Source organism: Frisingicoccus sp. (genome assembly GCF_048388605.1).
Taxonomy (GTDB): Bacteria; Bacillota; Clostridia; order Lachnospirales; family Lachnospiraceae; genus Frisingicoccus.
This window is the reverse complement of the sequence record NZ_DBGCTU010000011.1, coordinates 1-57,671: the sequence shown is the minus strand read 5'-3', so window position 1 is coordinate 57,671 and position 57,671 is coordinate 1. Positions and strand designations below refer to the sequence as shown.

General features: G+C 44.1%; 52 protein-coding genes and 3 CRISPR repeat arrays (1 of these 55 running past the window's edge). Of the genes, 43 read left to right on the top strand and 9 right to left on the bottom strand.

The window, feature by feature from the left end; all coding sequences use genetic code 11:
• The 22 genes from ACMN7X_RS02595 to ACMN7X_RS02490 form a co-directional block, all read left to right on the top strand.
• Positions 1-875 carry the 3' portion of a hypothetical protein gene (locus tag ACMN7X_RS02595; RefSeq protein WP_418745945.1) on the top strand. The gene continues 430 nt to the left of window position 1, outside the view, so the window shows 875 of its 1,305 coding nt (coding positions 431-1,305); the start codon falls outside the window, past its left edge; its stop codon occupies positions 873-875.
• Between the two features lies 1 nt (position 876).
• Positions 877-3,204, top strand: a complete 2,328-nt coding sequence (locus ACMN7X_RS02590) for a protein kinase domain-containing protein (protein WP_418745944.1) — start codon at positions 877-879, stop codon at positions 3,202-3,204.
• 43 nt (positions 3,205-3,247) lie between these two features.
• Positions 3,248-3,715: a hypothetical protein gene (locus tag ACMN7X_RS02585; RefSeq protein WP_418745943.1), complete on the top strand. Its 468-nt coding sequence runs from the start codon at positions 3,248-3,250 to the stop codon at positions 3,713-3,715.
• Positions 3,658-4,830, top strand: a complete 1,173-nt coding sequence (locus ACMN7X_RS02580) for a Cas10/Cmr2 second palm domain-containing protein (RefSeq protein WP_418745942.1) — start codon at positions 3,658-3,660, stop codon at positions 4,828-4,830. The genes ACMN7X_RS02585 and ACMN7X_RS02580 overlap by 58 nt, the downstream gene beginning before the upstream one ends.
• Entirely contained in the window at positions 4,830-7,115 is a 2,286-nt protein-coding gene (locus ACMN7X_RS02575) for an RAMP superfamily CRISPR-associated protein (RefSeq protein ID WP_418745941.1), read from the top strand. Before ACMN7X_RS02580 ends, ACMN7X_RS02575 begins: the two co-directional genes overlap by 1 nt.
• Entirely contained in the window at positions 7,108-8,463 is a 1,356-nt protein-coding gene (locus tag ACMN7X_RS02570) for an RAMP superfamily CRISPR-associated protein (RefSeq protein WP_418745940.1), read from the top strand. Before ACMN7X_RS02575 ends, ACMN7X_RS02570 begins: the two co-directional genes overlap by 8 nt.
• Before the next feature lies 1 nt (position 8,464).
• On the top strand, positions 8,465-9,013 hold the full coding sequence (csx19, locus tag ACMN7X_RS02565) for a CRISPR-associated protein Csx19 (protein WP_418745939.1): 549 nt from the start codon (positions 8,465-8,467) through the stop codon (positions 9,011-9,013).
• Positions 9,010-11,223, top strand: coding sequence for a TIGR03986 family CRISPR-associated RAMP protein (locus ACMN7X_RS02560; protein ID WP_418745938.1), 2,214 nt, complete (start codon positions 9,010-9,012; stop codon positions 11,221-11,223). Before csx19 ends, ACMN7X_RS02560 begins: the two co-directional genes overlap by 4 nt.
• Positions 11,224-11,385: 162 nt before the next feature.
• A CRISPR array of direct repeats spans positions 11,386-11,925; the repeat unit is 30 nt; unit sequence GTAGAAGAAATACCTATGAGGAATTGAAAC.
• Positions 11,926-12,326: 401 nt separating this feature from the next.
• Positions 12,327-13,691 carry an ATP-binding protein gene (locus tag ACMN7X_RS02555; protein ID WP_418745937.1) on the top strand — a complete coding sequence of 455 codons (1,365 nt, stop codon included), beginning with the start codon at positions 12,327-12,329 and terminating at the stop codon, positions 13,689-13,691.
• 260 nt (positions 13,692-13,951) lie between these two features.
• A CRISPR array of direct repeats spans positions 13,952-14,390; the repeat unit is 30 nt; unit sequence GTAGAAGAAATACCTATGAGGAATTGAAAC.
• A gap of 376 nt (positions 14,391-14,766) precedes the next feature.
• Positions 14,767-15,090 carry a DUF4143 domain-containing protein gene (locus ACMN7X_RS02550; RefSeq protein ID WP_418745936.1) on the top strand — a complete coding sequence of 108 codons (324 nt, stop codon included), beginning with the start codon at positions 14,767-14,769 and terminating at the stop codon, positions 15,088-15,090.
• A 227-nt stretch (positions 15,091-15,317) separates the two neighbouring features.
• Positions 15,318-15,707 carry a hypothetical protein gene (locus ACMN7X_RS02545; protein WP_418745935.1) on the top strand — a complete coding sequence of 130 codons (390 nt, stop codon included), beginning with the start codon at positions 15,318-15,320 and terminating at the stop codon, positions 15,705-15,707.
• A gap of 29 nt (positions 15,708-15,736) precedes the next feature.
• Positions 15,737-16,126 (top strand): DUF2185 domain-containing protein, encoded by a 390-nt coding sequence (locus ACMN7X_RS02540; RefSeq protein WP_418745934.1) that lies wholly within the window; start codon positions 15,737-15,739, stop codon positions 16,124-16,126.
• Positions 16,127-16,557: 431 nt separating this feature from the next.
• Positions 16,558-17,844, top strand: a complete 1,287-nt coding sequence (locus ACMN7X_RS02535) for an AAA family ATPase (RefSeq protein ID WP_418745933.1) — start codon at positions 16,558-16,560, stop codon at positions 17,842-17,844.
• Positions 17,837-18,430 (top strand): hypothetical protein, encoded by a 594-nt coding sequence (locus ACMN7X_RS02530; protein ID WP_418745932.1) that lies wholly within the window; start codon positions 17,837-17,839, stop codon positions 18,428-18,430. The genes ACMN7X_RS02535 and ACMN7X_RS02530 overlap by 8 nt, the downstream gene beginning before the upstream one ends.
• A 336-nt stretch (positions 18,431-18,766) precedes the next feature.
• Positions 18,767-19,343: direct repeats of the CRISPR family, unit length 30 nt; unit sequence GTAGAAGAATTACCTATAAGGAATTGAAAC.
• A gap of 152 nt (positions 19,344-19,495) precedes the next feature.
• Positions 19,496-19,756 (top strand): CRISPR-associated endonuclease Cas2, encoded by a 261-nt coding sequence (gene cas2 / locus ACMN7X_RS02525; RefSeq protein ID WP_418745931.1) that lies wholly within the window; start codon positions 19,496-19,498, stop codon positions 19,754-19,756.
• Positions 19,757-19,773: 17 nt separating this feature from the next.
• Entirely contained in the window at positions 19,774-20,871 is a 1,098-nt protein-coding gene (locus tag ACMN7X_RS02520) for a reverse transcriptase domain-containing protein (protein ID WP_418745930.1), read from the top strand.
• Positions 20,872-20,935: 64 nt separating this feature from the next.
• Positions 20,936-21,799 (top strand): hypothetical protein, encoded by an 864-nt coding sequence (locus ACMN7X_RS02515; RefSeq protein WP_418745929.1) that lies wholly within the window; start codon positions 20,936-20,938, stop codon positions 21,797-21,799.
• Positions 21,792-24,089, top strand: a complete 2,298-nt coding sequence (locus ACMN7X_RS02510; protein ID WP_418745928.1) for a hypothetical protein — start codon at positions 21,792-21,794, stop codon at positions 24,087-24,089. The genes ACMN7X_RS02515 and ACMN7X_RS02510 overlap by 8 nt, the downstream gene beginning before the upstream one ends.
• Positions 24,090-24,111: 22 nt before the next feature.
• The gene (locus ACMN7X_RS02505) at positions 24,112-25,599 is read left to right on the top strand and encodes a hypothetical protein (RefSeq protein WP_418745927.1); all 1,488 of its coding nucleotides are present in this window, start codon (positions 24,112-24,114) and stop codon (positions 25,597-25,599) included.
• A complete protein-coding gene (locus tag ACMN7X_RS02500) occupies positions 25,596-27,098 on the top strand; it encodes a hypothetical protein (protein WP_418745926.1) in 1,503 nt (500 codons plus the stop codon). Before ACMN7X_RS02505 ends, ACMN7X_RS02500 begins: the two co-directional genes overlap by 4 nt.
• Positions 27,095-27,838, top strand: coding sequence for a CRISPR-associated endoribonuclease Cas6 (gene cas6, locus ACMN7X_RS02495; RefSeq protein ID WP_418745925.1), 744 nt, complete (start codon positions 27,095-27,097; stop codon positions 27,836-27,838). The genes ACMN7X_RS02500 and cas6 overlap by 4 nt, the downstream gene beginning before the upstream one ends.
• A 125-nt stretch (positions 27,839-27,963) precedes the next feature.
• On the top strand, positions 27,964-28,374 hold the full coding sequence (locus ACMN7X_RS02490) for a DUF234 domain-containing protein (RefSeq protein WP_418745924.1): 411 nt from the start codon (positions 27,964-27,966) through the stop codon (positions 28,372-28,374).
• 72 nt (positions 28,375-28,446) lie between these two features.
• Here ACMN7X_RS02490 and hydG read toward each other — a convergent pair whose 3' ends face one another.
• Both hydG and ACMN7X_RS02480 read right to left on the bottom strand, forming a co-directional pair.
• Positions 28,447-29,865, bottom strand: coding sequence for a [FeFe] hydrogenase H-cluster radical SAM maturase HydG (gene hydG, locus ACMN7X_RS02485; RefSeq protein ID WP_418745923.1), 1,419 nt, complete (start codon positions 29,863-29,865; stop codon positions 28,447-28,449).
• A gap of 19 nt (positions 29,866-29,884) precedes the next feature.
• The gene (locus ACMN7X_RS02480; protein ID WP_418745922.1) at positions 29,885-30,130 is read right to left on the bottom strand and encodes a TM1266 family iron-only hydrogenase system putative regulator; all 246 of its coding nucleotides are present in this window, start codon (positions 30,128-30,130) and stop codon (positions 29,885-29,887) included.
• Between the two features lie 331 nt (positions 30,131-30,461).
• On the opposite strand from ACMN7X_RS02480, the gene ACMN7X_RS02475 reads away from it, so the two are divergent.
• Both ACMN7X_RS02475 and ACMN7X_RS02470 read left to right on the top strand, forming a co-directional pair.
• Positions 30,462-30,887: a hypothetical protein gene (locus ACMN7X_RS02475; protein WP_418745921.1), complete on the top strand. Its 426-nt coding sequence runs from the start codon at positions 30,462-30,464 to the stop codon at positions 30,885-30,887.
• Entirely contained in the window at positions 30,866-31,084 is a 219-nt protein-coding gene (locus ACMN7X_RS02470; RefSeq protein WP_418745920.1) for a type II toxin-antitoxin system HicA family toxin, read from the top strand. Before ACMN7X_RS02475 ends, ACMN7X_RS02470 begins: the two co-directional genes overlap by 22 nt.
• A 68-nt stretch (positions 31,085-31,152) precedes the next feature.
• On the opposite strand, the gene ACMN7X_RS02465 is transcribed toward ACMN7X_RS02470, so the two are convergent.
• Both ACMN7X_RS02465 and ACMN7X_RS02460 read right to left on the bottom strand, forming a co-directional pair.
• Positions 31,153-31,596: an HD domain-containing protein gene (locus ACMN7X_RS02465; protein WP_418745919.1), complete on the bottom strand. Its 444-nt coding sequence runs from the start codon at positions 31,594-31,596 to the stop codon at positions 31,153-31,155.
• Between the two features lie 3 nt (positions 31,597-31,599).
• Entirely contained in the window at positions 31,600-33,165 is a 1,566-nt protein-coding gene (locus ACMN7X_RS02460; protein ID WP_418745918.1) for an amidohydrolase, read from the bottom strand.
• A gap of 140 nt (positions 33,166-33,305) precedes the next feature.
• Between ACMN7X_RS02460 and ACMN7X_RS02455 the strand changes: the two genes are divergently transcribed.
• The 6 genes from ACMN7X_RS02455 (at position 33,306) to ACMN7X_RS02430 (ending at position 38,769) form a co-directional block, all read left to right on the top strand.
• Positions 33,306-34,523, top strand: coding sequence for an ABC transporter substrate-binding protein (locus tag ACMN7X_RS02455; RefSeq protein WP_418745917.1), 1,218 nt, complete (start codon positions 33,306-33,308; stop codon positions 34,521-34,523).
• Between the two features lie 253 nt (positions 34,524-34,776).
• Entirely contained in the window at positions 34,777-35,664 is an 888-nt protein-coding gene (locus ACMN7X_RS02450) for a branched-chain amino acid ABC transporter permease (protein WP_418745916.1), read from the top strand.
• Between the two features lie 39 nt (positions 35,665-35,703).
• Positions 35,704-36,645 carry a branched-chain amino acid ABC transporter permease gene (locus ACMN7X_RS02445; protein ID WP_418745965.1) on the top strand — a complete coding sequence of 314 codons (942 nt, stop codon included), beginning with the start codon at positions 35,704-35,706 and terminating at the stop codon, positions 36,643-36,645.
• A 1-nt stretch (position 36,646) separates the two neighbouring features.
• Entirely contained in the window at positions 36,647-37,405 is a 759-nt protein-coding gene (locus ACMN7X_RS02440) for an ABC transporter ATP-binding protein (protein WP_418745915.1), read from the top strand.
• Positions 37,406-37,417: 12 nt separating this feature from the next.
• On the top strand, positions 37,418-38,128 hold the full coding sequence (locus tag ACMN7X_RS02435; RefSeq protein ID WP_418745914.1) for an ABC transporter ATP-binding protein: 711 nt from the start codon (positions 37,418-37,420) through the stop codon (positions 38,126-38,128).
• Between the two features lie 11 nt (positions 38,129-38,139).
• Positions 38,140-38,769, top strand: a complete 630-nt coding sequence (locus tag ACMN7X_RS02430; protein ID WP_418745913.1) for an AAA family ATPase — start codon at positions 38,140-38,142, stop codon at positions 38,767-38,769.
• 83 nt (positions 38,770-38,852) lie between these two features.
• Here ACMN7X_RS02430 and ACMN7X_RS02425 read toward each other — a convergent pair whose 3' ends face one another.
• Genes ACMN7X_RS02425 through ACMN7X_RS02415 form a run of 3 tightly spaced genes read right to left on the bottom strand, consistent with a single transcriptional unit; the run spans position 38,853 to position 41,317 of the window.
• Positions 38,853-39,359, bottom strand: coding sequence for a nucleoside recognition domain-containing protein (locus tag ACMN7X_RS02425; RefSeq protein WP_418745912.1), 507 nt, complete (start codon positions 39,357-39,359; stop codon positions 38,853-38,855).
• A 12-nt stretch (positions 39,360-39,371) separates the two neighbouring features.
• A complete protein-coding gene (locus ACMN7X_RS02420) occupies positions 39,372-40,046 on the bottom strand; it encodes a nucleoside recognition domain-containing protein (RefSeq protein WP_418745911.1) in 675 nt (224 codons plus the stop codon).
• Between the two features lie 26 nt (positions 40,047-40,072).
• The gene (locus tag ACMN7X_RS02415) at positions 40,073-41,317 is read right to left on the bottom strand and encodes an amidohydrolase family protein (protein ID WP_418745910.1); all 1,245 of its coding nucleotides are present in this window, start codon (positions 41,315-41,317) and stop codon (positions 40,073-40,075) included.
• A gap of 301 nt (positions 41,318-41,618) precedes the next feature.
• Here ACMN7X_RS02415 and ACMN7X_RS02410 point away from each other — a divergent pair, with 301 nt between their 5' ends.
• From ACMN7X_RS02410 to ACMN7X_RS02365, 10 genes are all read left to right on the top strand, one after another.
• Positions 41,619-43,472 (top strand): sensor histidine kinase, encoded by a 1,854-nt coding sequence (locus ACMN7X_RS02410; RefSeq protein WP_418745909.1) that lies wholly within the window; start codon positions 41,619-41,621, stop codon positions 43,470-43,472.
• Positions 43,469-44,260 (top strand): LytR/AlgR family response regulator transcription factor, encoded by a 792-nt coding sequence (locus ACMN7X_RS02405; RefSeq protein ID WP_418745908.1) that lies wholly within the window; start codon positions 43,469-43,471, stop codon positions 44,258-44,260. Before ACMN7X_RS02410 ends, ACMN7X_RS02405 begins: the two co-directional genes overlap by 4 nt.
• Positions 44,261-44,288: 28 nt before the next feature.
• Complete coding sequence (locus tag ACMN7X_RS02400) at positions 44,289-45,569, top strand: MFS transporter (protein WP_418745907.1); 1,281 nt, start codon at positions 44,289-44,291, stop codon at positions 45,567-45,569.
• Positions 45,570-45,728: 159 nt separating this feature from the next.
• Complete coding sequence (locus tag ACMN7X_RS02395; protein ID WP_418745906.1) at positions 45,729-46,433, top strand: ABC transporter ATP-binding protein; 705 nt, start codon at positions 45,729-45,731, stop codon at positions 46,431-46,433.
• Between the two features lie 12 nt (positions 46,434-46,445).
• Positions 46,446-49,946, top strand: a complete 3,501-nt coding sequence (locus ACMN7X_RS02390; protein WP_418745905.1) for an FtsX-like permease family protein — start codon at positions 46,446-46,448, stop codon at positions 49,944-49,946.
• 12 nt (positions 49,947-49,958) lie between these two features.
• Entirely contained in the window at positions 49,959-50,489 is a 531-nt protein-coding gene (locus ACMN7X_RS02385) for a cysteine hydrolase family protein (protein WP_418745904.1), read from the top strand.
• Between the two features lie 18 nt (positions 50,490-50,507).
• On the top strand, positions 50,508-51,386 hold the full coding sequence (locus ACMN7X_RS02380; RefSeq protein ID WP_418745903.1) for an EamA family transporter: 879 nt from the start codon (positions 50,508-50,510) through the stop codon (positions 51,384-51,386).
• A gap of 14 nt (positions 51,387-51,400) precedes the next feature.
• Entirely contained in the window at positions 51,401-52,372 is a 972-nt protein-coding gene (locus tag ACMN7X_RS02375) for a tRNA dihydrouridine synthase (RefSeq protein ID WP_418745902.1), read from the top strand.
• 73 nt (positions 52,373-52,445) lie between these two features.
• Positions 52,446-52,706, top strand: coding sequence for a type II toxin-antitoxin system Phd/YefM family antitoxin (locus ACMN7X_RS02370; protein WP_418745901.1), 261 nt, complete (start codon positions 52,446-52,448; stop codon positions 52,704-52,706).
• The gene (locus tag ACMN7X_RS02365; protein ID WP_418745900.1) at positions 52,696-53,007 is read left to right on the top strand and encodes a type II toxin-antitoxin system RelE/ParE family toxin; all 312 of its coding nucleotides are present in this window, start codon (positions 52,696-52,698) and stop codon (positions 53,005-53,007) included. The genes ACMN7X_RS02370 and ACMN7X_RS02365 overlap by 11 nt, the downstream gene beginning before the upstream one ends.
• Here the strand turns inward: ACMN7X_RS02365 and ACMN7X_RS02360 are convergent.
• Both ACMN7X_RS02360 and srtB read right to left on the bottom strand, forming a co-directional pair.
• Entirely contained in the window at positions 53,002-53,571 is a 570-nt protein-coding gene (locus ACMN7X_RS02360) for a manganese efflux pump MntP family protein (RefSeq protein ID WP_418745899.1), read from the bottom strand. The genes ACMN7X_RS02365 and ACMN7X_RS02360 overlap by 6 nt on opposite strands.
• A gap of 23 nt (positions 53,572-53,594) precedes the next feature.
• Entirely contained in the window at positions 53,595-54,353 is a 759-nt protein-coding gene (gene srtB / locus ACMN7X_RS02355) for a class B sortase (RefSeq protein ID WP_418745964.1), read from the bottom strand.
• Positions 54,354-54,461: 108 nt separating this feature from the next.
• On the opposite strand from srtB, the gene ACMN7X_RS02350 reads away from it, so the two are divergent.
• The 3 genes from ACMN7X_RS02350 (at position 54,462) to ACMN7X_RS02340 (ending at position 57,374) form a co-directional block, all read left to right on the top strand.
• Positions 54,462-55,655 (top strand): acetate/propionate family kinase, encoded by a 1,194-nt coding sequence (locus ACMN7X_RS02350; RefSeq protein WP_418745898.1) that lies wholly within the window; start codon positions 54,462-54,464, stop codon positions 55,653-55,655.
• A gap of 68 nt (positions 55,656-55,723) precedes the next feature.
• Positions 55,724-56,629, top strand: coding sequence for a SpoIID/LytB domain-containing protein (locus tag ACMN7X_RS02345; RefSeq protein ID WP_418745897.1), 906 nt, complete (start codon positions 55,724-55,726; stop codon positions 56,627-56,629).
• Between the two features lie 43 nt (positions 56,630-56,672).
• Positions 56,673-57,374 carry a peptidoglycan DD-metalloendopeptidase family protein gene (locus ACMN7X_RS02340; RefSeq protein ID WP_418745896.1) on the top strand — a complete coding sequence of 234 codons (702 nt, stop codon included), beginning with the start codon at positions 56,673-56,675 and terminating at the stop codon, positions 57,372-57,374.
• Positions 57,375-57,671 lie beyond the last annotated feature (297 nt).

Genomic DNA, 57,671 nt, shown 5'->3' with positions numbered 1-57,671 from the left:
ATCTGAATCAGGGATTTCGGGAGAGTAAAGGCGCAGTGCCGGATACAAAAAAGGCAGAGGAGCGGATGCTGCGGATGCGAAACAAAATCCGCCTTTTCAGAGAAAAATATTTAGAGAAAAGAGAGCTGGTATATGATGTGGCGAGGGACATATGGTATTACACAGGGAAGCTGGATGCGGATATCCCGGTGAATCAGCCGATAAAAAATATATCAGAGGAAATATACAGAACATCCGTCGAAAAAACAGATATGGCGGAGGAAGATTTTGAACAGTTTTTATCGGAGCATATAAAAGAGCTGGAGATTCGGCGGATGGGCGCGATTCACATTATGGAGAAATATATGTCCGACAGGGGTTGCTTTTTTAAATATCTTGAGGATTCAGAAAAATACAGGGTTTTAACGAAATCCGGTCAATATGAATATCGGAAAGAGGTTCAGGGAATTTTGAAGCGTATCCTTCGGATCAGCGGCGCTTCGAATTATGATTTTATTATGAAGGGAAGAAAAGCGAGCGCCGGGGAGACCTCGAGGCTGACAGATAAAGAGGCGTTGTATAAGATAGTAGAAACGAATATTTACACCCTGGTACGCTTTTGTTTTGCAACGGGAAATGAGTCGCCGGAGAAGGTAAACTTTTTGTTGAGGCGTTCCGGCTTCCGGGAAATATCCCGGTGCGAGGAGGAATATTCGAGGCTGGACTTTTTCCTCAATTACTTGTACAGGGTGGCAGACATTGATATTATGAGAGCCGGGAAAAGGGATAACGGGTGGACGAATCTGGCTGTTGGGCGGCGTAATTATGATTATTTTCATCATCCGGTATTTGAGGATTACTGGTATGCCTATGAAACCCGGTCCAGGAGGATATAAAGTGAGATCTTATCAGATAAATGACAGATTGATCAGCAATAACACAGGGATTTATGTGGTGGAACGTCTGCTGCAGAGCGGAGCGGACAGTCGCCTGTATGTGGTGAACCGTCTGCTGCAGGGAGAGCGGGATGACAGTTATCGCTATTTTGTGAAGCAGCAGCGTTTATCCCTCGAAGCGGCGGAGCGGGCCAGAGCCATTTCAAATAAATTGAATCAAAGCGTGTTTTCCGAGGTCGGAAGGCTGCTGGAGCTGACGCTGCCGGTGATTGAGGTGTTTGAATTCGGGGGCGATGTATTTTCCCTGATGAAATATTATGATGGCGGAATGTTTCTGGAGGACATCATTGCTGAACAATTGGAGTCGATGAGCACCGGAGATATTTTTGAACTCTTTGGGCGGATCCTCCGGAATACGGAAAAGATTCATTATCTGTCTGAAAAAGGGAGAGGCATACTGCATTTGGATGTGCATCCGGGCAATATTTTCTGCTGTAACGTGGACAGGGATTCTTCGGGAGGCCGGTTGACGGTGGAGGGTGTGCGCTATATTGATTTTTCAGAGGCATTGGAAATGCCGGAGGGCGGCAAAAGCTGCCGGATTAAAGAGGAAGACCACAGAAAGGCGGCCAGGGGTTATCGGGCCGCTGAACTTTTGAATATTTCCGGGGGAGAAAACGAAGTGTCCAGGGGAACCGATATTTTCTCACTCACGGCGATCCTGCTGTTTATGCTGAAGAAAAAGGCGGATCCGGCTTATGTGATGAATGATGATACGATGTACTTCTACAGCGATATCACGCTGGATGACCGGGCGGGCGAGCGTCTGGGACTGGATGCGATGACATTAAATTTATTAAATCAATTTCTATATACAGGCTTATCCATTGACCGGGGGCTTCGTTTTAATGAGGATACCCGATTATACATCAAATGTTTTGAAGATGTCTTTTCTTCTTATCAGTCATTTCACCGTGGGAAGCTGGATGAAGTGATCATGATGGGATTCAAATATTCTTTGCAGTCCATACATAATGAATATCTTCCGTGGGAGCGGATGAAATATCTGTGGCCAGAACAGTCGGAGCGAACCGGGCGGACGGAGCAGTCGGAGACGGCGGTTCTTGCGATGCACAAATCGGCGGTCCGGGAACTGGCGGAGCAGCTTCTGCAGCCCAAGGCGGATAATCGGGATAATGGGCTTCATATGTATATGTTTCGGATTTTATGGGACATGTACGGGCGGTTTGAAAGCTTTTTTAAGATAAAACCGGATGGAGAGACAAAGGCGCTTCTGGCAGCAACGGGCATTGCAATTTATAACAATTTGGGAAAATCCGTGGATGCGGGCCCTTGTGTGACATTGTGGAAAAAGAATAAAAGCTTCATCTCGCCGGAGATTGTGCTTTTTACGGCAACAAAGATTCCGGGATATTATGAAAATATACTGGATTTCCATACAGCGCTGGAGGAGGCGATGCGGAATGTGCGGGCCCAGAGGCAGCAGAGCAAAGCGTTAAAGGCCATTATGGAAAGTTATTATGATATCCGTTATGAGGCCGGTTCCGAGGTGACAAAATCTCCGGTATATGCAAAATCATTGAGCGCCTGCGGCCGTTATTACAGCTTTATGGGTGAACGGGATAAGGCGGAGCAAAGCTTTGAAAAAGCCCTGGCATCTTTTAAGTCGGATGACGCGGTAAATATAAAGCGGACGCGGGGCTATTATGCCCATTGGGCGATCGAATTCGGGGAGGAAGACAGGTTCAGGGAGTTATATTCCGGCGGGAATGACTGGTTAGATATGCTGAAAAAATTATGTGCGGATATGGATAAAATACCGGGATATGATTTTTTGATTTTCATAAAGGGCTTTCACCGGTTCGGACAGCCCGGAGGCGTCCCGGAGAAAGGTGATGTGTTCCGCTTATTCAAAGAAATCATCCGGCGGGGGGATTGCTATACACAGCATCCTTGGGGGCTCATTTACCGGCATCTTGGTTCAATTTTTATGGAGACCGGAGATGAAGGGATGAAAGGCTGGGCTGATCAGGCGTTTCAGCTGGCATGCCGGAGAATGGCTGATGATGAGAAAAATTTTACATTGGAAACGATATTTGCGTATCATTCATATTTTATATGGCGCGGTTATAACAGCCTCACCAGGCCGGAAAGGGATGAGGTGAATGTGCGTTGGGAAGAGCTTTTTAAGCGGATGTCGGCCCACGGCATTAAAAAGAATGTTTCCGGAGATAAGATTACCGGCGCGGCTTCGATCAAAGCGAAGTTAAATATACTGGATACGCTTTTCAGATATGAGTTTGCCTGAGAGCAAGCCCGACATTTACAGATTCGAAGGAGGAGAAAGACACATGGAAAACAGCAGGTACTATTTGGCGTTGTATGATATATCGGGGATTCAGTCCTATATTTATCATTCAAACAAACTGGCGGAGATCAAAGGCGCTTCGATCCTGGTTGAAAAGAGTCTGAAGGTTTATCTGAAACAGGCTTTGAATCAGGTGTGCGGCTATGAGGATGAGGCTTCGGCAGTTTCGGATTCATTTTTTGCAGATGAGGGGATTCAGGCAAAAATCGTTTATATTGCCGGAGGAAACGCCCTGGTGCTTTATAAGAAGCGGGAGGATTACACAAAGGTGAATACCGCTTTGAGCGCCTGTCTGATCGAAAATATGCCGGGGCTTTTGTTTCAGGTGTACGCCGTGGAGACCGACTGCGGAGCATCCCGGCTGAAACAGGATTACAGGCAACTTTTTGCGGTATGCAGAAAAAGAAAAATGAAAATCCTCAGATGGATTATCATAAAGTATTTTCGATAACAAAAACCTGTGAGCGGACGGGGAAACCGGCCCAGGTATATACTCAGGGGCGTTATATATCCGAAGAATTGAATAAAAAGACGGCGGAAGCCCGAAAAGAGTCGGAGGACTATAAGGAACTGTCCGATCTGACCGGGGACGGCAATAAGAATTATATTGCCGTGGTCCATATCGACGGCAATCGGATGGGCGATAAAATCCAAAAGCTGCTTTCAGAGGGCAGCCGGAATTATATGGAAGGGCTGGAACGGATCCGCTCATTTTCAAAGGACATTGAAGCGATTTTCAATGACAGCTATGAGGCGATGATCGGGCAGATCGGGGAAATCATTCACCGGTCAAAGAGTCCGGAATTGAAAAAATTCAGAAATGCCCACAGGGCTGCGCCGTTTCGGAAGATTTATCTCGGCGGTGATGACGTCACCTTTGTGTGCAACGGTTATGTCGGCGTTAAAGCGGCGGAAGTATTTTTAAGACAACTGGCGCAGAAAGCGGCGGAAAGAGGCCGGACCGATATCTCGGCCTGTGCGGGGATCGCCCTGATCAAGCCGAAATACCCATTTTACTTTGCCTATCAGACAGCCCTACAGGCCTGCGAGAGCGCGAAGCATTTTATCAGCGCCCATCCGGTATATAACGGGCTGGATTTCCATATTGTACATTCCAACCATGTGGCGCCGCTTTCAGAAACACGGAGCAGCCAGTATGTGAATGACGATATTAATCTGCTGATGCGGCCGTACATTGTCCGGACTTCCGGGGAAGCGGAGGCGGAGAACGAGATTCATCGGCATGACATCCGGGCGTTCTATGAGATATCCCGAATGATTTCCAGAGAAGAAAATGTGCGGGCCAAATTAAAGGCTATACGAAATGCCTATGTCATGGATAAGCTGGATCTGCAGAAAGCGATCCAGGGGCTGACGAGCCGGGCCGAGGGCAGAAGGTTTATGGAACGGATTCAGAAGGCGCTGGAAAAATATAAGTTTAATCCTTCCTATATCGGCAGTTATTATGAGTATGCCGGCGAGCGGGATGATAGGAACTTATCCCGGAGCATTTTGTTTGATTCTTTAGAATATATGGATTTATATGTAGAGTGGGGCGATGAATAATGGAATATAAAGTCAGAATTGAAGCATTGAGCGATTTCTGCCTGGCGTCGGGCGAGAGTGTGGCCGGCGTGGTAGATACGGATATATTAACCGATGATTACGGCATCCCGTATATTTCGGCCAGAGGCTTTAAGGGATTGGTTGGGGAAGCTATGGATGATCTGATCGATTTCGGCAGGGGAAGCCGGGCGATGAAGGAGTCGCTTCTCGGCATCATGGGAAATGATGTTCCGGGGAAACTGATCTTCGGCAATGCCCGACTGGAGAATAAGATGTTTTATCAGAAGCTGGATGAAATGTCTGCCAGCCGGGATACAAAAAAATATGCGGCGAAGGACAGGGTAAAGGATTATTTTACCTATGTGCGGACCCAGACACGCATTGATGACAGCGGCGTTGCCGTGGATGGTTCCATGCGGACGATCCGTGTCGGAAAACGGGGGATGGTCTTCAGCCTGAACCTTCAAACCTTCGAGGCTCTGAATGATGCGGAAGAAAAACTCCTCGCTGAAGCTGTCGGGCTGATCCGCCATATCGGAAGCGATCGGACCCGCGGACTGGGAAATGTGCAGTGCACCCTTGAAAAGGCGGACCGTCCTGCTGAAAATCCTTCGGAGAAGGGGGCGCAGGCAGCGAAAATTAAAGACGGGGAAATCGGTATTCATTTAACTTTGCTGCAGGACTGTATTCTGGATACAGATTATATACCCGGCCGGAGCCTTCTTGGGATTTTTGCCGCTATGTTTCAGAAAAATTACACCGGCAGCGATAAAGAAGAGAAATTCCGGGACTGGTTTTTAAAGGGGAAGATATCATTTGATATGGCTTATCCGCGGATAACGGATAAGGCGACCGGCGGGAAAATTGATTTTATACCGACACCGAAAAGCTTTTATTATGACCGCAGAAAAGCCGGAGACACCGAACTGGAAGTCTGGGATATGTCCCGGGAGGTAATGACCGATGCGGATATGAAAAAATATGCCCAGCCTTATGTGGCCTTTTGCGGGGATAATGTCTACGGCTATTCTCTCCCTGAAAAAATCATTTACCATCATCGGCGGCCGGGGGATAAAACGATCGGCCACGTTCTCAAAAAAGATGAGGGCGACAGCATGTTGGTTTACGGCCAGCTTTTCCAGTATGAGGCTCTCACCGCCGGAATTGAGTTTTACAGCACAATCTCCGGGGCGGAGGAAGATTTGGAGGAATTGATGGCCTGCGTGCCAAACCATTCGGTCGTACATATCGGAAAGAGCCGGAACGCCCAGTACGGACAGGCGGCGCTGACCTATGAAACCGTAGATTCGGCCTATGAAACCCCAGAAGATGAGGACGAATGGGCGGATGATTTTGGCGAAGAATATTCGCTGGTCATCCTGCTGAAATCGCCGATGATATTGAAAAACGCGGACGGAAGCTGTAAGGCCGACCCGAAGGAGATCGGAAAGGAGATTCTTAATTATTTGAATATCGAGCCGGAAGCAGATAGGGATATCGAATGTTGGAGCCAACGGGCAGTGACGACAGGGTTTAATGCTCACTGGCGGATGCCGCGGGCCCAGGAGACGGCCTTTGATGCGGGGACAGTCGTCTGCATTAAGGATATGGTGTTGGATGATGCTCAGGCAAAGATGCTCCAAAATGCCCGCTTTGGCGAGCGGACAGCCGAGGGTTACGGCCGGGTGCTTCTGATGCGGGAAGAGTGGATGAACGGTTTTGAGTCGGGCATTCCGAATCACTATTGCATAAAATCATATACGGCGGAAGAAAAGCCGGGTATCCCGGAATTCTTTAAAGATAAGCATTTTTGGAAAAATATCTCAGACAATGAGTTCGGGCGTTATCTGAGCGGCTGCATTTTCCAGGAGTTGAAAAATGATTTAAACAACAGCCATTACTATCGGCTGACTGAAATGCGGAAATATATTAAAGATGAAAAAGTATGTACCAACAGTTATCTGGCAACATGGATGCAGATGCTCGATTCTTCTGAGAATTTTGAAGAATTTGAGCGGCAGGAGGCCAAGGTGGTGGAACGAAATTCGAGCGATGCGCTGAAAAAGGCCTATGTAAAAATGAAGGAACAGTTGGGGGCTATCCGGGATGAGATCGGTGAGATCTTGAAGAAGGATTCTAAGGTCCGCCCGGAAATATACAGTATTTATGTTGAGAATCATTTATATGAACTTTTTTCTGAGGTGATTCAGAAGATTTTGACGGATGAGCGGAACCGGAGAAAAATTTCATTGGCCGGGTCAAAAGGAGGGCGTTCAAATGAATGAGAATAAAATGAATATGGCGTTGCTTTTTCAGGCGGACCTGGTATTGGAATCGCCGCTGACGCTGGGCAACGGGGAGGCGGAGTACTCCCATAAGGATCTGATGCTGGACAAATCGGGGCGGCCGTTAATTCCGGGCAGCAGTGTGGCCGGAATGTTCTACCACTATTTCAGCAGACACTTGAAGGACGATGAATTGCCGATGCTGAACCGGCTGTGGGGCCTCAATGAAGGGAAAGGGGATTTCACTGCCAGTCCGATCTGCTTTTATGACGCGCCCCATATCGGCGCATGGGATGACGGACAGATCGGGAAGCGGGACGGCGTCCGCATTGAACGGGAAACAAAAACTGCCCGTAAGATGGGCAAATATGATTTCCAGGTTCTTTATCCGGGTAATTGTTTTCGGTTTAAAGCGGAGATCGTGCTGCGGGAAAAACAGAAGGATTATCGGGAGTTTGCCCGGAAAATTCTCCGGGAGATATGGGAACTGGGTCGAAGCGGAAGTATCCGGCTGGGCGGAAAGACAAGCCGGGGCTATGGACTGGCCCGAATGGAAGACGCCTGGTATCATTCCTTCGATTTTGCAGAGCACCCGGAGGAATTTGAGACCTTTGTCAACTGTCCATGGGATGCGGAAAATGACATCCATGGGTTGGAGCAGTTGAAGTCGGAGCTTGAAGGGCGAAGCTGGACCCTCACGATCCCTCTTGTTTTGAACCGCAGTCTGCTCATCCGCTCCTATGATATGGCGACCTGGGATGCGGACGCGCGGCAGGTGGATAACCATCATCAGCGGGCGGTGGTTCCGGGAACAAGCTGGGCCGGAGTTTTCCGGGGGCGGATCCAGAAAATCTATGAGGAGATTGCCGCCTGCTATTTCCAGAAATTGACGGAGAAGCAGAAAAAGGAAATTAACGATGAGATCAATTATCTCTTCGGTATTGAAAAGCGGGGAGCAACGGGCCAGAAATCCCGGATTATTTTTGACGAATCATCCGATGGGGAGGAAAGCCATTTTATCGATATTGTCCGTGTCGCCATCGACCGTTTTACCGGGGGAAGCTCCCGGGGAGCGCTGATGAAAAACCGGGTGACGGTGGACGGCCATTTTAACCTGTCGATTACCGTCGATCAGCCGACGGATGCCGAGAAAGCGCTGGTTTATCTGGCCCTGGCGGACTTGCTCGACGGTATGCTTGCCGTGGGCGGCGAGACGTCGATCGGCCGGGGGATCTTTTCTCCGGATGCCGGGAAGGCGGAAGAATGTCTGAAAGCCATCGAAGCGGAAAGTCAGAGCTGGTGCGATGCTTTAGCGAGGCATATAATTGAGAGTCTGGGGGAAAAGTGATATGAAGACAACGTACATTAAAAGAGAAATATCCGGAAGTATCGCCACAGACGGCGGATTTGGCGGAATAGAAAAGGCTGTCGGTGAAAAGCAGGCCGGAATCATTTATTATGTGACGGATGACTGTGTGGACTTCGGTTATTATGACGGTCATGGAAACTGGAAATTTTATAAGAATGAAAAGCCGGATGTGGATGAACTTCAGGAAATGTATTTGATTTTCCCGGATAAGGAAATATATCTTTTTAAGCTGGCCGGGGAATTGTGTATGCGGACACTGGCTGAGGCGGATACTCCGGAAGAGGATTTTGAGGAAGTTCTTTACTCAGAGGAAAAGCATTATATGTGGGGAAGTCGGACGGGCGCGGTTGAAAACGGGTTTTACACCGTCAGCGAAGACAGCGGCATTACCTATCACCTGCCGGAAAACATTGCCTCCGGGGACAGTTATGTATATACGATGCGGTACTATTTTAAAGTCAATGGGGACGGTATTCCGGAACCGGCGGCGGAGCGAATTGTTTCAGTGGATGGGGGGATTAGAAAATGATCAACGGATTTATCAATCCTTATCACTTTTTGCCATTAGACAGTAAAAAGACTATAGAGACTGGGGCGCCGGATGAGGCGAAATACAGCGGTTACATTCAGGCCCGGATAAAGAACCGAACGGCAATGATCATTCCGAATCCGAATGTCGATGATATTGACAGAAATAAAGTGTTGAATTTCTTTACTTATTATGAGGAATATGCGAATCCGGACGGCAGTGGAGAAAATATTGCCTATAAAAATCACCCGCCGGTCATTCCGGGCAGCGCGATCCGGGGTATGCTGCGTTCTATCTATGAGATGGCGACCAATTCCTGTATGTCGGTGCTGAATAAAGATGCGGTGGTCAGCCGCCGTATTTCAGACCCGGGGACGCCGGGGCTGCTTCATAAAAACGGCGGAACGATGGAGCTGTATACGGAAGTGACAACGGTGGGGAAGATTGAACCGGACAGTGTCAGGGACAGGGCCGAATGTTCCATCTATCGTATTCAGGGAAAGGAAGGAATTCTTGTCAAAGGCGAAGCCTTCTGGAGAAAACGCTGCCATGTTTTCTTTCCGCCGGATGACCCGGAGGCAGCGGCGAAAATCAGCATTTCGGAAGCGGATCTGAAACGCTTTGAGAAGGTGCTGGAGCTTTATGCGGACAGCAGCGTTAATAAAAAGATAGCTACGGGGCACGGCGGTTATAAAGCGTATACGGAGTGCTATAAAAAATTCAAAAAATCCGCCCAGGGGGCGCTGGAGTATTTTCCTGTGTACTATTCGAGGTTAGACCTGAAAAAAAAGGACGGCGGCGGTAAAAAGACGGTTTACTATATTACACCGGCTCAGATATCCAGGGAAGTGTATGAGGCTCAGCCGATGAGCATTGTCAAAGACACTTATGCGCCGTGTCAGTCGCTGTCGGAATTGTGTCCGGCCTGCCGGCTTTTCGGCATGGTGGGTTCTTCTGAGGCGTTGGCCAGCAAAGTGCGGATCACCGACGGCGCCTTTGTGGATACTGCGGGCGAAGTCAAAAACGGGCGGTATGAGGCGCTTTATAATGCCCGGCCGACAGTGCTTGAAGAATTAGCCAGCCCGAAGCCGGGCAATATGGAGTTTTATTTCAAACGGCCGGAAAATGCTGATTTCTGGACGCCGGATTATTACAGTCAGAACGGCGTTTTGTATCAAAACAGCAAGCCGGAGCTGATGGGGCGTAAGTTCTACTGGCATCATGGAGAAGAACGTTTGCCGGAAGGCGTGGAGAAGACGAAACGGAATTCGAAGGTTCGCCTTTTAAAGCGGAACAAAACATTTTCCTGCCGGGTCTATTTTGAGGATATCACGAAAACAGAATTGCAGCGTTTGATCTACCTCTGCAACATCAGCGGCGAACAGGCTGAGGACGGAACAGCCCGATACGGATATCATCTGGGACTTGGAAAGCCGTTGGGCCTCGGCTCGATAGAAATGTCGGTTGAGGACGTGCGTATCCGAAGATGGATCTCCGGCTCAGAAACACTCCGAATTCAGCCGATGATGCAGGAATACGCCAATGTTTTTCATAATCCATGGCAGGAAGATGCGACCTATGAAAAGGGAGATTTTAAAGGCGATAAAAAACCGCTGCTCCGCATGCTTGAATTTAATGCGGCGGGCGATACGCCAATCACTTATCCGATCGCTGACGGCCAGTCTGAGAAAATCATGGACGAAGGATTTAAATTCTTTGTCAACAACAAATATCAGCTGAAAAGGGAAAATGCTAAAACCTTGAAATATGAAAACGGCAGCGTTTTGGCACGGAAAAAGATTGTTATACAGCAGTTGTTGAAGCCTTTTGCCAATACCAGCCAGATGCCGGTATTGAAGGTCAACAAGGAGAAAGTATACTATACTTCTGCCGGTGATTTCCGGAATGTGAAAGATGAGAAACAGAGAGATGGCGTAGGCAAAAACTCAAAGGGTAAAGGCGGAAAAGACAAGCGCAAAGGAAACCAGAGAGAAATATTCACCGGGACAGTGAAAAGTATTAACGGGGCCGGTTATACCATCAACCTGGATGAGAATTCGAAGCTAAAATACAAAGCCGGTTTTATCAACAGAAAATATCTGGATAATAAGGGAATTACATTGTCCAAAGGTGATAAAATTTCGGTGAATATCTATAAAGAAGACGAACAGAGAAAGAACTACACGCTTGACTTCGTTTCCAAATCCTGAATTTAAAAAAGTGGGTCAACCGACAGCTAAAAATCCAAAAGGCCGGGAACCCTTGATTTTAAAGGAATCTCAAAAAGAGGTTGACCCACTTTTTTTACGAGAAAAGGGCAAAAATGGGAATTTTGGGGTAGAAAGGGCAAAAAGAATGTGATAAAATCAGTTGTAGAAGAAATACCTATGAGGAATTGAAACTTCAACAACCTCTTCGACCACTGGAATCTCAATAGGCTGTTCGTAGAAGAAATACCTATGAGGAATTGAAACCTAATGCGACTCTCTTAAAGTTAATCTTTTTTAACATGCCTTTCTCCTTTTGTAGAAGAAATACCTATGAGGAATTGAAACCCGTTCTGCCGCTACGACTTCCTTGTTGTGGCCGTAGAAGAAATACCTATGAGGAATTGAAACTCAATACCATCATTCGTGCTTACCTGATAATCGTGCTGCAGGTAGAAGAAATACCTATGAGGAATTGAAACTTTTTTGTGGTTCCTCCTAACTACTATGTTTTGGAGTACAACTTAATCTCCGTAGAAGAAATACCTATGAGGAATTGAAACGTGTTGCCCTCAGTTTCATTTGTTCTCAGATTCTCAGTCTCACGTAGAAGAAATACCCATGAGGAATTGAAACTTTTCTCATTTTTATTCCTCCTCTAAATAAATAAAATTAGTAGAAGAAATACCTATGAGGAACTGAAACGAATATGAAATTCAAATTTTCTATTGCCAGAAGGGTTCTTTATGAAATTTGAAGAAAATGTCTATGGACTTAGCCGAGGGCTAATAAGGAAGTATTTTAGAAAATATGGTGTAATCTCATAAAATGGGGTTACACTGTTTTTTCTTTCAAGCAGTTCTTCTTGCTTGATTCCATTCCTTTTCTTAAACGGATGATTTTCAAAGGGAACAAGCCGCGCATTACTTCATTTATGGCAAAGATCATTGGATGTACGTCTGCCGGTTTTGAAACTTAAGAAAAACACAAAGGTGCAAATAACTTGTTTAAAAAACCATATAAAGGTGCAAATAATACATGTATTTGCTTGATAATTGGTGCAAATTATAGTATAATACTGCATCATATGCTTGGAGGTTTACCCTATGGAACGAATTGCATTAAAAAAGCTGGTAGATTGGAATAACAATAAACGCAAAAAGCCGTTGATTATTTGGGGTGCAAGGCAGGTTGGTAAAACCTATCTTGTAGAAGAACTTTTCGCTAAAAAGTATTATAAAAACAGCTATATCTATGTTGATTGTAAAAAAGAAGATGAGATTCGTGAGTTCTGTTCTAAAACAGCCAATGCAGAAAAAATTATCGAATATATTTCGCTGCGCAAAGGAAAGCAAATAGATAAAAAGACTTTGTTGATTTTTGACGAAGTGCAGGAATGTCCAAATATTATTTCTTCTCTCAAATATTTTTGTCAGGATTTTAGAGAAATTCCTGTGATTGCAACTGGCTCAATGGTTCGCATTAAACTTCAAAGAGAGACACATAAAAGAGGCTCAAGGGAAAACGATAAATTCCTTTTTCCTGTAGGTAAAATCAATCAGATAACGATTTACCCGATGACCTTTGATGAATTTTTAATGAATAGCAATAAAATGCTTTTTGATGCCATCAAAAGAGCTTATGAAAACAAGCAGCCGTTGGATAAGCAAATTCATGAATTGGCGATGGAGCAAGTATATAAGCATTTACTTGTAGGCGGTATGCCCGAAGCAGTAGACGCTTATATTGACGAGAATAATCTTCTTGAGGCAAGAGAAATCCTTAAAGTTTTGTATGATAACTATCTTTCGGATATGGAACTTTATCAGGCAAGTCAAGAGGCAGTATTGCGTTCTCGAGCTCTGTTCCAAAACATTTATAGAGAACTGAATAAGGAATCTAAAAATTTCTCTCCCGGACTTATTGAGGAAAAGAGTAAAACAAGAGATTATGCAACCTCTATTCAGTGGCTCACAATGGCGCACGTTGTTAATCAATCCTTCCAACTAAAAGAACGTATTACAATGCCGCTTATGCCAGATAGCGAAAGTAGTTTCCGTTTGTTCCTCGGAGATATTGGTATGTTCTCTTATCAAAGCGGTATCAATGCGGCTTCGTTTGTGTCGAGCGAAAGAGATAATACCTTGTCGGGAATATTCTTTGAAAACTTTGTGGCTAACGAATTGATTGCAAAAGAGCATAAATTGTTTTATTGGCGTGGTAAGTCATCGGTTGAGCTTGAATTTGTTATTGAGTCGAACAACAAACTGTATCCACTCGATGTCAAAAAAGGCAGAGGTACACTTAACTCCCTTAAAAAGTTCTCAAATCATAATAAGTTTGAATATGCCATTAAAGTTTCTAAGAATAACTATGGCTATAATCCTGAGCAAAAACTACTCACCATACCGTTTTACTTTATCCCGTTTGTGGCAAAAGATCTTGCAGACGGTAAGATGCCGATAAAATAGCTTTCTTATATTTTTTGATTTTATCAAAGGTAGAAAAGCTATGTACCTTAAAACCGAAAACCTCACGCGTGTCAACATTCACTATTGGTATGACAAGGGAAATAAAAAGTGGGTCAACCGACAGCTAAAAATCCAAAAGGCCGGAAACCCTTGATTTTAAAGGAAACTTAAAAAGAGGTTGACCCACTTTTTTTACGAAAAAAGGGCAAAAATGGGAATTTTGGGGTAGAAAGGGCAAAAAGAATGTGATAAAATCAGTTGTAGAAGAAATACCTATGAGGAATTGAAACACCTTTTTAAAATTAATTTTCATGCTATTTCTCCTTGTAGAAGAAATACCTATGAGGAATTGAAACAAACACCCCATCCGGCCAGATACAAGATCACCAGAGTAGAAGAAATACCTATGAGGAATTGAAACTCAAGTTCAGTGGCTTCTTCAGGCTCAGTAACCTTTTCAGTAAGTAGAAGAAATACCTATGAGGAATTGAAACTCTTCAGCAGCTTCGATTTCTACCACGTCATCAGGGTAGAAGAAATACCTATGAGGAATTGAAACCTACTTGTTCCTGTTCATCATAGCCTTTTATAAGTAGAAGAAATACCTATGAGGAATTGAAACCTTCCAACTGGGTATAATTCCTTTAAGCTTTCAACTTTGGCCGAAGTGTAGAAGAAATACCTATGAGGAATTGAAACGAATATGAAATTCAAATTTTCTATTGCCAGAAGGGTTCTTTATGAAATTTGAAGAAAATGTCTATGGACTTAGCCGAGGGTTAATAAGGAAGTATTTTAGAAAATATGGTGTAATCTCATAAAATGGGGTTACACTGTTTTTTCTTTCAAGCAGTTTTTCTTGCTTGATTCCATTCCTTTTCTTAAACGGATGATTTTCAAAGGGAACAAGCCGAGCATTACTTCATTTACGGCAAAGGTCATTGGATGTACGTCTGCCGGTTTTGAAACTTAAGGAAAACACAAAAGTGCAAATAATATATGGATTTACTTGATAATTGGTGCAAATTATAGTATTAATGCAGCTTCGTTTGTGTCGAATGAAAGAGATAATACTTTGTCGGGAATATTTTTTGAAAACTTTGTGACTAACGGATTGATTGCAAAAGAGTATAAATTATTTTATTGGCGTGGTAAGTCATCCGCCGAGCTTGAATTTATTATTGAGTCGAACAACAAACTGTATCCACTCGATGTCAAAAAAGGCAGAGGCACACTTAACTCCCTTGAAAAATTCTCAAATTATAATAAGTTTGAATATGCCATTAAAGTTTCTAAGAATAACTATGGCTATAATCCTGAGCAAAAACTGTTCACTATACCGTTTTATTTTATCCCGTTTGTGGCAAAAGATCTTGCAGACGGTAAGATGGGGATATAATAAGCAGAGATGTTCAAGGGAAGGGCTACATAAAGAAGTAGCTTCTCTCTTCGGCTGGTATAGCAGCTTGCCGATACAGACATCATTTTCGCATAATCGCGCTTTGGAAGCGGCAGGAAATGTTATGTCGCTTCTTTTCCCTTACTATGCAATTGATTTTTCACTAAGCCGTAGTATAATTGTTTCATGTATGAGCGATAAATAGTAATTTGTAGAGGAGGAATATTATGGGACTATTTGATAAATTAAAGAAAGAAAATAAAACTAAAATTTTATTTGATGAAAATAGTGAAACTTATAGGATTGAAAAGGATAATATAATATTTAGTTTTGATGAGCAACCTAACGATGATTACGAAAGTGAAATAACTAAATATATAATAGCATACAAAAATCAATTATCATCAATCATAGAATTTATGATGCCTGATATTGTAGAAATGTATGGTGAAGTTTCTAAAGATGAAGTTTTACAAAAATTAGGTAAACCTATTATAGATTATATGAATGGTACAGTAACTTATTGTGAACAGTTATTTGATGATACACATATTTTTACATTTGAATTTTTAGATGATGAATTTAATGATTTACAATATTTTTCTATTATTGGATAATTTTTAAATTACTATTTAGGAGTGAGATTATGGGATTATTTAATAAGAAAAAAGACGAATTTATTAAAATAAAAGATGAAAAATTGATTGATTGGAATGAACCTAATGGAGAAGGTTGTGTGGTATCTGATAGGATAACTAAAGAAGGTTTTAAAGTTGGATATATGTATAGAGAAAAACCTACTGATGGCAATCCAGATAGCGGTTGGAGATTTATGGCTGGTAATGAGGATGAAGAATATATGAATAATTCAAACAATCATCATATATTTGCTATAAATACAATTTGCAATTATGATAAAGATATTATTCCTTATTTAAAGTCTGAAATAGGAAGTACTTATATAAGAACTGATAACAATAAATTTGAAATAGATGATGGATCTAAACCTATATATGTAGACAAACAAAACAGATAAATTACAATTTATCGAGCGAAGACAAATACCATTAGAAATCGAACCGCAAAACCCACTGACACTTTGCAACCGCAAAACTGAAAGTGTCATAGTGGGTTATGCACTTTGAAAAAGGTGCATAACAAAAAAGATAACTCTACACCCGAAAACAGGCAAAAAACGGAATAACCGATATGGCTACACCGTTTCAGACATAACAATATTTTATTTGTGATACAAAACCATGGGGCACCTTCCTTACGGAGGGTGCCCCATATGCGGAGCCTGTTTTTTGAAATCTTAAATAAGATAAAACGAAATTAAAAATAACTTGAAATTATAAAATATGTCAATAATGAATAAAATGTAATAATAATAAGAAAAATATTATTGCGTTTATTAAAAACTAGTGATATAGTGTGAATATGATAAAGAAGAAGGGATGTGTCACTATGAAGATACAGGCCGTATTGATTGATGGATTTAAAAATCTATCGAATGTAAAGATAACTTTTGACAATATTACAGCGTTGGTAGCACTTAACAATTTCGGTAAGTCTAATGTGCTTTCGGGCATTGATTTTGGAGTGTCTTTTATAAAGGCATCTAACAATGATAAGATGGAGATGATGGCTAATTCTAATCTGATTCCGCTTAACCAAAGAATGCAAGGAAGAAACTACAGGTTTGAAGTAGAAGTTTTGACAGAGATTGCAGGACAGGAGTATCGTGCGCAGTATGGATATGAATTCTCATGGCAGTGCGATGAAGATGATGAACCGGAGATTGTTCATGAGTATTTGAAATGTAAGTTGGATGAGAAGGGGCAGAAATATACACAGCTTATTAATAGAACAAGAGAGGTTGTATTGTATAAGAGTTCCGAGACTGGCAGATGCTCATCAAAGATTAAGGTGGAGACTTCGGAGCTTGTTGTAAATAAGCTTAGAGCGTATGATGAGCTTTATTATGCAGAAATTATTAAGAAGCTGAATGGCATGAGAATTTATACAGAAAACAATTTGGACGTAAAGAGTTTTTATCAGCCAGACCCTATTATTCGTAAGGGACTTGAAAATGAGATGATTAACGCGGATAATCTTCCACGTATTATCTTCAATTTGAGAAAACAAAATCCAGATAAGTTTGATCTATTGAAAGATGTGTATTTTCAGCTGTTCCCGGATATTGAAGATATTATTGTGAAGAATTTTAAAATTAATGCATCGGGAAGTGGGCAATTTCCTGAAGAAGCACCATTTATATTTACCAATTCCATCTATGTGTTATTTGTTAAGGATAAAAATCTGGCGAACCCAGTTAATTTTTCGATGATGTCAGATGGAGCTAAGAGAGTATTTATGATATTGACTAAGATAATTGTGTCCAGTGTCAGCAATATTTCATTGATAGCGATTGAAGAGCCGGAGAACTCGGTTCATCCGGGACTGTTTCAGGCGTATATACAAATTATAAGTCAGCTTTTGGATGATTGTAAGATAATTATTACAAGCCATTCGCCCTACATTATTAGTTATTTAGATCCTTCATGGATCCATGTGGGGGTGAATAGAAAGCCTGGTGTTGCAGAATTCTTTGCCTTTAAGAAATCAGGGCAGAAACAATTGGAGAATGACGCGGCTGGATTTAATATGAGTATGGGTGACTACTTGTTTTCAATGTTGTCTGATCCAGAGAGTAATATAAGCGACTATTTGGAGTGTGATGTCGATGAGTAGATGTCTTGTACTTTTTGTGGAGGGTGATACAGAGGTAGAGTTTTATAAACAGGTAGTGGCGAATGTCAGGAAATTGCATCCTGCAGGTAGATTTGATACAAACATTGAATACAGAAATGTAAGAGGAGTTGGTGGTTTTAAAAGTATTGCTCTTAGAAAATTTGTAAAGGAAATCAAACCGAAGTATAATGCTGACTGTGAGTTTACGATTGTTTTATGCAGCGATACAGATGTGTTTGATTTTGCCTCCAGGCCGCCAATAAAGTGGAATGATGTCAAGAAAGAACTTATAGATAATGGAGCTTCAAAGATTATTCATATCCAGGCAAAAAGGTCGATTGAAGATTGGTTTTTATATGATATAGAAGGAATTTTAAAATTTTTAAGGTTGGGTAAAAACACAAGTGTGTCTGGAAAAAATGGATATGATAAGCTTCAACGTTTGTACAAGCAAGCAAATAAAGTTTATTATAAGGGGATACAAAGTAATGGTATGATAGGGCGTCTGAATATAGAAAAGATTGCTGATTCAGTAAAGGACCAATTGAATCCATTGTATCAGGCCCTTGGTGTAAATAAAAACTGAATAAGAATGGTAAAATGTATGTTACTTCAAGTGTGCCTTCTTTTTTATCTTCCGTTTTAAGTTGCTCCAATATCGGCTCTGGTTATCCGCATCAGTTAGAACAGGAATCAAATCCATAATGAAAAATACCGTTTTTCATGTGCGGTCTCCGCATTGAATATTTGTATGACATAGGAAATAAAAAGTGGGTCAACCGACAGCAAAAAATCTTAAAGGCTGGAAACCCTTGATTTTAAAGGAAACTTAAAAAGAGGTTGACCCACTTTTTTTACAAAAAAGGGTCAAAAAAATCAGATTTGGGGTGGAAAGGGCAAAAAGAATGTGATAAAATCAGTTGTAGAAGAATTACCTATAAGGAATTGAAACTTTCCAATTCATTTTCATTTTTTTACACATGTTACTTTCTCCTTGTAGAAGAATTACCTATAAGGAATTGAAACGTTTCTTCTGACTCAGCTTCAGTTACTGTGCTGGCAAAGTAGAAGAATTACCTATAAGGAATTGAAACCTCCTCGACAACTACTTCTTTTACTTCAGCTTCAGTCGCTGTAGAAGAATTACCTATAAGGAATTGAAACTCACAGCCTTGCTTTCGTCAGCATCGACTGCTTTTGTAGAAGAATTACCTATAAGGAATTGAAACATGATGCTTTGAATTTTCATACTTTCTTTCCTCTCTCGTAGAAGAATTACCTATAAGGAATTGAAACATTCTGTGGCAGAGTTTTCATCTTCGGTCTCAGTTTCAGTAGTAGAAGAATTACCTATAAGGAATTGAAACTTATTGCTGTCTTTTCGAGCTTGTCACTCAGTGACTCAGTAGAAGAATTACCTATAAGGAATTGAAACTCCTCACTGGTGAGATTTTTGTGGACCACTTCCGGTAGAAGAATTACCTATAAGGAATAAAGAATCATCGCATATCACGAGTATGCGGTGTTTTTTTATTTGGAGGAATAGAATGTGATGCCGGGGCGTAAAAAGCCAGTGTCATTGAAAGAACCTGCCCGTATGTTAAACTGGACTTGTAAAGAATCATCGTGTGATATGGGGGAGTGGGTGTCCATGTTTGTTATTGTGGTTTATGATGTTGGTTCGAAAAGGGTATCCAGGATTATGAAGACTTGTAGGAAGTATTTATCTCATAAACAGAAGTCGGTTTTTGAGGGGATGATCACGGAGGCTCAGTTGAAGAAGTTGAAGTGGGAGCTGGAAACGAAGCTTGAAAAAACGGAGGACGCCGTCTGTATTTATAAGATTCAGTCTTTAAAGTATACGAGTAAAGAGGAGATTGGAAAAAGCTGTATATCAGACAACCTGATTTGAAGCGGGAGGTGCGGAAGATGATGGAGATGGTATTGGACGAGGCGAATATCCGCCGGGCGATTGAAGAATTGCTGGAGGGGAAAAATACATGCGGGGTTGACGGCGTTTATGCGAGCGGCTTTGAGGATTATTGGCAATTAAACGGAAAAAGGATTGTGGCGGCCATCAGGGAAGGTCGTTATCATCCGGACAGCGTGAGGGAAACGGAAATCCTGAAGAAGAATGGCGGGAAACGGCTGATTTCATGTTATACATGTACGGACAGGGTCATATTAAGGGCAATCAAAAGTGTGATTGAGCCGTTGTGGGAGGGAAAGTTTTCTGCAAACAGCTTTGCCTATCAGAAGGGCAAGGGCGTTGTGGCTGCGGTGAATCAGGCGGCTGAGTATATCAGAGAAGGTTACAGATGGGTATTGGAACTGGATATTGAGGACTTTTTTGACGCGATTAATCTGGAACAGCTTTTTGAAAAAATATGCGGAAGTATTTCCGATGAATATTTGACAGCGCTGATTAAAAAGTATTTGTATTGTACAATTCAGTGTGATTATAATATAAGAAACAGGGTTCGGGGAATCGTCCAGGGGAATCCGCTGAGCCCCCTGTTCAGCAACATTTATATGGACAGCTTCGACAGATATATGGAGGAACATTATCATTTTTGCAGATTTTCGGATGATGTCAATGTCTACTTTAAGGATAAAGAAAGCGCCTTTGAGGCGTGGAAGGATATCGAGGGATATCTGAAAGCAAACCTCGGGTTAAGTTTGAAGCGTTCCAAATGCGGCGTTTATCCGGCGATAAATAGGAACTTCCTTGGATATGAATTTTATAAAAGGCAGAAAGAAATCTGCGTGCGGAAAAAGATGCGGGAGCAGGACGTGTGCTACAGCCGGTGGCATGCAACGGCGATTCAGAAGATCAACCGGGATTATCATATCATTAACGACGGCATATTGAGCAAGCGGGACTATACCCTTTTGTTTGAGAATAAAGATAAAAAATACTATATTCCGGTGGAAACCTGCGGTGCCCTGAATGTCTACTCAAATATCAGTTTTTCATCGGGCTTTTTCGAGCTGGCGGCAAAAAAGAAGCTGGCTGTAAATATTTAAAAGTATTTATTACGGTCAGAAGTATACGCCATATAAATATTATTAGTCAGAAAGGGGACGAACGGTGAAGGTATATGTTGTTCCGTCTTATTTGACGGAGGAGGAGCTGGCGGCCCGGGGAATATGCCCGGAGGCTACGGTGGAAGCAGAGTATGGGGACCGGGTTATTGAGGGGCGGAGGATCACTCTGGCCCATCATACGGCGGCCTACGCCCATTGTCCGGCGCCCTGCAATAATGACGAGGCCCGGAAGCTGGAGGATAAGGAGGCGCAGATTGTATGCAGCCATCTGGATCTGGACACTCTCGGGGGCTGTCTGGCGCTGATGGGGGAGAAGCCGGAGGATGAGGCTTTCTGGCGGGCGGCAGAATATATTGACTGCCATGGGATCCACCATATGTATAAATTTCCGGAAACTGTGCGGAAGCAATTAAATGCCTGGTATGCTTATGAGCAGACGGAGTTTCCGCGAAATTTTGAGACGATTTCAGAGGTGACCGATACGGTCAAAAAGGCGGGAGATATCCTTAAGCGGATATTTAACGGGGATGAAGTCCTTATCCGGCAGGGAATCCGGTGGTATGGGGAATCTGTGGAGCGGGTTGAGCAGAAGCTGATTTATGAGGATGGAAAGCAGAGGGTATTTCGGACAGAGGACAATACCTTTTGCGCCGCCGGGTATTATTCGCCCAAATATCATAAAGTGGCCGAGGCCACTTTGACATACAATGCGGTAAAAGGCAGTATCACGCTGGCTTTTGAGGATGGGGGCCGCCGACATTCGGCCCGGGATATCGTGCAGGAGCTGTGGGGCGGGCTGGCCGGAGGGCATCCGGGCATCGCAGGCAGTCCCCGCGGCGTTTTTATGGATGAAAGCGCATTTGATAAAATCAGGGAAAGATTAAAGGAGATACTTGAAAATGAGTAAGAGAATTATCTGTATTGATGAAACAGGAAAATTTGAGGGCAGGGAGGAAAAAGCAAAGTTTCTTGGCGGCTGTACATTTATCGGCGAGAGAATCGGACAGGAGGAGGCCAATCTGGAAAAAATGTTTCAGGAAGTCTGCGATAATATCAGCAAAAAATTTTCCGGGGAATTTCCGAAGGGGACGCGGATGGTCTATCCTTACAGTTTTCATATGTCGGCTTTAAAGCTTTATGACCGCAATGACAAAGAAGTGATTTTGAACCAGAGAGAGCTTCTTGCAAAAGTAAAAAATGAAATTTTAAAACAGGTAAAGAACTATCTGATTCAGCATAAAAATGAATACCGTTTATTTGCCTTTATTGACCCAAAACAGAATATCGGGAGTTATGAGGCGAATGAAAGGACAAACAATATTGATATAGTCGATTTTCATAATCCGGGGGTTTTATATGAACGGCTGATCACACTTCTTGTGTATAATTTTACGTTTTACTCTTTTAATGAGAATGTGGATAAAAATATATTTAAAATAGCCTCCAGAACACCAACGGTGATTGCTGCGGATCTGAGTGACGACCAGCGTCAGGCCATAAAAAATCTGAACGACATATGGGTCGACGGCAATAATAAAATGCATTTGACGGCAACAAATATTAACACCTTTAAATCGGCGCTGGCCGTGAAATATTTTGAGGGAAATGCCATTAATAACCGGGCTGTAAATGATATTGAGCTGGAATGTAAAAGTCTGAACTATACGGCAAATAATTCAAAAAGCATCTCGCCGTTTTATTATCTGGCGGATATTATCTGTTATTATATTCAGCGTTATCTCTATCAGAAGGTCGGCTATGACACCTTTGTCCTGGACGGGGAGGTTCTGCAAAAGGTCAGCCGGGATATGCCGGTATCCATTGATTTTTGGGTTTATGATGAGGTGGACAGTCTGTTTAAAAAGATGGTGGAGGCCTATGAGGAAGGCCGTCTGGCGGAATGCTTTGCATATCGGTATGACATTGAATACAGCGCCAGTCCCTTCAGCGCTTACTATATGGACACCTGGGTACAGCGTTTTGACCGCCGGATTGCCGGTGATTATACGGGCAAACTGGATAATAAGAGTGATTCGGAGCGGCGGGATCTGGATGGCAAACGGAAGGATTTCATCCGAAATATGGATTATTATATCGCGGATGCCGAGGTCTATATGCGAAACGAGGCTTTGTACGGGAAGGGCATGTATATCATCAATCATTTGATGCAGCTGGTGACCCAGGGAAATTATAAGCTGACAAACCGTCAGGCCTATCTGATCAATGATTTCCGTCTGCGGTATTATAATCATCAGGGCAGCATAAAAAAATCGAGAAAGTATTTCCGGCGGCTGGTGGAACTGAAAAACGCGGTGAACATTGAGGAGTTTGAATCCTCTCTGAACCGGGCGGCCCAGATTTATTTTAACCAGTTTGAGTACGAGCCGCTGGTGGATATTTATGAAATATTGCTCCAGGATGCGGAAAATGTGAAAGAGGCTTATAGGGCGCAGATGGCGTCGATGAATGAGATTATCGCGGAGTACTTTTCGGAGGGAGAAGGCGCGGGAAAAGCGGATGGCGCTGAGAGCCGGAGCGGTTTGGAATGGCTTGGGAAAATGTACAGCTCTCTCGGACAGGCCTACGCTTTTTCGGAGCGGTATGAGGACGCGGAGCAGTGTTTCAGAAAGGCCATCGGCGAATTTAACACGGAGGCTAATAAAATGCGGACGCTGGGTTATCTGCTTCATGCCTGTATTTCATCCGGGGCAAAGGCATTGTATCTGCAGGAAAGCCCGGTTTATTTTCAGTCGGATCATCCGGAAGCGCAGATGTCCGAATTGATTAAGAGGGATATTTGCGGTTTGGCTCGTTATGACCTTTTTATCTGGATGAAGGGGGCGTGGATATTTGAATTATATAAAGGGACGGCGTACAGGGAGGCGGTCCGTATGCTTATTAAAAAAATCCGGGAAGCCTTTAAAACAAATCCGGAGGACTTTTTCCAGCATCCATGGGCGCTGATATTTAAGTATCTCTATTGGATCTGCGGGAAGACAAAGGCATTGAAGGAACATGAGGATTTCTTTAAGGCGTTATGCTTTGAACCGGCAGAGCAGGATGAGGAAACAGTCAAAGTGATCAAGCTTTTTAACCGATATCAGGTGGGAGAGGCCGACGGGGTGCAGGCAGTCATTGGCGAAAAAGCCTATGACTGCGAAGCTTTAAAAGAAAAAATTACATATATGTATATATAAAATTTATGGAGTGAGCAGGAAAATGGCAGAGGATAAAGGATTGGTTGTGAACATTGTGCTGGTGGGCTCGAATCCCATGCCCTGTTATGTGCAGGCAGCGTATCTGATGGATGAAAGCAGACAGGAAGCGGCGCAGCTTCCCGTGCCGGACGTTTATATTTTTGCCCATACAGAGGACACGGCGGAGTATATGGAGACCGCCCGGAAAATGCTTATGGATCAATGGGGATTAAAGGAAGACGATGTACCGGGGCTGCGGCTTGACAGCGAGGGACGGCAGGAAGATATTCAGCGGAAAATAGAAGCCGGATTAAATGAAAAATCTTCGGAAGGTCCGATATATAAAGTCATACTCAACAATACGGGCGGCACGAAGGCGATGACGACCTATGCGACCATGGCGGTGCGTGAATGGTGCCGGGAAAAGTCAACGCCGTTGGTAGAATGTTATCTGGATGACGCCTCAAAAAAGTTAAACTGTGTCCGTCTCGGAGATGGCGAAGACGGATGGGGACTTCAGGGGTATGCTTCCTATCCGGAGGAGAAAAATCTGAATTATTTTGTTCATTTATCAGTGGAGGAAATCGGCCGCCTTTATGGTTATGAAAAGTGTGTGAATAAAAACGGGGCGTTATTTGTCCGCCCTCTGGGGCAGGCGCCCGCGGGTGGAGAGGCAAGAGAGGCTTTTGAGGCTGCGCTGAAGGCGGCGGCAAAGCGGATATTCACGGATGAAGATTTTATGAAAAAATATTTGAAGCTTTTTGCCCGGTTGATCTATATTAATCACTTTAAGAATGTTGCCGATGAAATCTCTGCGGCAGAAACGGATTTCGTTTATGAACTTCCCTGCTCTCCGAAAAATATTCTGAGACTTTTTGATGAGGAAGAAGAGAACGGCTGGTTCCATTATGATGATAAACAGGGATTTGTTGCGGCTGCGCCGGACGGAGAGTGCTGGATAAATTTATTTCATAAGATGGATCCATTGTCAAAAAAGAAAAAAATGAAAGATAAATTTCCTGAATATTTAACCATGTATCGGAAGGACTGGTTTGAACAGTATATTTATATGGCGGTTCGGGATGCGGTTGAGGAAATGCAGACATGTGCCGGGAATCTGCCGGAAACGGATTTGGCGTGGTCGTTGGAGGTGAAGAAGGAAAGCGGCGATAAGGGCTTTGAACTGGATATCGTGATGGCGGTGGGCTATGAATTAAAGGTGCTTTCTCTCACCATTGATAATGATTCCCTGATGGCTGAGCACAAGTTTTTTGAGGCGGTTTTCCGGGGAGAGATCCTGGGGGGAACCCATAGTCAGATCATTGCGGTCAACTGGGCTGAAAACCGGGATGAGTTAAAGAAAGATCTGAGTTCTTTCAGCGGTGAACAGTATCATCATATTGAGATATGGGGCAAAGAAGAAGTGTCGGATTATGATAAACTGAAAGAACAGGTGAAAAAACTGCTGGGGGCAGAAGCTGCCGGTGGCTGCGGGGAGGAAGCAGGATGAAAAAAGAAAAGGAGTGGCTGAATATTATATTGGTGGGTTCTAACCCCATGCCCTGCTATGTGCAGGCGGCCCATTTGATGGATAAAGCCGGATGGACGGAGGAGGAAAAAGAAAATCTTTTTGTGCCGACCCGGCATTTGCTGATCCACACGCAGGAAACAGTGATCTATAAAGACCGGATCTGTTCGGCATTGGAAAGTCTGGCGGCGGAGAATCATTTTCGGCGATGTGAGATTGGGGCGGTATGTCTGCAGACCGCAGGCGGCGGAACCGGCGGGGAAGTTTCCCAGTATGTGGTGGAAGAGAAGATCAAAGAGATCCTGAATAGGGAGAATCCCGAGGGTGTTATTCTGAATCACACGGGCGGCACAAAGGTAATGACAACTTATGCGGCGATCGCTCTGCGGGAGTGGTGCGGGAAAAACCATAAGCCGGGGGCGGAGTGTTATCTGTCCGGAGACAGACTGAATTGCTTTCTTTTTAATGGGCAGCACAGGAAAAAGTATCTGGAGTTTCCGGTATCCAATGTGTCGTTGACAGTAAAAGATATTGTTTGTCTGCATGGCATGGAGATCTGCGGGGAGAAATCGGCGGATGAACAGACAAAAGAATTGCTTGAGGATGGAGATTTTTGCCGCCGGATAAAGAGCATTGGGGCCAGAATGTTTTCGGGTTCGGATTCGGACACCTTTAGCGGGGAATATTTGCGTTTAAAAGCCTTTTTGGCGGATATGTGCAATTCAGAGCATGCCTTATATTTTAGATCGCTGACCTGTAAGAGTGGAGACTGTAAGGCTGCCGATAGCAATATCGGGGAACGCTGTGCTTTTATTTTCCCGGATAAGTCCCGGCGTTTTGAACAGTATACGGCCCTTCTCGAGCAGTATGGCAAAAAGAATCCATGGCTGTATTTTGATAAGGAGGAGAATTGTTTTAAATCCGGGACAGGAGAAGGCGGCGATATGGCGGATCTGCTCAATCAGGCCCGGGAGAAAGGGCTGGATTGTTGGGAACTCTTCATGGAGGATTGGTTTTATTATTATGTTTGCTGCGCGGTCAGAGAGGCGTTTTCTGATCTTTGGAAAGATTATGAAACAATTTCTCCGGCGGAACCGGGATTTGGAGCGGATATCATGTATCGCCCATGGATTCAGGATGCTAACGGCGGGCGGCGGTTTGATATCCTTTTTTCTACAGGGTATCAGTTGACCGTACTCTCTATTACCGGAGGGGAGCAGGGCGGAAGTGTTAAAATGAACTTTTTTGAGGCGCTGTATCAGAGCGAAAAAATCGGAGGCAGCCGGAGCCGGGTTGTATTGATCAGCCGCTTTACGAATCGGGATACACGGCAAACTTATGAGAAAGAATTTGAGGCATTTCGTAAGGATCTGGATTCCTTTGTATCAAAGCAGTATCACCAGGCTGTTATTTTCGGGCAGGAAGAGGTCAGGGAATACAGCCGGTTAGTGGAGGCGCTCACGGAGGGTATAAAAAAATGAAATATCTTTTAACATTCTACAGCGAGGAGCCGGTGATGGTTCCGGCCGGATATCACAAGATATTGCAGGCGGCCCTGTTGTCCTGGCTTGGAAACCGGGGTTATACATCCTTTCTCCATGACCGGGGGTATCAGAGGGATAAACGTTCTTTTAAGCTGTACACGTTTTCGGAAATGATGGGTGAGAGTTTTTATCACAGGGAAAAAAGAAAAAGAATTTTCACCGGGCCGGTGCAGATCTGCCTGACCTTCTATTCGGACGAGGGTCATCAGGTTGTTGCTGAAGCGGTGGGCAGACGGCAGCCGCTTTGGCTGGGAAGCAATGAGCTTTCACTGGTCGATTGCCGGCTTATTAAGGAAGAATATCGGAACTGTGTTGTGGAAACCTTATCCCCGGTAACGATTCATTCTACCCTGATAACCGGGGACGGAAGAAAAAAGACTTATTTTTACAGTCCGACAGAAAAGGATTTTTCCGGCATGGTCAGGGATAATCTTTTGAGAAAATATAAGGCCTATTACGGCGTGGAGCCGGAAAACACGGATTTCAAAATTCTGCCTGATGCTTCCGGCCGCCTCCGGGAGATAAAAACCTATTACAGCGGTTTTCAGATTCGGGCCTGGAAGGGCAGATTTAAACTGTATGGTTCTGCCGAGATGCTCGAATTGGCGCTTCTGTCCGGAATCGGGGCGAGAAACAGTATCGGATTTGGATGCCTTATTCAGAAGGAAATGCTGTAGCCTTTCGGGCGTGAGATTTTCGGGTTGGGGGCTTTGCACAAGGCAGTGGCGCACAAATTAGTAAAATATAAATTAGTAAATCGTAAATAAGTTATTGACAGGTTTGTCCGGCGATTTATAACGCGGTGATTACGGCGATTGCCACGGGCTCGTCCAGGGTGAATGAGATTTCCGGTAAAATCGGTGAGGATACAAGTGTGTGTGCATCTTATATTAAGAATCTGGTGACGCTTGGTATTATAAAAAAAGAATCGCCCTATGGTGAAAAAACTACTCGCAAGACAATTTATTCGGTTGAAGATAATATGTTTCGATTTTGGTATCGCATTGTGCCGGAAAATATATCGATCATTTCACGGGGCGCAGTAGAACTTGCATATAATCGCATTGCTCCGGAGCTTTCTGTTTATATGGGTGGTGTGTTTGAGGAAATTTGTAAGCAATATTTATGGAAATTGACATTATGGGCGTGGATAAAGATTGCGCGCTGTTTGGCGAGTGCAAGTGGACAAATGAAAAGACCTATGTGTTTGTGAAATAGTATAAAATGAGGCTGTGGAAAATTTTGATATGTTCATCTCTCCACAGCCTCGATGCTTTTTGAATCTTTAGAACCGGAAATCCCGTTTTCCTTCTGCGATATCTTTTAAGTGTTCGCGGGTGATCTCGCGGACTTTGTCGCTGGTCACATTGGCCAGTTCTTTTTCAATCAGTTTTTCGCCGTTTTTGCGTGTTTCCTCAGAGGCGTAATCCATCAGGTATTCCTTGAGGGTCATTAAGGCGTTTGGCTGGCAGCAGTTGGAGATCTGTCCCGCTTTTAAGAGGGACATGAAGCGGTCGCCGGTGCGGCCTTCCCGGTAGCAGGCGGTACAGAAGCTTGGGATAAAGCCCATTTCCAACAGCCAGTTGATGACTTCGTCAAGGCTGCGGCGGTCAGTGACATCGAACTGGGCGGAATTTTCTTCTTCCGGTTCCGGCTCTACATAGCCGCCGACGCTGGTGCGGGAACCGCCGCTGATCTGGGATACGCCGAGCTGGAGTACCTTTTCGCGCACTTTTTGTGATTCCCGGGTTGAAATGATCATGCCTGTGTATGGAACAGCGATACGGATCAAGGCGACGATTTTCTCAAAAATGTCATCCGGGATGGCATTGGAGAAATCGTTGACATCGATATCATCTGCAGGACAGACACGAGGTACACTGATGGTGTGCGGTCCGACGCCCTGAGCCGCTTCCAGATGTTCTGCGTGCATGAGAAGGCCGACAAAATCATAGCGGTACATATTGAGTCCGAAAAGAACGCCGATACCTACATCGTCGATGCCGCCCTCCATAGCCCGGTCCATAGCTTCGGTGTGATAGGCATAATTGCTCTTCGGGCCGGTTGGATGAAGTTCTTCATAACTCTTTTTATTATAGGTTTCCTGAAACAGGATATAAGTTCCAATGCCTGCTTCTTTTAATTTGCGGTAGTTTTCTACGGTTGTGGCCGCAATATTGACATTGACGCGGCGGATAGCGCCGTTTTTGTGTTTAATACCGTAAATGGTGTGAATACATTCAAGAATATATTCGATCGGATTGTTGACCGGGTCCTCTCCGGCTTCCAGGGCCAGACGCTTGTGTCCCATATCCTGAAGGGCGATAACCTCCTGACGGATTTCATCCTGGGTCAGCTTCTTCCGGGCAATATGTTTATTTTTCGCGTGATATGGACAGTAGGTGCAGCCGTTGACACAGTAATTGGACAGATAAAGCGGCGCGAACATAACGATTCGATTGCCGTAGAAGCGGTCCTTAATCTTTTTCGCCAGATGGAACATTTTTTCAATCTCATCCGGCAGATCACATTCCAGAAGAACGGCGGCCTCACGATGACTGACGCCTTTCATTTCTTCTGCCTTCTTTAAAATCTCATCGATGAGTTTACGATTATTTTTGTTCTCCTGAGCATATCTGAGACAGTCCAGAATTTCTTCATCATTGATAAATTCTTCTGCCTTGAGTGATTTCACATCATACATAAATTTCGTCTCCTTTTTCTCATACTTTTGAATAAACAGTTTTGGTACTTACATCGGGAATCATGCCTAATTTGCCGGACAGCGCACTGATAATATTCTGCGGCGCGTCAATGACAATACTTATAATAGATAATTCCCGCTTCGGATAAGGAATTCCCATGCGCCCGAGTATATAGGGGGAATATTCATGCAGAATATCATTAATTCGAGGCGCGGCCTCCGGGTTTTCAACAATAATGCCGATGACGGCGATACGTGTATCCATAAATCCTCCATTTACAACGGTTTTTATACCAAAAAACCCTGTCCGAAAAAACTGCCGGACAGGGTAAGGGTATAGATTTTACTGTAAGTTATCCTTATCTTCACTTTCGGGCGTACCCTAAGGTTCAGCAGGGGTTATAAAATTTGCCGAATGGTTTGCCGAAAGACGTATCTCGCGGCGCACCTTTTTATTTAGTATATGAGATTCTTTTTTAAAAGTCAATGGGCATATTAATGTAAAAAAAGCATATACTAAAAATGTACATTGCGCACATTGTTGACACTATGTACATAATTTGGTATGATGGAGGTACACGAAGGAGATGATAGATATGTTGATGGAACAGGCGACAACGGTGAGAAAAGAATGGAGTTCGGTTTGCGACAGTGTTATTCACGAAAAGCCTAAATTTATCAAGCGTACACGGGATAGAATGTGGTTTTCCAATTTAGAAACTATGGAAGAAATTTTAAATGCATATAAATTTACAGCAGAGAAATATATGGAGGATGATGGTTCGGTTACTTTATCTTTAAATGAGATTGATCTGATTGAAAATGGGGAGGATGAACAAAAGGCGAAGATGGCCTTGGGTAAAGCTATTCTTGAGTATTCGGCAGATTATTATAATGATTATGCTTTCTACTCCCATAGTCCAAATAGAAAAGGACACATTCCATATATTTTTAAAGCATTAATAATGGATAGCCCGGAACGGATAGGGGAGAGTATTCAATGCCACGATGGAAAGAACTAAAAAGATTTTGCGATAAAGATGGTTGGGAATTATATAAAGATACGGACCATTACTTTTATCGGAAGGTGGATGATGACGGAAGTATACGAATGACAAAAGTCTCTAAGGGTTCTGGAGAAATACATACACGCATGTGGAAAGAAATATTGAAAAAGCAGTTGAAAGTTACGCAGGAATATTTTAATGACCACATATAAAAAATAAGACAGGCAATTCAGGGAAAGGTTATTCCCGGAAGGCCTGTCTTATTTTTTAAAGAGAAATTTTACCTGCCCTTTTCAACTGCTTCCAAAAGCTGAATAGCGCGGCGGTATTTTTCCAGCCGCCGGGCCGTTTTTTCATCGATCGCATCCAGCCTGGTAATATCCGAGTTGTGACGCAGGTCGGCCAGCTTGACTTTTCGGGCCAGCGGGCAGGTGGAAAGCCGTGAAATGTAATCCATATATTCCTCTGCCGGATTATGTGTCAAAAGGGTCAGGGCTGTCAGTATATCCGCATGGAATCCCTCGCGGGCCAGATCATCAATCGTTATATCCGTGTCCTCGGCGACATCATGGAGCAGAGCCGTGATGACAGCCTTTTCCTCGGTCATACTTTCTGCCAGATGTATCGGATGGTAGATATAGGGAACGCCGGTTTTATCTGTCTGTCCGGCGTGGGCGGCATAGGCAATCTTCATGGCCTTCCGGGTCATAGGCGTATAGATCATGGCTTAGTCCTCTTTACGGTTCGCCCAGATCTTCTGTGCCATTTTTGGAATAGAGAATTTATCCGCAGGGCGGAAACGGCGGCCATTCAGGAAAACGCCTTTGATCTTCGTTGTTTTAATTTCTTCCTTCGGAATAGAAAGGATATCCTTATCCAGTACGAGGAAGTTGGCTTTTTTGCCCGGCGTCAGGCTGCCATAGTAATTATCGTCAAAGGCACTGCGGGCCGGCCAGATGGTGTAGGTTTTTAAAGCTTCCATCGGCGTCAGGGCCTGTTCCGGATTCGGATGGTTGCAGCAGATATGGATGCCTTCGATCGGATCCGGGATGGTGCAAGGGGCGTCGCTGCCGGAGGTGACAAGAAGTCCTGCGTCGAGCATATCCCGAAGCGGAAGTATCTGTTTTGCCCGTTCGCCGAGAATGGATTCCAGATAAGCTTCCGGCTCCTGCGGCCAGTCTAAAAATGCCGGCTGCACGGCGATGGTAATACCGAGCTCCGCTGCTTTTTTGATGGCCTCTTTATTCATTAAATCCCCGTGGATCAAAATGTGCCGCGCATCTTTTCGCGGGTAATCTTTCAGCGCGGCTTCATAGGCGTTCAAAGCCTGTTCTACGGCCGCGTCACCGATGGCGTGCATCGTGATCTGCAGACCGGCCCGGTTGGCCTTAATGCAGAAATCGTTGACTTCTTCCTGGGTGTAAGCCAGAAAACCTTTATTTTCCGGGTTATTTGTATAGCCCTCAGACAGGGCCGCATCTTCTGATCCGAAGCAGCCGTCCAATGCGAGAGAGAAGCAGCCGCCGATGTGAGTCATTTTGCGCTTCACAACTTTATCGACATCCATTGTCTGGAAAAAGACGGTAAATTTTTGCGGGAGCGCCCGGCGGACAATGTTTATTGTATCAATATCGATATCATTTTTATAGCCGACGCCCTCCACGGTATGAATATAGCCGATACCCTTTTCAGCAAGGGCCTCCGCCGCATCCTGCATACCCTGCAGCAGGGTGATCGGAGAAACTTTCTGTGTAATAAAATTGACGCCTTTATAAAATGCATTCTGATAGAGCCATCCTGTGTCGGAATCAAAGCCCGGGTCGGACAGAACTTCCAACGGGAAGAGCTCGATCAGGGCTGAGTTGGCCACTGCGGCATGGCCGTCATATTTTACGATCAATAAAGGCAGATCGGTCATAGCGTCCAGATCCTTCATTTCAGGCAGACGTTTCTCGGCGACCGTATGGGCGCTGCACCCGTAGGCCGGCAGAAATTTGGCCTTTGGATGGGCATCCGTCCATGCGCGGAGCATTTCACCCATCTCCTCGAAATTTTCAGCATCACGGACATCCACGGTTGTGCGGAAGAGGGCAAAGCTTTCAAAGTGCATATGGGTATCTGAGAAAGCCGGGACGATGGTATGGCCGCGCATATCGATGGCCGGACATTCGGCATATTCCTCCGGAACAGTGTCGCCGGTATAGACAATTTTATCCCGGTCAATGCCCATCACTGAAAAACAGTGATTTTCATCATCACAGGATATAAAATGACCATTGGTTAAAATTTTCATAAAATTTCCCTCCTTATATAATATAAATTGGTTATTTTTATTATACTCCAAAAAAGTGTTGGGGAAAAGGCATACTTTTCATTGACAATTCCCGGGTTTAGGTATTACAATAAACCGTAAATTAGAAGGAGGAATAAAACATGAAAAAGATGACAAAAGTATTGAGCATGGCATTAGCCGCTTCTTTAGTTGTTGCTTCTTTCACAGCCTGCGGCGGCGGGGAAAAAGAAGAAACAAAAGCAGCAGAGACAACTGCTGAAGGCGAAACAGCAGCTGAAGGCGAAACAACAGCTGCGGCAGCAGACGGCGAAGTATTCATGATCGGCGGTATCGGACCTCTGACAGGTGATGCTGCTTCTTATGGAAACTCTGTAAAACAGGGTGCTGAGATCGCTATTGAAGAGATCAATGCGGCAGGCGGTGTAAAAGTTGGCGATAAGACATACACACTGGCTATGACTTTCGCTGATGATGAAGCAACCGAAGATAAAGCTATTCAGGCTTACAACTCTGTTATGGATGACGGCGCTCAGGCGATTCTCGGCTGCGTAACAAGCGGTGCTTGTATCGCTATCACAGATCTGACAGCAGAAGATGGTATTCTTCAGATCACACCATCCGGTTCCGCTATCGACTGTGCAAAGAATGACAATGCTTTCCGTGTTTGTTTCACTGATCCGGCTCAGGGTGTTACAATGGCAGATTTAGCAGCAGAAACACTTGGTTACAAGAAAGTTGCTGTTATTTACGATAGTGCGTCTGACTACAGCATGGGTATCAAAGAAGCATTCGAAGAAGAATTCGCAGCTAAAGGCGGCGAGATCGTTGCAAGTGAAGCTTTCACAGGCGGAGATGTTGACTTTAATACACAGTTAACAACAATCAAAGGTACAGATGCAGAAGCTATCTTTGTTCCTGCTTACTATCAGGAAGCAACATACATCACAAAACAGGCTAAGGATATGGGCATGGAACTTCCATTCCTCGGCAGTGACGGATGGGACGGCGTTCTCGGCACAGTTACAGATGCAGCAACAGTTGAAGGCGCTATCTTCTTGAGCCCATTCTTCGCAGCAGACCCGTCTGAAAATGTAGCAGCATTCGTAAAAGCCTATGAAGAAGCTTACAGCGCAACTCCTGACCAGTTCGCAGCAGATGCTTATGATACTGTTTATACGATCAAAGCAGCTATGGAACAGGCCGGTTCTATCGAAAGCGCTGATCTGATCGCAGCCATGACAGAGATCACTGTTGACGGTCTGACAGGTGATGGTATCACATGGACAGCAGAAGGTGAACCGAACAAAGGAAGCAAATTCATCCAGATCATCGATGGTGCTTATACTTTATATGAATAATTTTATCTGACAGGTTTATGTCGGATTTGCCGGAGACGCCGATGTCCCCCATAGGGATGTTGGCGTCTTCTTTTCATAGGCGGCGCGCCCATGCGAAGCATCTGGCATGCGGGGCGCCCGAATGGATATTATTTTTTTCGTGTTTTCCTGACAAAAATTGGATTTTTCCACATTAATCCTTGCAAGCAAGAAAGTATTATATTAAAATATATAGTTAAGTTCGGTAATACAAAACATAGAAAGGTGGAGGGGAATGAGTCTGATTAATAATCTTGTGGAACAGTTAATCAACGGACTGAGGACCGGGAGTATTTATGCCCTGATTGCCCTGGGATATACCATGGTATATGGTATTGCAAAGATGATCAACTTTGCTCATGGAGACATCATTATGGTAGGTGCATACGCACTTTATGTATTTGCGGCGTTATTGGGACTTCCGGTGCCGGTATGTATTTTATTGACCATTATTGTCTGTGCGGTTCTCGGAATCACGGTGGAACGGATTGCGTATAAACCGCTGCGTAATGCGCCGTCGCTGGCTGTGTTGATCACGGCGATCGGTGTCAGTTACTTTTTACAAAATGTTGCTTTGATCATATTTAAGGCAACGCCGATTCCTTTCGGGTCGGTGATCAAGGTGCCGTCGATAAAGATCGGTGGTATTCATATTTCCGGAATTACGATTGTTACATTAATTGTAACGGTGATCGCAATGATCATTTTGACATGGTTTATCAATAAAACAAAGGCCGGAAGCGCTATGCGTGCCGTATCCGAAGATAAGGGGGCGGCAGCCCTGATGGGAATTAATGTAAATAAAACGATTTCCATGACATTCGCGATCGGTTCGGCGTTAGCGGCTGTGGCGGGTATTCTGTTTATCTGCCAGTATGAATCATTGTCTCCGACATTGGGCGCTTTGCCGGGAATTAAAGCCTTCGTTGCAGCGGTTCTCGGAGGCATCGGAAGTATTCCGGGGGCAATGCTCGGAGGAATCGTGCTTGGAATCATCGAAAGTTTATCCAAAGCGTATATTTCTACTCAGCTTGCAGATGCCATTGTTTTCGGTGTGCTTGTTATCGTCTTATTGGTGAAACCATCCGGTTTACTTGGTAAGATGAAAGCAGAGAAAGTGTAGGTGGCTGTTGTGAATAAAAAAATTAATAAATCAGTAATTATGAATATTATTGCAGCGCTTATCGTCTACGGTATCGTTATGGCCCTGATCTATGGCGGATTTCTCGGGCGCCAGGCGATGTCCATTATTATTCCCTGCTGCATCAATGTTATGCTGGCTGTATCTCTTTGTCTGCTTGTCGGATTCCTCGGCGAATTAACATTGGGACATGCGGGCTTTATGTCCATCGGCGCTTATGCCGGAGCATTGACGACCAATGCGCTGGAACTTCCGCCGATGCTTGAACTTCTCATCGGCCTGTTGGTCGGCGGCACTGTGGCGGCGCTGTTCAGTTTGATCATCGGTCTGCCGGTACTGCGTTTGAAGGGCGACTATCTTGCCATTGTAACTCTGGGATTTGGCGAGATCATTAAATCGGTCATTAATTCTCTGAAGTTTACAGGCGGCGCCAAGGGCCTTTCCGGTATCGGGGCTTACAGTAATTATAAAAACTTTACATTTGTTTATATCTTTGTCCTGCTGACAATTGTTATTATCTCCAATCTGGTAAAATCCAGACACGGCCGTGCGATCTGTGCGGTGCGCGATAATTATATTGCGGCGGAAGCGATCGGAATCAAGGTCAGCAAGGCAAAAACAATGGCTTTTGTCATTTCCGGTTTCTTTGCCGGTATGGCCGGTGTATTCTATGCACATAATGTCGGTATCTTAAAACCGGTAAATTTCGACTACAATAAATCGATTGAGATTCTTGTTATGGTCGTTCTCGGCGGCATGGGCAACATCAAAGGCGCGATCGTTGCGGCGGTTATTCTGACAGCTCTTCCGGAAGTGCTTCGAGGCGCTGCGGATTTCCGTATGCTGTTGTATGCGATCGTATTGATCGCAATGATGATCTTCAACAATTCAAAATTCCGCATGGCAATGATTGAAAAACGGAATCTTAAAAAGGCAATGAGTATTCAGAAGGAGGGCGAATAGAATGGCTTTACTGGAAGTTAAAAATCTTGGAATCTCCTTCGGCGGCCTGCGGGCCGTAGACGATCTGAATATGAGTATTGAGCAGGGCAGCCTGGTCGGCCTGATCGGCCCGAACGGGGCGGGAAAGACGACGGCTTTTAACCTTTTGACCGGTGTATATGCGCCGAGCGAGGGAATTATTGAGCTGGACGGTGAGAATCTGGTCGGAAAGACGCCGACAGAAATATGCAAGTCGGGCATTGCGAGAACATTCCAGAATATTCGTCTGTTTTCAAAAATGACGGTATTGGATAATGTTAAAGTGGCTCTTTACAATCATGTGCAGTATAGTCTGGCTGAGAGCTTTTTCCATTTTGGAAGTTATTCGAAAAAAGAAAAGGAAATGGATGAGCAGGCCCTTGAAATATTGAAAGTATTTGATCTGGATGGACAGGCTGATGTTTTGGCGTCGAATCTGCCTTATGGAAAGCAGAGAAAGCTGGAGATTGCCCGTGCGCTGGCAACGGAACCGAAGCTTTTGCTTCTGGATGAACCGGCGGCCGGTATGAACCCGAATGAAACCCAGGAACTGATGGACACCATTCAGCTGATTCGTAATAAATTTCATATTACGATTCTTCTGATTGAACATGATATGAAGCTGGTATCCGGTATCTGTGAGTATCTTTATGTGCTGAACTTTGGCATGGAGCTGGCTCATGGAGAACCAAAGGCTGTTTTGAATGACCCGAAGGTTATCACGGCATATCTGGGCGAGTAGGAGGACAGTACCATGGCAATGTTAAAAGTAACAGATTTAAAGGTATATTACGGAGTTATCCAGGCAATTAAGGGAATCTCCTTTGAGGTAAATGAAGGCGAGGTTATCGCCCTGATCGGCGCCAACGGCGCGGGAAAGACAACCATTCTTCATACGATCACCGGCCTTGTGGAAGCAAAGTCGGGAACCGTTGAATTTGAAGGGACGAATATTACGAAAATGCCGGGGCATAAAATAGTCACGTTGGGAATGGCCCATGTGCCGGAAGGGCGCCGGGTATTTTCTGAATTGACGGTTTTGGAGAACCTGAGAATGGGCGCTTATACCCGAAAAGATAAAAATGAAGTGGAAAATTCCCTGAAAATGGTTTATGAGCGTTTCCCTCGATTGGAAGAACGTAAGAATCAGCTGGCAGGAACCTTATCCGGCGGCGAACAGCAGATGCTGGCGATGGGCCGGGCGCTGATGTCCCATCCGAAGATCATTCTGATGGATGAACCGTCCATGGGCTTGTCTCCGATTTTTGTTAATGAAATTTTTGATATCATCAAAGAAGTCAGCGCCAGCGGCACGACAGTGCTTCTGGTTGAGCAGAATGCAAAAAAAGCACTGGGTATTGCAGACCGGGCTTATGTATTGGAAACAGGTAAAATTGTTCTTGAGGGTGATGCGAAGGAACTGATGAATGATGAATCAGTGAAGAAGGCATACCTGGGTGAATAGGAGGGGTTCACATGAGTCATACAGTTATTACCATTGCGCGTCAGTATGGCAGCGGCGGTAAAACCATCGGTAAGATGCTGGCGGAAAATGTTGGAATTCATTTTTACAATCGGGAGATCATTCGGCTGGCCTCGGATGAGAGCGGCATTAATGAACGATTATTCGGCGCGGCGGATGAGCAGCCGAAATCAGGCATCTTAGGCCGTATTGCCAAAAAAGTGTATACCGGAGAGGTGCTTCCGCCGGACAGCGATGATTTTGTCTCAACCGATAATTTATTTAACTATCAGGCAAAAATTATCAAGCAACTGGCCGAAGAAGAATCCTGCGTCATCATCGGACGGTGCGCCGATTATGTGCTGAAGGATTATGACCACGTGATCAGCGTCTTTATCCATGCTCCGGCAGATTTCTGCTTTGAGCAGGCAATGGCAAAGAACAGCAAGACAGAGGATGAAATGCGAAAATTCATCCAGAAAAAGGATAAATACCGGGGTGATTATTATAAATATCATACCGGCCAGGAATGGTACGACGCCCGGAATTATCATCTGTGCCTGGACAGCAGCAAACTCGGCTTCGAGGGATGCGTGGAAGCCATCAAGGCTTACGCAAAAGTCAGAGGATTGGAAATGAAATAAATAGGAGGAACTGCCGCTTTACGATTTTTTATGGTAAAGCGGCAGTTCTTTATAGAGGGTTTATGTATGCTATATAAAATTTATTATCTTCCAACAATGAAGCTGGTGACAAACATTGCTAAAAATGAATTTAATAAGTCAATGGCAATCAGCATTGGATAATGTTTGGTATCAACATCAGCGGCACCTAAAACACGTCCGACATATTGCACAAGGGAACCAAACATAACAATGCCTACCAGCAGAATTGCAACTTGGCTGGCATTGATATCTCCGTTTAGTGCCAGGCTGGCTGCAGCGCCCAGACCGCCGCCTGTGGAAAGTATGCCTGCGATGATCGCTGTTGATGCAATACCTGGAAGTCCAAAGATAGCCATTACAGGTCCGAATACTGAGCCGATGAGATCTGTTAACCCGGACAGGTTGAGGATTTTGATCAAAGCAAATGCAAATAATACGTTTGGAAGCATATTATTCATGGACATTGAAAAACCGTTGCGAGCGCCTGCGACAAAACTATTAATTGGATTTACTTTTTTCTTTTTAACGGCAGCAACCTCGGCTGCATTATTTTCAGTTGTGTTACTCATTTTCAATCCCCCTTAGTTCTTTTTCTTTGTAATAAGATTAATATAAATTCTTGCCCAAAACGAAGCCAAATACTTGAAAACAAGTATCAGGATAAGAGGAAGAATCATTGGCACTTCCAAAAATCCGTGGAGCGCGGCACCGCTTGATAAATAATTTGTCAGGCAAGCTCCGCCGGTAAATTGGAACATGGAAAAAATGGTTCGTTCATTATCATTGATTTCCCCATTGTCATACAAATCTTTTGTCATTGAGGCACCGGTATCGGTGGACTGGAGTGTTGCGATCAACGCCAAGCCGCAGATTCCAGGAATACCCATCAATGGGCGAAGAATAGGGGTAAGAAGTTTTTGAGCTGCTTTTAATCCATCATAATCTTCAACAACCTTTACAACACCGAGTGCCAGCATAACCGCAGGAGTCAGTGTTAACGAGAATAAAAAACCGTCACGGGCTCCCGAGCCGCCGGTGCCGCGGAAGTTTGACGCAAGTGTACCGGCACCTTCTGAAAGGGAACCCAAACCACCGAATGCGCCAAGAACGTTCGTATAATCAAAGAATTTTATAAAGCTTTCCTGATTTTGTAAAAGCCCTGAAAAGAATATAATTGCAGCAATAAGGGCGATATATCCGCCGATACCAACCTGTAATGCAGTGTTGTTTCCAAAGTTACTTTTTTTATTACTCATATTAAAGATAAACCTCCTTATTAGAATCAAATATGGAAAAATAACCCTTTATCTTTATAGATAACGCCATCTTTCATAATAAAAGAAATATTATCACGGTGCATCACACCCATATCATTCATCGGGTTGCCGTCAATGGCAATGATATCTGCTAATTTTCCTGTCTCTATGCTTCCCAGCTTGTCATCCCAACGAATTAATTCTGCAGCATATCGTGTTGCAGAGAGCAGCACGTCCTCTTTGGAGATGCCTGCGTTCAGCATATAACTGAATTCTGCATGTTGATGTCCGTGAATACCCAATGGTGTTCCGGAATCTGTTCCAAATACACAGCGTATGCCACGTTCGTATAACATACGAATGTTTTTGGCGTGCAAAGGAGCTAAGAATTTTGCTTTTTCCACCGTTGATTCGGCAACCCCTTTATCTGCCCCATTGGCAAGTAACTGAATAACAATTAATGTAGGAACAGCGACTATATTATTTTTTTCCATATAATCGGCACACTCTTCATTTGCCATTGTACAATGTTCGATGGAGCTGACACCGGCCTTTGCAGAATCCAGAATTCCGGATGTACCGTGTGCATGGACGGAAACTAAGCAATCATGCATTTTAGCAACCTCTACAGCGGTAACGATTTCTTCATAACTCATGTTTTGCGCGCCTACAGCGCCGCTTGGGCTGGTTACACCTCCGGTCACCATAAGTTTCAGCTGATCGGCCCCGAATTTTAACATGGTTCTTGCAGCTGTACGAACTTCATCCGGGCTGTCACATGTACCAATTGGTTTTGGAACCAACTGTCCAAAGCGTTCTTGCGTATATGTGATAGCTGTGTGTCCTCCTGTTTGCGTAATTGCGTGTCCGCAGGAAAATATTCTTGGCCCCGGCATCCAACCCTGGTTAATTGCATCTCTGATAGCAGGACTTCCGGTAACTGTTGGAAAATTCATATCACGAACGGTTGTAAATCCACCTTTCAGGTTCTCACGGGCATTGCGGACAGCTTTCGTCACAACCACTTCGGGTGCTTCTGTTCTCTCAGTAATGGCTTTACCGGCCGCATATCCGATATGCACGTGCGCATCGATTAAACCCGGCATAACAAATTTGTCGCTGAGATCAATGATTTCATCATCATTAAACGAAATACCTTCAGCACTGATGACATCAACAATTTTATTGCCTTCAACGTACACCGCCTGATTCGTTTTAATCTGTCCATCTGTTGCGTCAAACAACATTCCGCAAATAAGTACTTTTGACATTTTTATCCCTCCTATATATTTATAGGAATAATTTTATCGGATGGCTTATAACAAATGTGCAACAAGAATGTAACATAAAAAAACATGCGGATATTTTTTTATGAGCATTTTTTTTGTATACAAATTAAGTAATTTTATACACATAACAAACTTAAATTTTTAAAATAATAATATTAATGTGTGCAATTTGACAATTGTTTATAAAAATGACAAGATATGTAGCACTTTTGTAACGGTTAATATAGTATAATTATTGTGAAATTTATTAAATTATTAATTTATTTTGTAGGGTAATCAGACTGTGGGAGATAAAAAAAAAGAAGATTTAATGATATTGGCACTTTGCCTGATCGCTTTGTTCTCTATTTTTGCGGGTTTAGCTGTTTCTGTTACAATGCAGAACAGGAGAAACGAATTGGAATCAGAAACTGTCGGTATATATAAAATTAACAAGCAGGAATTGCTAAAAAGTGGAAAAGAACCAATCAAGACTGCTTGGAAATATTATGAAGGCATGCATATTATTTCAGATAATCGGGATATGGCGCAAGCGGAAAAGTTGATCTATCTGCCAATGGAATGGAATATGTTCGATCCGGAGGGATGGGGCGGCGGCGGAAAGGCCAGTTATAAATTAATTTTAGAAAACCTGCCGGATGAAGAGCTGATTCTGTTTTTTAACGGGATTTCTTCGAATATGAAATTGTTTGTAAACGGTGAAGAGAAATTTTATCCCGGAATTGATGCTGTGGGGAACATTGTGTATATCGATCATATGCCGATGTGTGAAATCACAATCGAAGTGACATCGAAGTGGTTATCGGGAGTTTATGCTCAGCCCTGGCTATTCAGCTTAAAAAAATTTAATGCTTACTATAATATTGAAAACAGTGTAAGAATGATTCTTTTTGGCGGTTTCTTAATTTCTGCTCTTTTTGTAGTCATTTTACTGAGGAGAATGCAGGAAAAGAAACAATATTATTTGTTTTTAACTGTTTTTTTCGGGATAGGTTTGTTTTTTGTTTTTACAACCATTGAAACATCGGGTGGTTTTAAGGGGGTTTATGATTTTATTTCATTTGAAGAAACTCATTTATTAGCCACCGTTGTCGCCTTGTTCTTAGGTGTGAGCGTCATACGATTAGAGCAGCAATTTTATTTTAAACGTTTTAATGAAAAAATTCTCTATTTAATAACAACTGCTTTTTTTGGGGCCGTTTTTGTAAAAGTATTTATTGGAAAATTTGTAAACATGGACATTTGCGTCATTTGCTTTGCAATAATGTTTTTGTTTTATAATATTTATTGTATGTGTACAGAGTTCGCTCAGACAAAAGATTATAAGATTTTATGTATGGGTATTGCTACAATATTTGTAGAATTCAGTATTTTTATAGCGCTTGTTTTATATTATTATACATTATTTTTCTCTTTATTATTGTTATGGGTAAATCTGTTGGCCGCTGTTTTATTTTATGTGAATGTTTTGTCTTTGATTTTCGCGGAAAATGAGGATGGGGCCAAAAAGGAGAATGAAGCAAAACAAAATCAGGTTAATGCTGAGATTGCTTTTTTGTCAAGCCAGATACAACCACATTTTCAATATAATACGCTGACAACAATACAGGAAATGTGCTATACAGATCCGCTCAAAGCCGCAGATGCAATAGCTATTTATGCGTCATTTTTACGGCGAAGAATAGATTTTGAAAAATATGAGAAGCTAATTCCGTTTTCTGAAGAAATCATCAGTATAAACGAGTATATCGAGTTACAGAAGCTCCGATTTGGAGATAAAATTAAGTTTGTGACAAATTTTGAGATAACAGCTTTTTCAGTGCCGCCGCTATCCATTCAAACACTGGTAGAAAATTCAGTGCATCATGGATTGCGAAAAACAAAAGAAGGCGGCGGAACCGTATGGATTGAAACGAAACGATTCGAGGATAATATTTTAATTTTTATTATTGATAATGGTGCCGGATTTGATGTGAATTTTCTTCCCGAAACCCAGGGAAGCGGACTTAATAATAGCAGATTCAGGATAGAACAATTAACGGGTGGAAGTGTACAGATCATCAGCAAACCTGGGGAGGGGACAGAGATACAAATTATAATTCCTTATAAATCTAGTACGGGGGAGGGTAATACATGAGGATAATAGGCATTGATGATGAGATTCGTCCATTAAATGTATTAAGAATTATGCTAAAAGATGTTGAAGGGGTTGATTATGTTGCATCATTTTCGAATCCCTTGGATGCGCTGGATTATATACAACATACACATATTGACCTGGCATTTGTAGATATAGAAATGCCGGAAATGAGCGGAATTGAGTTTGCCATTGCGACAGAAGAACTGCAAAATCCGCCAATAATTATTTTTATTACTGCTTATAGTAAATATGGTGTCGACGCATGGAGTACGAATGCCATTGACTGTGTCTTCAAACCTTATAGTAAGCCCAGATTATTACGGGCTTTGGAAAAGGCTGAAAAGTTTATAAATTTCTCCGATTCTAAAGGGTACGAAGTGAGATGCTTTCCGGGATTTGATTTAATTGTCGGAGGAGAACCGGTGGTTTTCCATAGTAAACGGGCCAAAGAAATTCTGGCATATCTGGTCTTTAAACAAAACCGGTGGGTGAATATCGGAACCCTGGTTTATGATTTGTTTGGAGATACAAACGAAAAATCCAGTAAATCATATTTTCGGGTACTTTTGGTACGATTAAAAAATACACTTTCAGAAATCGGCATGAATGATATTTTGAAGACAGAGTATGGGAAGGTCAGGGTGAATATTCCGATAGAAAAATGTGATTATTATCGTTATCTTCAGGGGAGAAAAAATCTGTTTGCCGGAGAATTTTTGCAGGAATACAGTTGGGCTGAGACAGAGGCGCAGCGTTTACGGATAGAAAATAAGGATAGACTATGATTTTTAATCTTGGGGGGATAAAGAATCCATGAAGAAAATAGGATGGAATCAATCAGCCTGGTGTACGATCATCGGTGGATTTATTATTATGTCATTGATGCATTCTATGACAAAAACATGTTTTAGTTTATATATGATTCCGGTCACGGAGGAGTTGGGGACATCCCGAATGTCTTATTCTTTATGTACAGGTATTTTTAGCGTTGTTATTGCAATCCTGTCCCCGTATGCCGGACGGCTTTTGAGCAAATATGAAACAATGAAATGGTTTTTTCCCATCAGTGTTGCCGGAATGAGCATTGCATACAGTAGTTTTGGACTGGCAAAAAATATATATCAGATGTATTTTGCCTCTTTAATATTAGGGATATTTAATACGGGAGCAGTTATTATGCCAATATCCATTATTTTGGTGAAATGCTGTGATAATTATATCGGGCTGGCTATCGGTATTGCTTTTGCCGGTTCTGGGATTGGCGGCGCTTTGACAACACCTATTTTGACACGGGGCATAGAACACTACGGATGGCATGCTGCCTTTTTTGCAGTTGGTGTTATAATGCTAATCATAGAGGTTCCGGTGTCAGTGCTTATGTGCAGAGCAGTTAAAAAGCGGGAACGTGAATTGGTACAAATTGAGAAAGACAATGAATCGGCCAAAAGTTTATATATTGATAAAGGCATTCCACTAAAGAAATTAAAAAAACATACTTTTTTTTATATATATCTTTTGGGAATGTTGACATGTCTTTTTATTGCTTCAGGCGGACATTCACATTTGGCACCGTATATGTCTGAAACATATGGACTGGTATTTTCCAATGCAATAGCATCATTTTTTCTTATGATGTTAACACCTGCAAAAGTCATTCTCAGTTGGCTTTATGACAGATTAGATATGATGATTACGAATATAGGAATGCTTGTTTCATTTGCTGTAGCATATTTGCTGTTAGAGATTAATGCCGGATGGGGAATGATGTGGATTATGGCCATATTTTTTTCAATTGGTGTTTCAAGTGGTTCAATTGTACCGTCTATAGTTACGGTTAAGCTTTTTGGAAAAGAGTACTATGGAGAAGTGTTCGGCTATGTTTATCGATTTTGTATGCTTGGAAGTGTATTAGGGAGTCCGGTTTTAGCATGGATTTATGATGCAACCGGCACATATCATCTGGCATGGATGACATGCTTTATGCTTTGTCTTTTGACGGCTGTCTGTTTGTGTTATGCTGAAGTGAGTTTTATTCAGTTAAAGAAAGACCATAGCCTTGAACAAATTTTAAAAGAAAAAATGTTGAAAAAATAGTACAAAAGAAGAAGGGATTCCAATTTCTGTTTTGGGTCCCTTTTTTTGTTATGTGATCATGTTTAAATCTGAACTTTTTATGAACTTCATCCCTTTGGTTGAAATGTCTCCGCAAACGATTTATAATTAAAATATTAACATGATGCAGGAGGCGAATCCATGGAGGCTTATGTAAAGCTGGAAAATGTGACGAAAATTTACCGTATGGGCGAGATTGAAATTCATGCGGCGGACGGTATAGATTTTGAGATTATGAAGGGTGAATTTGTTGTTATTGTTGGGCCGAGCGGGGCCGGAAAGACAACGGTTTTAAATGTTTTAGGCGGTATGGATACGGCGACAAGCGGTTCCATCTGGGTGGATGGAAAGGATATTTCCCAATATCATTCGAGACAGCTTACGGAATATCGCAGAGATGACATTGGATTTGTGTTTCAGTTTTATAATCTGATCTCAAATCTCACGGCCCTTGAGAATGTGGAGCTGGCCCTTCAGATCTGCCGGGACCCTCTGGGGGCGCGGAGTGTTTTGAGAGATGTGGGTTTGGGCGACCGTATGAAGAATTTCCCTGCCCAGTTATCCGGCGGTGAGCAGCAGCGTGTATCCATAGCGCGTGCTCTGGCAAAGAATCCGAAATTACTGCTTTGTGATGAGCCGACAGGGGCATTGGATTATAACACAGGAAAAGCAATTTTGAAATTGCTGCAGGATATGTGCCGCGAGAAGGGGATGACAGTGATTGTCATTACGCATAACTCGGCGATCGCGCCGATGGCTGACCGGGTCATTAAGATTAAGAACGGTAAAGTGTCCGGGATAACCGTAAACGAGAATCCGGTATCTGTGGAAACAATAGAATGGTAATGGAGAGTGCTTATGAGAAAGAAGGCATTGGCGAAGGATTTTCGCATGGAGATTCGGAATAGCCTGAACCGATTTTTATCTATATTTTTTATCGTTGCGCTTGGCGTCGCCTTTTTTGCAGGAATCCGGGCTTCTGAGCCGGATATGCGGTATTCGGGAGATGCCTATTTTGATGCGCACAATATGATGGACATGAAGATTTTGAGTACCCTGGGGTTGACGGAGGATGACATCAAGGCGATTGGGGACGTTGAAGGTGTGGAAAAGGTTGAACCGGGGTATATGATCGATGTTCTTGCTTTGATGGGTGAGAGTGAACGGGTTGTGCATGTGGAATCCCTGCCGGAAACGATGAATCAGGTGGATGTGGCTGAGGGGCGTTTGCCGGAAAAAAAGGGAGAATGTGTTGTCGATATGGACTTGGCGGCATCCTATGATATAAAAATCGGGGATACCCTGGCATTTACTTCGGGCACGGATAAGGAGTTGTCTGAAAATCTGGCGGTGGATACATATACGGTAGTCGGAACCTGTTCCAGTCCGATGTACATATCTTTTAACCGGGGAAGCACCAATATCGGCAGCGGTGAAATCGATATGTTTGTCTATGTGACGGAGGACAGTTTTGACCAAGAGGTTTATTCCCAGGCCTATGTGACGGTGGAAGGTGCGAAGGATGCACTGGCTTTTACGGACAGCTATACGGAAATCGTTGATGAAGTCAAGGATAATGTGGAGAATATTTCGGATGTTCGCTGTGATATCCGTTATGCAGAGATTATGGATGAGGCAAACGCGGAGATCGCGGAGGCGGAGTCCGAACTGAAAGAGGCAAAAGAAGAAGCCGAATCCGAACTGGCAGAGGCGGAGCAGGAATTAAAAGACGGCGAAGCGGAGCTGGCGGACGGAAAGGCGGAACTGGCATCTTCGGAAAATGATATCCGGGAGGCAAAAAATGAACTCTATGCCAGCCGGGGTACGCTGGATGACGGCTGGAGCCAGTACAACAGCGGGAAAGCTCAGATGGAATCGGGAAAAGCGGAGTTGTCGGAAGCTGAAAAGCTGCTGGCTGAAAAGGAAGCAGAATTGAGCGACGGTGAGGCTCAGATTGCTGAGGCTGAGAAAATGCTTTCTGAAAAAGAAAGTGAATTGGCGGAAGCGGAGCAGGGGCTGGCGGATGCAAAAACGCTGCTTGCCGGACTGTCAGCGGGATGGCAGCAATATCAGGGCGGCATGTCCGGCCTGGAGACGATGAAGAATCAGCTGGCCCAACTGGAACAGTTGATTGGCGCGGGGATGGCAACGCCGGAGCAGACAGCGATGGCCGAACAGCTTCGAGGGGCGGTTGCTCAGACAGAATCCCAGTTGGCGGAAGCGAAGGCAAGTCTTGATGCGATGGAGGCTATGAGGCCGGCGGCGGAAGAGGCTTTAAAGCACGAGGCAGAAGTTGCGGCAGGCAGGGAAGAGCTTGAAGCCGGAAAAGCAGAACTGGAAACTCAGAAGGCGGAACTTTCTGCGGGACGGCAGCAGCTTGAGGCCGGAAAAGCGGAGCTGGGAACCCAGAAGACGGCGCTTGCCGAGGCCGAAAAAACCCTCGCCGATTCATATGATCAGCTGACCGGCGGGGAGAGCGCTTACACCAGCGGCTGGAGCCAGGTGTATGAGGGCGAGGCCCAGATCGCCGAAGCCTATGCGACGATCGCTGAAAATGAACAGAAACTGGCGGATGGCTGGGAAGAGTATGAAAAAGGAAAGAAAGAAGCGGAGGAAAAGATTTCCGATGCGGAGATAAAAATAATAGACGCGAAGAATGAGATCGAAGGTATTGATAAACCATCCTGGTATATCAATGATCGGGACAGTGATTCGGATTACAGCGGTTATTCGGACAATGCGGACCGTATGCGGGCCATCGGTTCCGTTTTCCCTGTGCTGTTCTTCCTTGTGGCTGCCCTTGTCAGCCTGACAACTATGACTCGAATGGTTGAGGAACAGCGTATTCAGATCGGTACATTAAAGGCATTGGGATACAGTAAATTCTGGATCGCGGCAAAATATGTGGGTTATGCTCTGGCGGCAACTCTGGGAGGTTCTGTTTTCGGCGTATTGTTTGGACAGAAAATATTCCCATATATTATTGTTACGGCGTATAAGATTATTTATATTCATATTCCGGATCTGGTTGTGCCGTATCATATGGGATATGCTTTTGCGGCATCGGGGGCCGCCATTTTATGTACTATGGTCGCAACGATCAGCGCATGTTACCGGGCTTTGCATGCCCAGCCGGCAGAATTGATGCGCCCGGAGGCGCCGAAGAGCGGAAAGAGGGTATTTCTTGAGCACATTCCATGGATTTGGGGACGGCTCAATTTCACCTGGAAATCGACGGTGCGGAATCTTTTACGGTATAAGAAACGATTTTTTATGACTATTTTCGGCATCGGAGGCTGTATGGGCCTGATGATCGTCGGATATGGTCTGAAGGATTCAATCATGGACATTGCCCGGCTTCAGTTCCGCGAGATCCAGATATATGATCTGATGGCAGTCATTGACGGAGATATTGATGAGGAAGAAAAAGAAGCCATTGATGAGAAACTTGAGTCCGACGGGCGGATCGGCTCATTTATGGACGGCTATATGCGGTTGTCGGAGATGACCTTTGGAGATGGGAAAAAGGATGTTTATCTTTACATTCCGTCGAGGCTGGACAATCTTGAGCAGTTTGTAACCTTTAGCGACCGGGTTTCCGGGGAGACATGGAATATGACGGAGGACAGCGCCATATTGACGGAGAAGGCATCCAGAGATTTGGGCATTTCCGTGGGCGATACGGTTCAGATAGAACTTGAAGATGATGAAAAGATTCAGGTGACCGTGACAGATATCTGTGAAAACTATCTGTCCCATTATATTTATCTGTCGCCGCAGCTCTATGAGAAGCTGACGGGAGAGGTGCCGTCTTATAACTGCATTTTTGCCGATATGGCGGAAGCCCATGAGGCTGAGTTAAATCAGGTTGGCGAGGAACTTCTGAAAAATGACAGTATATTGACAGTTTCCTATACAAATAATATGGAGAGCCAGATTGAAGATATGCTTGGCGTTTTGGACAGCGTTATCATTGTATTGATCATATCGGCAGGTATGCTGGCCTTTGTTGTGCTTTACAATTTGAATAATATCAACATTAACGAGCGTAAGCGGGAACTGGCAACGCTGAAGGTTCTCGGATTTTACGATATGGAGGTCGGCAATTATGTCTATCGGGAAAATATACTGCTGACAATTATCGGCGCCTTTGTCGGCGTATTTCTCGGGAAAATACTGCATCGCTTTGTCATTCAGACGGTGGAAGTGGAGATGACCATGTTCGGACGGAACATTAATATGCCGAGTTATTTATATGCGATCGGATTTACTTTCCTGTTCTCGATGCTTGTAAATTTTGTCATGTACTTTAAACTGAAAAAAATTGATATGGTGGAATCACTGAAGAGTGTGGAATAATGGAGGAAAAACATGAGTAAATATCTTGTTGTTGTGGATATGCAGAAGGATTTTATTGACGGAAGTCTCGGCTCATCGGAGGCCCGGGCGATATTGCCGAAGGTGATTGAAAAGATTAAGAATTTCCCGGGAACGGTCGTTTATACGAGAGATACCCATGAGGAAAATTACTTAGAAACGCTGGAAGGAAAAAAACTTCCTGTGGTGCATTGTGTCCGGGATACGGAGGGCTGGAAGTTCCAGGAGGATATTCAGGAACTTGTGACGGCCAACCGCAGCCTTGTATTTGATAAAGAAACTTTTGGTTCGATCCAGATGGCCGGCTGCCTTCAGGGAATTGACCGGATGGCGCCGATCGATGAAGTGATTGTCGTCGGACTTTGCACGGACATTTGTGTGATGGCAAATGCAGTACTGATTCGGACGGCGATGCCGAATACGCCGGTGCGGGTGGATGCTTCCTGCTGCGCGGGTTCGACGCCGGAGGCTCATCGCTGCGCGCTGGAGGCTATGAGATCGCTGCAGATTGATGTGGATGAATAAGGAAAAGAGCGGATAATCATGTGGATACTCCTGGCTTTTGGATCCGCCTTTTTTGCCGGGATTACGGCAATTTTGGCGAAGCTTGGAATAAAAGATATGGATTCCCATCTGGCTACGGCTCTGCGGACGGTTGTGGTGCTTATTTTTGCCTGGCTGATGGTTTTCCTGAAGGGAACCCAGTCGACGATCAGAGATATCTCCGGGGCGAGCTATTTGTTTCTCGCCCTATCCGGCCTGGCTACTGGCGGTTCCTGGCTTTGCTATTTTCGGGCGCTCCAATGCGGGGATGTGAATAAGGTCGTGCCGATTGATAAGTCGAGCACGATCCTTACAATGCTGGGTGCGTTTCTCATTCTCGGAGAGCCGATCACAGGGTATATGATTTTGGGCATGGGAGCGATCGCTGTGGGAACGGCTCTGATGATTCAGAAAAAAGCAGCGCCGGAGGCCCGTGTGCAGACAGCCGGAGCTAAAAACGATCATCGATGGCTGGTTTATGCCATTTTGTCGGCGGTATTTGCCAGCCTGACGTCGATACTCGGGAAAATCGGCATGGAGAATGTGGATTCCACCCTGGGAACAGCGCTGCGGACGATCGTTGTTTTGTTTATGGCCTGGCTGATCGTATGTATGACCCATAAACAAAAGGAAATCGGAAAAATTGACGGGAGGAGCTGGATATTCCTGATTTTGTCCGGCGTGACGACAGGGCTTTCCTGGCTCTGCTATTATCGGGCGCTTCAGACGGGGAAGGCCAGCATTGTCGTGCCGATTGATAAGCTGAGTATCGTCGTTTCAGTGGCCTTTGCCTGGATCGTTTTTAAAGAAAAGCTGTCGCCGAAGGGATTGGCCGGACTTATTTTGATCGTGGCCGGAACCTTGATTTTATTACTTTAACGGAGAAAAATAAAATGAATTTTTATATGGCGCCTTTGGAGGGCATTACCGGGTATATTTTTCGGAATGCCCATTATGATTATTTTCATCCTGCGGATAAATATTTTACGCCGTTTATCACACCGGGGCTGAACAGCCGCCGGACTTCAAAAGCGCTGCGGGATGTGCTTCCCGAAAATAACCGGGGACCGGAAATTGTGCCCCAGATTTTGACAAATCGGGCAGATGAATTTATATATACAGAAAAACAGTTAATGGATATGGGATATCAAGAGATAAATCTGAATCTGGGCTGTCCGTCGGGGACTGTCGTGGGCAAAGGCCGGGGTTCAGGTTTTCTTGCCTTTCGGGATGATCTGAACCGTTTCCTGGAGGAAATCTATCGCAATGCGGAAGTGAAAATTTCCATAAAAACCCGTCTGGGCAAGGATAGTCCGGAGGAATTTGATGCGCTGCTGGATATTTATAACCAGTATCCGCTGGAAGAGCTGATCATTCATCCGCGGACACGGGAGGAGTTTTACCGGGGCAGGCCAAATCTGGAAATGTTTCGGCTCGGACTTGAAAAAAGCCGGTGCCCGGTGTGCTATAACGGGAATATTTTTCAAAAGGCGGATTATGAGGATTTTTGCCGCCGCTTCCCGGAGGTCACATCGGTGATGATCGGCCGGGGGCTTATCGCCAATCCGGCATTGCTTGACATTATTCTTGGGGAACGGGAAATCGTGGATAAGCCGCTGCTTCGGCAATTCCATGACAGGATTTATGGGGATTATGCGGATATGCTCTCCGGGGAGGTGCCCCTCCTCTATAAGATGAAAGAATTATGGAATTATATGATCTGTCTTTTCACCAATGCAAAAAAGTATGGCAAAAAGATAAGAAAAACCCAGAGCCTGAAAAACTATAACGAGATCATCAATACCCTTTTTGAGACGGAAGAGATAATTTCGGGGGCCGGATTCGGGGTGAACGGACTCGTATAATGGAGTAATATTTCAATTGAGATAATGGGATAATTATGGTATAATTTAACCATATTAGAGAGGAGGCGCGCTAATGCCACAGATTATACCTATTAAAGATTTGAAAAATACCTCAGAAATATCCGATATGTGCCATAAATCAGAGGAACCTATTTATGTCACCAAAAATGGATATGGTGATATGGTTATTATGAGTATGGAGATTTATGAAAGTACCATGCGTCAGCTTGCAATATACAGAGATATTGAATTATCAGAACGGCAGATAGAAAATGGGCAGGTAAAGGATGCCAGGGCAGCCCTGGCAGGAATGAGGAAAAAGTATGGCCTATAGGTTGAATATTACAGAGCATGCGAATGATTTACTTGATAATATTTTGTATTATTTGATTTTTCAACTAAAAAGTAAACAGGCAACCGAACATTTAATGGATGAAATTGATAGTATATATAATCGTTTGGAACAAAATCCTCTGCAGTTTCCACTCAGCAGAGACACATATCTGGCGAGTAAGGGCTATTACGAAGCTGTTATCGGGCAGATGAATTATACCATAGTATTCAATATTAAAGCAGATGTTGTGAACATCTTAGGGATATTTCACCAACTGGAGAATTACCGGAAGAAATTATAATATCCCCAGATGCTCCAGCAGGATTTTTAAACCGATAAATATTAAAATGACGCCTCCGGCAATCTCGGCTTTTTTCTCATAGCGCCGGCCAAACTGGTGGCCGATGCCGACGCCGGCAAAGGACAGGCCGAAGGTGGTGCATCCGATGAGACAGACTGCCGGAATGATTTTAACCTGGAGAAAGGCAAAGGTAATGCCGACGGCCAGGGCGTCGATGCTGGTCGCTATGGCCAGCATAAAAAGTTCTTTTATATCCAGAAGTTCCTGCATGTCTTCGGAAGCGTCATCATCATCTCCCATAGCTTCGTGGATCATATTGATACCGATAAATCCGAGGAGCACGAAGGCAATCCAATGGTCGATACTTGTTATGTAGCTTTCAAATTGTTTGCCGAGAAACCAGCCGATGACCGGCATCAGCGCCTGGAAAACGCCGAAGAACAGGGCGATGATCCCGGCCTGACGATAGTTCATGCGCCGCATATTCAAGCCTTTGCAGATTGAAACGGCAAAGGCGTCCATCGACAGGCCGATGGCAATTAAGATCAGTTCAAACAATCCCATAAAAGTTTTCTCCTTTTATCATATCAATCAATCTTTTTGGCGATCACCGCCATACGCCCGTCTTCCTGGCTGTATTCACAGGTGGATAAAGTGATCAGCCGGTCTCCATAAACCACAGTTTCACCTGTATCATAGAGAGTCATTTGGCGAATGTTATTCATATAGTCGTTAAATTCCGCTTCATCTGCAAAATCAAAATGGCTGTAGTATCGGAAACCGTCTTCTTCTTCGGCCAGGGCTCTGGAAAGAATAACGGCCACCACAGTGTAGGTTCCTTTTTCATGAAGCGTATCGAAATAGATCGTTTTATGGGATTCAAAAAAATCCTTTTCCTTGTAATTCATCAATGGCTGGAACATGCTGTTGTCATTCATATGGTGTCCATAGATCACCAGATTTTCGCTGAGCGGATCCATCGAACAGTAGCCGTCGATAAAAGGAACGCCGGCGGCATCATATTCTCTGTTGAAGTTTGAGTGAAGATAGGTATCATTATCTTCCTTAATGTACATTACCGGGTAATCAATGGTCGTATCCGGAATCTGGATCCATCCGGCGAGATCCGGATTTTCCTCATGAAGACGGGCATAGCGCTGAAGCACTTCGCTGTTGTCGCTGCCGGTTTCATCATTTGTATCGGAATTGCCTGTTTCTTCCACAAGCAGTGATTTGATATCATTCATGTTTTCTGCCGAGACATGGCGCTCCCAGAAATACTTGCCGAGATACCCGGCGCTGCCCAAAAAGCATATCAGGGCGATAATAAAGATAAATATTTGCACTTTTTTCAAGACATAACCTCCTTTTTTTAAAATTATATCATAAATGGGCTGGTCAGTTAAAAAAAATATGTTAAAATAAGGATATAATTTTATGGGAGGAAAAGAATAATGAATGTATTAGTAATCAATTGTGGAAGTTCATCATTAAAATTCCAGTTAATTCAGTCCGATACAGAGGATGTACTGGCAAAGGGCCTTTGCGAACGTATCGGAATTGAAGGCAGCAGAATCGTATATACACCAGCAGGAAAAGACAAAATTACAATCGAATCTCCGATGCCGGATCACACAAACGCTATCAAACTTGTACTTAACTGTCTGACAGATGCAGAAAACGGTGTTGTAAAATCTCTTGAAGAGATTCATGCCGTAGGCCACCGTGTAGTCCATGGCGGAGAAAAATTTGCTTCTTCTGTTGTTGTGGATGATGAAGTTATGAAAGCCATCGACGAGTGCAGCAATCTTGCGCCGCTTCACAATCCGGCCAATCTGATCGGTATCAGCGTATGTAAAGAATTAATGCCGGGCGTACCTCAGGTGGCTGTATTTGATACGGCTTTCCATCAGACAATGCCTGAAAAAGCATTCCTCTATGGTCTGCCATATGAAGCATACACAGAGGATAAGATCCGCCGTTACGGTTTCCACGGAACATCCCACAGCTATGTGTCCAAACGTGTTGCTGAGATCCTTGGAAAGAAACCGGAAGATCTGAAGACTATCGTTTGCCATCTGGGCAACGGTTCCAGTATCTGTGCCGTAAATCATGGCAAATGTGTGGATACAACCATGGGTCTTACACCGCTGGCCGGTTTGATCATGGGAACACGCTGCGGCGATATCGATCCATCCATCCTTGAATTCTATGCTCAGAAACATAATTTAGATGTCTTCCAGGTAACAGAAATCTTAAATAAAAAATCCGGTGTTCTCGGTATCAGCGGCGTAAGCAGCGACTTCCGTGATATTGAAGAAGCGGCAGATGCAGGCAACGAACGCTGCAAATATGCGCTTGACGCTTTCAAATATCAGGTAGCTAAATTCATCGGCGGCTATGCGGCAGCGATGAACGGCGTTGACGTTATCGTATTTACAGCCGGTGTCGGTGAAAACAGCGCAACAACACGTCAGGGCGTTTGCGATTACCTCGGATATCTTGGAATTACAGTAGATGCGGAAGCTAACGGAAAACGCGGTGAAGAAATTGAGATCACAACTCCGGATTCCAAAGTTAAAGTATTTGTTGTTCCGACAAATGAAGAATTAATGATCGCAAGAGATACGGTTGCTTTAACAAAATAAGGACAGGCACTTTTGGTGCTGAAATGAATATTCTATAAGGAGACTGCAAAAAGGTCGGGGATCCTGAGATGAGGAAACGGCTTGTCTGGCTTTTTATAGGATGTTTGCTGGCGATTCCCTGTATGGGAACGCAGATTTATCAGAATTACAGGCCCTCGGCAGATTGGGAACAGTCTGCCGAGGGCCTTACTGTTCATATGAAAGAATTTGGAATGGACCGGGTCGTCGGTTTTGATGAATATGCGGTGGGAGTTCTGGCCGCAGTGCTGGATACAGATACTGAGGAAGAAACCGTGAAAGCCATGGCGGTTGTTTTGAGGACTTACATAGCCTATATGTCAGAGGGCGGCCGGACGCCGGAGGGGCAGTGGCTCGGACAGCCGTGGCTGTCGGCGGGGGAACGGCTGGCTAAGGGCATGGATGAGGAAAAACTGAGAAAAGCCGTAACGGAGACCGAGGGACGCAGAATACTCTATGACGGAGCTCCGATATTACCCCTGTATTGTCCCCTGTCCAATGGAAAAACAAGAAATTTTGCCGATGTCTGGGGCGGTGAACTGCCCTATCTGGTGAGTGTGGACAGCGCGTGGGATAAGGGCTCCGCCGATTATATGGAAAAGGTATTTTTGAGCCGGAAAAAAATCATTCGGAGTCTTGCGGAGGCTGACGGTACAGAAAATGCCTGGGAGCAGTTGTCTGAGAGTATGGTACAAATTGTGGAAAAGGATGATTCGGGATATGTACGGCAGATTCAGATCGGCGGTCAGACCTATTCGGGGGAGGAACTGCGCTGTCGGCTGGGTCTTCCCTCCGCCTGTTTTGATTATTCAGTGAGAAATGACGGTATTGAATTCACCTGTTATGGCCGCGGCCACGGCGTTGGTTTGAGCCTGTACGGCGCCGACGCCATGGCGGCGGAAGGAAAAACCTGGGAAGAAATTATTTTATGGTATTTTCCGGGAACAAGTGTATAAAGTTTGATTTCCTGGTCAAACTATAGCTACGAGGTGATAACAGGTGAAAGAAAATTTTAAAAATTATTGGAAAAAGAATGGATTTTACATGGTGCTGACCGGGGCGTTAGTGGTTGTTCTCGGCATCTCCGGTATTGCCGGATATCGCTCCGGCATGAAGGATAAAGCGGCGGCGGAAAATGCGGCGGAATTCAGTCAGGCGGAAAATGCGCCGGAAGTTTTGGATGAAACCCCGGCGGTGGCTGTGGGAAATACGACCGATATTGAGAATGCGGTGGCCGAATCTGTGGCGGAAGCGGAAGCCGCAAATGCTTCGGTCGCGGAAACCTTTGGCGACGATGCCAAAATGGTATGGCCGGTGGAAGGTGAAATCCTCAAAGAGTATTCGCCGGATAAAACGATTTATTTTGAAACGCTGGACCAGTACAAATGCAATCCGGCTCTGATGATCAAGGCCGATGTCAATCAGGAGGTTGTCGGGGCTTTTGGCGGGACTGTAGAGTCTGTCACGGAGGACAGTGTCAACGGAACAATGATCACTGTGGATATGGGAAACGGCTATAAAGCTGTTTATGGACAGATGAAAGACGTGAATGTCAAAGAGGGCGATAAGGTCGTTAAGGGTCAGGCTATCGGCAATGTCGCTCAGCCGACAAAATATTACACGGAAGAGGGAAGCCATCTTTATTTTGGAATGACAAAGGACGGCACCCCGGTAGATCCACAGAATTATCTGGAAAAATAGCGGCCGGTTTTCCAGTCACCAAATCTGAAAAACAACATAAGATATAAAGCAGGCGATGATAAGTCGGCGATACATATTGGAAAATATGCTGCCGATTCTATTACAATTATTCTGGTATTACCGGCCCGGGCCAGACATTTGAATAAATACTGTATTTTCATCGGCTGCTTTATATAGCGGGGGCTGTCGGTTAATAGACAGTTCTAAACAGGGAGGTATGTGCCTCGTCCGAGTCACATACCTCCCTGAAATTTTTCTATAAAAAGAGAAAAAGATGGCTAACGACAACCATCTCCT

Excerpts from the sequence above, each read along its gene's own strand:
- ACMN7X_RS02585 (WP_418745943.1), top strand. The coding sequence starts at position 3,248 with ATGGAAAACAGCAGGTACTATTTGGCGTTGTATGATATATCGGGGATT.
- ACMN7X_RS02580 (WP_418745942.1), top strand. The coding sequence starts at position 3,658 with ATGCAGAAAAAGAAAAATGAAAATCCTCAGATGGATTATCATAAAGTA.
- ACMN7X_RS02575 (WP_418745941.1), top strand. The coding sequence starts at position 4,830 with ATGGAATATAAAGTCAGAATTGAAGCATTGAGCGATTTCTGCCTGGCG.
- ACMN7X_RS02570 (WP_418745940.1), top strand. The coding sequence starts at position 7,108 with ATGAATGAGAATAAAATGAATATGGCGTTGCTTTTTCAGGCGGACCTG.
- csx19 (WP_418745939.1), top strand. The coding sequence starts at position 8,465 with ATGAAGACAACGTACATTAAAAGAGAAATATCCGGAAGTATCGCCACA.
- ACMN7X_RS02560 (WP_418745938.1), top strand. The coding sequence starts at position 9,010 with ATGATCAACGGATTTATCAATCCTTATCACTTTTTGCCATTAGACAGT.
- ACMN7X_RS02555 (WP_418745937.1), top strand. The coding sequence starts at position 12,327 with ATGGAACGAATTGCATTAAAAAAGCTGGTAGATTGGAATAACAATAAA.
- ACMN7X_RS02545 (WP_418745935.1), top strand. The coding sequence starts at position 15,318 with ATGGGACTATTTGATAAATTAAAGAAAGAAAATAAAACTAAAATTTTA.
- ACMN7X_RS02540 (WP_418745934.1), top strand. The coding sequence starts at position 15,737 with ATGGGATTATTTAATAAGAAAAAAGACGAATTTATTAAAATAAAAGAT.
- ACMN7X_RS02535 (WP_418745933.1), top strand. The coding sequence starts at position 16,558 with ATGAAGATACAGGCCGTATTGATTGATGGATTTAAAAATCTATCGAAT.
- ACMN7X_RS02530 (WP_418745932.1), top strand. The coding sequence starts at position 17,837 with ATGAGTAGATGTCTTGTACTTTTTGTGGAGGGTGATACAGAGGTAGAG.
- cas2 (WP_418745931.1), top strand. The coding sequence starts at position 19,496 with ATGTTTGTTATTGTGGTTTATGATGTTGGTTCGAAAAGGGTATCCAGG.
- ACMN7X_RS02520 (WP_418745930.1), top strand. The coding sequence starts at position 19,774 with ATGATGGAGATGGTATTGGACGAGGCGAATATCCGCCGGGCGATTGAA.
- ACMN7X_RS02510 (WP_418745928.1), top strand. The coding sequence starts at position 21,792 with ATGAGTAAGAGAATTATCTGTATTGATGAAACAGGAAAATTTGAGGGC.
- ACMN7X_RS02505 (WP_418745927.1), top strand. The coding sequence starts at position 24,112 with ATGGCAGAGGATAAAGGATTGGTTGTGAACATTGTGCTGGTGGGCTCG.
- ACMN7X_RS02500 (WP_418745926.1), top strand. The coding sequence starts at position 25,596 with ATGAAAAAAGAAAAGGAGTGGCTGAATATTATATTGGTGGGTTCTAAC.
- cas6 (WP_418745925.1), top strand. The coding sequence starts at position 27,095 with ATGAAATATCTTTTAACATTCTACAGCGAGGAGCCGGTGATGGTTCCG.
- hydG (WP_418745923.1), bottom strand. The coding sequence starts at position 29,865 with ATGTATGATGTGAAATCACTCAAGGCAGAAGAATTTATCAATGATGAA.
- ACMN7X_RS02480 (WP_418745922.1), bottom strand. The coding sequence starts at position 30,130 with ATGGATACACGTATCGCCGTCATCGGCATTATTGTTGAAAACCCGGAG.
- ACMN7X_RS02475 (WP_418745921.1), top strand. The coding sequence starts at position 30,462 with ATGTTGATGGAACAGGCGACAACGGTGAGAAAAGAATGGAGTTCGGTT.
- ACMN7X_RS02470 (WP_418745920.1), top strand. The coding sequence starts at position 30,866 with ATGCCACGATGGAAAGAACTAAAAAGATTTTGCGATAAAGATGGTTGG.
- ACMN7X_RS02465 (WP_418745919.1), bottom strand. The coding sequence starts at position 31,596 with ATGATCTATACGCCTATGACCCGGAAGGCCATGAAGATTGCCTATGCC.
- ACMN7X_RS02460 (WP_418745918.1), bottom strand. The coding sequence starts at position 33,165 with ATGAAAATTTTAACCAATGGTCATTTTATATCCTGTGATGATGAAAAT.
- ACMN7X_RS02455 (WP_418745917.1), top strand. The coding sequence starts at position 33,306 with ATGAAAAAGATGACAAAAGTATTGAGCATGGCATTAGCCGCTTCTTTA.
- ACMN7X_RS02450 (WP_418745916.1), top strand. The coding sequence starts at position 34,777 with ATGAGTCTGATTAATAATCTTGTGGAACAGTTAATCAACGGACTGAGG.
- ACMN7X_RS02445 (WP_418745965.1), top strand. The coding sequence starts at position 35,704 with ATGAATATTATTGCAGCGCTTATCGTCTACGGTATCGTTATGGCCCTG.
- ACMN7X_RS02440 (WP_418745915.1), top strand. The coding sequence starts at position 36,647 with ATGGCTTTACTGGAAGTTAAAAATCTTGGAATCTCCTTCGGCGGCCTG.
- ACMN7X_RS02435 (WP_418745914.1), top strand. The coding sequence starts at position 37,418 with ATGGCAATGTTAAAAGTAACAGATTTAAAGGTATATTACGGAGTTATC.
- ACMN7X_RS02430 (WP_418745913.1), top strand. The coding sequence starts at position 38,140 with ATGAGTCATACAGTTATTACCATTGCGCGTCAGTATGGCAGCGGCGGT.
- ACMN7X_RS02425 (WP_418745912.1), bottom strand. The coding sequence starts at position 39,359 with ATGAGTAACACAACTGAAAATAATGCAGCCGAGGTTGCTGCCGTTAAA.
- ACMN7X_RS02420 (WP_418745911.1), bottom strand. The coding sequence starts at position 40,046 with ATGAGTAATAAAAAAAGTAACTTTGGAAACAACACTGCATTACAGGTT.
- ACMN7X_RS02415 (WP_418745910.1), bottom strand. The coding sequence starts at position 41,317 with ATGTCAAAAGTACTTATTTGCGGAATGTTGTTTGACGCAACAGATGGA.
- ACMN7X_RS02405 (WP_418745908.1), top strand. The coding sequence starts at position 43,469 with ATGAGGATAATAGGCATTGATGATGAGATTCGTCCATTAAATGTATTA.
- ACMN7X_RS02400 (WP_418745907.1), top strand. The coding sequence starts at position 44,289 with ATGAAGAAAATAGGATGGAATCAATCAGCCTGGTGTACGATCATCGGT.
- ACMN7X_RS02395 (WP_418745906.1), top strand. The coding sequence starts at position 45,729 with ATGGAGGCTTATGTAAAGCTGGAAAATGTGACGAAAATTTACCGTATG.
- ACMN7X_RS02390 (WP_418745905.1), top strand. The coding sequence starts at position 46,446 with ATGAGAAAGAAGGCATTGGCGAAGGATTTTCGCATGGAGATTCGGAAT.
- ACMN7X_RS02385 (WP_418745904.1), top strand. The coding sequence starts at position 49,959 with ATGAGTAAATATCTTGTTGTTGTGGATATGCAGAAGGATTTTATTGAC.
- ACMN7X_RS02380 (WP_418745903.1), top strand. The coding sequence starts at position 50,508 with ATGTGGATACTCCTGGCTTTTGGATCCGCCTTTTTTGCCGGGATTACG.
- ACMN7X_RS02375 (WP_418745902.1), top strand. The coding sequence starts at position 51,401 with ATGAATTTTTATATGGCGCCTTTGGAGGGCATTACCGGGTATATTTTT.
- ACMN7X_RS02370 (WP_418745901.1), top strand. The coding sequence starts at position 52,446 with ATGCCACAGATTATACCTATTAAAGATTTGAAAAATACCTCAGAAATA.
- ACMN7X_RS02365 (WP_418745900.1), top strand. The coding sequence starts at position 52,696 with ATGGCCTATAGGTTGAATATTACAGAGCATGCGAATGATTTACTTGAT.
- ACMN7X_RS02360 (WP_418745899.1), bottom strand. The coding sequence starts at position 53,571 with ATGGGATTGTTTGAACTGATCTTAATTGCCATCGGCCTGTCGATGGAC.
- ACMN7X_RS02350 (WP_418745898.1), top strand. The coding sequence starts at position 54,462 with ATGAATGTATTAGTAATCAATTGTGGAAGTTCATCATTAAAATTCCAG.
- ACMN7X_RS02345 (WP_418745897.1), top strand. The coding sequence starts at position 55,724 with ATGAGGAAACGGCTTGTCTGGCTTTTTATAGGATGTTTGCTGGCGATT.